Genomic DNA, 56,951 nt, shown 5'->3' with positions numbered 1-56,951 from the left:
GATCCTGGCGCATCCCGACGCCCACACACGTGACTGTTCCTCCCTCGAGTACGTCATCTACGGCGCCGCACCCATGTCCGTCGACAAACTCGAAGAAGGACTGAGGCTGTGGGGTCAGGTCTTCGTCCAGTTCTACGGTCAGTCCGAGGCACCGGGCGTGATCACGTGCCTGTCTCGGCAGGATCACTACCTCCGCGACGATCCCGCGGGTGTGAAGCACCTCGCGTCGGCAGGCCGGCCGACCGGGGCCTGTGAGGTGGCGCTGATGGATGAGGGCGGCAACGTCGTCCCGGCCGGTGAGCGCGGGGAGATCGTCGTCCGAGGTGAGCTGGTCTGTCCCGGGTACCTCGACAATCCCGAGGCCAACGCCGAAGCCCACCGCTTCGGCTGGCACCACACCGGAGACATCGGGGTCTTCGACGAGAGCGGATACCTCTATGTCGTCGACCGGACGAAAGACGTGGTGATCTCGGGTGGTTTCAACATCTACCCCAGCGAGATCGAACAGCTGATCTGGTCGCATCCCGCCGTTCAGGATTGTGCGGTGGTCGGCGTGCCCGACGAGGACTGGGGTGAGCGGCTCACCGCGGTGATCGAACTGAAGTCGGAGTCCGAGGCGACCGCCGAGAACATAATCGAGATGTGCCGCAACCGGTTCGGCAGCATGAAGACCCCCAAGCAGGTCGAGTTCTGGGAGTCGCTGCCGCGCAGCGCGGTCGGCAAGGTCCTCAAGAAGGACGTCCGCGCCAAGATCATCGCCGCACACCTGCGGGCGGACTGAGAGATGGCGGACAACAGAGCACTGGCGGGGCGGTACGCCATCGTCGGGGTCGGTGAGGCCGGTCTGGGCAAGGCACCGGCCGGTGCCACGGCGCTGTCGCTGCAATGCCGGGCCGCCCGCTCGGCGATGCTCGAGACCGGACTCGGCCCGGCCGACATCGACGGGGTCTTCGCGCACTGGGACGACCGCGCGAACGCACTGCTCGTGGCGGAGTACCTGGACATTCACCCCCGGTACGTCGACAACACGGTGGTCGGCGGCCAGTCCAACATCACCCATCTGGTCCACGCGATGGCGGCGATCGACGCAGGATTGTGCGAGGTCGCCCTCGTCGCCTACGGCAGCACACAGCATTTGGACAAGAGTCGCGCGCGGGGCGGCGTCGTCCAGGACCCGCGCTCACCGATGGGCCAGTTCGCGACGCCGTACGGCATGCTCAATCCGGTCGGGTACTACGCGATGCTGGCCCAGCTGTACGCGAGCCGGTTCGGCTGTGTGCCAGAGCATCTCGGGGAGGTGGCCCTCGCGGCTCGCAGGTGGGCGCAGCTCAATCCGAACGCGGCGCGGCGGGAACCCCTGACCATGGAGGACTATCTCGCGTCACCGGTCATCGCCGACCCACTCCGCAAGCTCGACATCTGTCAGATCAACGACGGTGCCGGTGCCATGATTCTGACGAGCGCGGGACGTGCCGCCGATCTGGCGCAGAAGCCGGTGTCGATTCGGGGTTTCGGTGATACCTACCGACATCACATGACCCCGCTCGGTACGGAGGACTGGCTCGACAACGGAGCGCTACGTGAGATCGCCGACGACGCACTGGCGATGGCGCGGCTCGACCGGCAGGACATCGACGTCGTCCAGATCTACGACGCCTTCACCATCAACGTGCTCGTCGCGCTCGAAGGGCTCGGGTTCTGTGAACCAGGCGGTGCCGGCGCATTCGTCGGAGGCGGGCGAATAGCTCCCGGCGGGACATTTCCGCTGAACACCTCCGGTGGAGGGCTCTCATTCAATCATTCCGGTCAGTTCGGAATGCAGTTGATGATCGAGGCCGTCCGTCAGCTACGCGGCGAATGCGCCGCACGCCAGGTTCCGGATGCGCGTACCTGTCTGGTCCAGGCCGGAGGGATGGTCATGTCCGCGTACATGGTGATGATCCTCGGCACCGACTGACCCATCACTGAATCTGCGCCCGGTTCCGCATCTTTCGACTTCGTCGACCCCGAATACCCCCAAGGAGGTTCGTCATGGACAAAACCACTGCGGTACCAGATGTCATGGTGACTGCCAACCTGCTGTCGCGTCTCGACCGTCTGCCGATGACCAGGACAGCTCTGCTGACAACCATACTCGTGACGGTCATCTGGGTCGCCGAAGGATTCGAAACGGGGGTCATCGGCCCGATCTTGCTGCTCGTGAAGGAGCCCTGGGGTCTGACGGCTCAGGGAACCGCTCAGCTCGGGATCGCGTCCACCGGCGGCATCATCGTGGGGGCAGCCCTCGCCGGTCGCATCATCGACCGGTACGGCCGTAAAAGTGTCCTGCTCTGCGGTGTTTCGTTGTTCTCGCTGTTCTCTGCCCTGTGTGCAGTGTCGGCGGACGTCGGGTGGATCATGGCGATGCGGGTTCTCGGTGGACTCGCACTGGGTGCGGTCTTTCCCATTCCGTACCTCATGCTCTCCGAACTACTCGGTACCCGGTCCCGCGCCCGAATGATCGCGGCGGCGTCCGCGGTGCTCGCGCTGAGCTATCTGGTCCCGCAGGCGGCGGCCCTCGTCATGGTCGGTCATCTGCCGGTCGATCTGGCCTGGCGCATCCTGTTCCTCCTCGGTGGCCTGCCGATCCTCGCGGTGCCGCTGATCTACCGGAATCTGCCCGAAAGCCCTCGGTGGCTGCTGCTGAAGGGCCGCACAGACGAAGCGCGCGCACTGGTCGAGCAGTTGGAACGCGAGGCCGGGTACCACCACGAGAATGACCTCGTACACCCCGAGATCGCCACCGTCGTGCGCGCCGAGTACGAGTCCGGCGCCGAACGGGGAAGCGGGACAGCCGATCTGTTTCGCAGGCCGTTGCTCGGCAGATTCATGCTGTGCCTGCTGATCTGCGCCGGCGCAAGCGCGGGCGCCTATGTGCTCTTGGTCTACGCCTCGGTCATGTACGCGGATATGGGGATGACAACCCAGGGAGCGTTGGTCACCACCATCGGAATCATCATTGCCGGCGCGGTGGGGGCGATCGCGGTGGGACAGTTCGCCGACAGGCTCGGCCGCAAGAAGACCTTTCTCCTCTACAGCGTCGGCGCCATCTTCGGATTCAGTGCGCTCGCACTGTCTCAGAACGTTGCACTCGCTGTCACGTGCGGGTTTGTCAGCGCGTTCTTCTGCACGGGTCTGGTTCCTTTCACCAAGCTGTTCACGTCCGAACAATTCCCCACCCATGCGAGGGGTACCGCCGCCGGATTCGTGGAATCCGCGAGCAGGTGCTTCGGTGGAGTCCTCGTCGTCGCATCGATCCCCTTCATCCAGAACAAGCTGGGAACGAGTGCACCGTTCTGGCTCATCTGCGCGATCTTCCTCGTGTGCCTCGGGCCCGTCATGCTCGGTGCTCGGGAAACCCGAGGCATGAGCATCGACCGAGCAGGAGCGGTCTGAAGTGTCATCCTTGCAGGAGTTCCGGTCGGCCGACTCGGACATTCCGCACCGTTGACGGTGACAGAATGGCGACTACGGGTGATCCGAGTCGACGGGAGACGTCGTGGACGGAATGTTCGGAGCTCATCGGCCACGTAGGCGAGCGGCCTGGATTGCGATGGCCGCGATGCTCCTGACCGTGGCGGCGTGCGGGCAATCGAGTAGCGACTCCGCCGTCGACGATGCCCCGCTGGGAAAACCCACGGTCACGGCCACAGCAAGTGTCGGAAAGGGGCCACTCCTCGATGTGACGGTGGACCCGTCCACCGGTACCGCCTATGTCACCAGCAGCGGTGACGACTTGTTGTCGCTGATCGACGCCGACGGCGGCATCAGTGCCATCGAGGCGGGCCGGGCACCGAGCGGGGTGGCGGTGGATCCGTCCACCCACACCGCGTACGTGACGAGCCTGGCCGAGGGAGCGGTGTCGGTGGTCGACATCGCATCCCGGGCCGTCACGGCCACCATCCCCGTCGGTGCCCTACCCCAGGGCATCGAGGTGGATCCGTCGACCCACACCCTCTACGTCGCCAACGTCGAAGACGGTTCGGTGTCCGTCATCGACACCGAAACCCGCACCGTCTCCGCCACCGTCGAGGTCGGGGACCGACCCGGGGGAATGGGCGTCGATCCGTCCACCCACGCGCTGTACGTCGCGACGACGGGGCCGGGCGGGACGGTGTCGGTGATCGATGCCGAAACCCTCACCGTCACAGACACGATCGCCGCCGGCCGCAGTCCTCACGACGTCGCAGTCGATCCCTCGACCCGGACGGCGTTCGTGCCGAATGCAGACGACGGTACGGTGTCGGTGATCGACCTCGAAACCCTCACCGTCACAGACACACTGCGAGTCGGGAAGCAACCCTACGGGGCGACCGTCGACCCATCGGCGGACACCGCCTACGTCACCAACATGGATGACGGGTCGGTGTCCGTGATCGACACCGAGACCCGCACCGTCACCGACACCGTCCCGGTCGGGAGCGGTCCGCAGGGTGTGGCCGTCGACCCGACCAGCCACACCGCCTACGTCGTCAACGTCGCCGACGATACGGTGTCGGTGATCGAGCGGTAGCGGTGCCAGCTCCCCTACGCGGTCAGGTTCGGTCATCCCGAACGAGCTGGAGCCACGACTGCGACGCTACCGAATCGTCGGCGCGCGCGGGGCGGGGTGTGCCACTGTTGGGAGAGACCGAAAGCCGCGGCCCACCTGGAGACGGTATGACACGAAAAGCGATCGGCGTCGTCGTCGCGATAGTGGTGTTCGGTGGATTGGCCGGATGCGGCGGCGACACGACCGAGACGGCGTCGGTGTCGGTGTCGGCGACGGCATCGGTCAACGCCACCGAGGAGCAGGACGCGGTTCTCGCTCAGGAAGCGAGGTGGCTGACGGCCATCACTGCCGGCGACCGCGACACGATCGAATCGATCCTGAGTCCCGACTTCAAGCACATCACCAGCGAGGGCACACTGCTTGGTCGTGACGAGGAGATCGCGAGCATCGTTCCGGTGACGTTCACGATGAATGCTACCGAGCAGACCGTCGACATCGTCGGCGACACCGCCGTGATCCACGGCGTCAACACCCTCACCGAGTCGGGCAATGTGCTGGCCCGGGAACGCTTCACCGACGTGTTCGTCAAGCAGAACGGCACGTGGATGGCCCTGTCGGCGCAGGAGACCGCGATCTGACCGTCAGCCAGGTGTCAGGGAACGAAAAAGGTCCCGAAGCCCGGTGTTCCGATCGCCTGCGGGTCGACGAATGCGAGGACCTGACCGGAGCCCGGACGAATGGTGACGGGTTGCGCATCCAGCGTCGGGAACGCTGCGGATCCGGACGCACCCGTGCCGAGACTCACCCAGTGGACGACCGCGAAGTGCGGGTTTCCGTCCCCCGGAGTGCGGCGCACGTGCAACACTGCGGCGCCTGGTTGTTCGCCGACGGTCGCGGCGAGTCGGGGCGTGGGCAAGTCGACGAGCGGGATGACGGGGTCGACCTGGAACGGAACCGTGCTCGGTGCGGCTGTCGCGGTCCCCGACGCCAGGAAGCCGGAGATCGCGAGGGTCGCAAGGACGGTGGCGCCGACACGTCCGACAGCGTTGAGTGCGGTCATACGGATCGACCCTAGTCACTCGACCGCGACTCGGTGCCGGTTCGCGTCTCAGGCGGTGGCGGGGACGAGTTCGGCGATCAGGGCTTCGACTCGCGCCTTGATCTCGTCGCGGATCGGACGAACCGCGTCGACGCCCTTGCCTGCCGGATCGTCGAGCGCCCAGTCCCGGTAGCTGACCCCGGGGAAGACGGGGCAGGCGTCGCCGCAGCCCATTGTGATCACCACGTCGGAGGTTTCGACCGTGTCGGGGGTGAGGATCTTCGGGGATTGGTCGGAGATGTCGATCCCGATCTCGGCCATGGCCTCGACCGCTGCCGGGTTGACGGTCTCGGCCGGCGCGGACCCGGCTGAGCGGACCTCGATTCGATCACCGGCGAGGTGGGCCAGGAATCCGGCGGCCATCTGGGAGCGGCCGGCGTTGTGGACGCAGACGAACAACACACTGGGCCTGGTCATGACGGCGAACCTTCCGTAGCGGACGCGCGAAACCGGGAACGGAGTGCGAGCGACACATAAACCAGCCCGACGAGGACAGGGACCTCGATCAGCGGTCCGACGACACCGGCCAGGGCCTGCCCCGACGCCGCGCCGTAGGTGGCGATGGCGACGGCGATGGCGAGTTCGAAGTTGTTGCCCGCGGCGGTGAACGCGAGAGTGGTGGTGCGCTCGTAGCCCAGGCCCATGACGGCGCCGAGCGCGTAGCCGCCGCCCCACATGATCGCGAAGTACGCCAGCAGCGGGACCGCGATCCGGACGACGTCCCACGGCTGGGACGTGATCCGGTCGCCCTGCAGGGCGAAGAGGATCACGATCGTGAACAGCAACCCGTACAGCGCCCAGGGCCCGATCTTCGGGATGAACTTGGTTTCGTACCAGGTGCGGCCCTTGGCCTTTTCGCCGAAGCGGCGGGTGAGGTAGCCGGCAACCAACGGGATGCCCAGGAAGATGAGCACCGACTTCGCGATCTGCCACGGGGAGGTGTCGATGGTGGTCTGCTCGAGGCCGAGCCAGCCGGGCAGCACGGACAGGTAGAACCAGCCGAGCGCGGCGAACATGATCACCTGGAAGACCGAGTTGATCGCGACCAGCACGGCGGCTGCCTCGCGGTCACCGCACGCGAGGTCGTTCCAGATGATGACCATGGCGATGCAGCGGGCCAAGCCGACGATGATCAGCCCGGTGCGGTACTCCGGCAGATCCGGCAGGAGCAACCAGGCGAGGGCGAACATCAGCGCCGGACCGAGCACCCAGTTCAGTACCAACGATCCGATGAGCAGTCTGCGGTCGCCGGTGACGGTGTCGAGTCGGTCGTAGCGGACCTTGGCGAGCACCGGGTACATCATGATCAGCAGGCCGAGGGCGATCGGCAACGAGATGCCGTCGATCTCCACCGCGGACAGGGCATCACCCAGGCCGGGAATCATCCGGCCGAGGAGCAGTCCGGCGACCATGGCGACGCCGATCCACACCGGCAGGAACCGGTCCAGGGTGGAGAGTTTGCCGACGACGGCCGGGTGTTCGGTGGTCGAGACCTCGCTCATGCCGGAACCTCCGTGGAGGTGCAGGTCTCGGACGGGACGACCGGTCCGCTCTCGGTCAGCAGCACAGCGGACAGCTGCTGCAGCGCCGACGGGATCACCCAGTAGTACACCCAGGTGCCGCGACGCTCGCAGTCCAGCAGGCCGGCGGCGCGCAGCACCTTCAGGTGATGCGAGATCGTCGGCTGCGACAAGTCGAACGACTCGGAGATGTCGCACACGCAGGCTTCGCCGCCGGCGTGGCTGGCGATCAGGCTCAGCAGGCGCAGGCGCACCGGATCGCCGAGGGCCTTGAACATCCGGGCCAGATCCCCGGCCCAGTCCTCGGTCAATGGTTCACGCGCGAGCGGCGAGCAACACGCGCCACCGTCCGACAACTCCTGATTCGACATGCGTCGATATTGACAGATGTCGAATCAGGGCGCAACGTAGCGGACGGCCCAGGTGCGGATCAGGCCGTACTACTCGGCACGTCCGGACGGGAAGTGCACCGACCCGTCATTCCCGATGCAACCACCCTGGACGGGGCCGCTGCCGAAGAAGACGCCGTTGAGTTGCCCACTTTGTCCGGGAGCGTTCGATCCGACCCCGGCACCGCCGACGCCGATCGCCCCGCACTGGTAACTGTTGTTGTCGGCGGGGGTGTTGGGGTCGGCGTGGACGTGGAGCTGCGAGCCGGGTGTGCTCGGGTCCCCATGAAATGCCGGTGCCGCCGCCGCGACGCCCGAACCGAGCGCAAAACAGGCGGCGATCGCGGCCGAGGTAATCGCCGTGCGCAACGCGAACGTGTTCATCTGATGTCACCTTTGATTCGATTGTCGCCCGGCGCCTCACCGGCCGATGATTCTCGGGTTACACATGATTTCGGTGTAGCCATTTTCCCGATGAAACAATTATGGTCCGAGCGGTTGGCGGAAATCACCCCTTCCAGCGCTTATCGGTGTTTTACACGCGATGCCCGCACCCACTCGCCACGGTCGACGCAGCCCTGGCGTGACCGCGAGCGGCGTCGTCGCACCGAAACTGCTTGACCCCGAGGGGTTCACGTGCGAGTTCCGGACAACCGCTAGCGTTGGAGTGCCCGACACTCGCACGTCCGAAGGGGAGACTGCCACGCATGGCCGCTGACGAGATTTCGGAAGGCAACGACGCGCACCCCACCGCGACGCCACGGTTGCGCCGGCGGCTGGGAGTATTCGACTCGGTGATGATCGGCCTCGGGTCGATGATCGGGGCGGGGATCTTCGCCGCGCTGGGGCCTGCCGCGGCCGCCGCCGGAGGCGCCCTGCTCGTCGGGTTGGCGGTGGCCGCGGTGATCGCGTACTGCAATGCTCACTCCTCGGCCCGGCTCGCCGCGCTGTACCCGCAATCCGGTGGCACCTATGTCTACGGCCGTGAACGCCTGGGACCGTTCTTCGGGTATCTCGCGGGCTGGGGATTCGTGGTCGGCAAGACAGCCTCGTGTGCCGCGATGGCCCTGACCGTCGGCGCCTACGCCTGGCCCGGCCGCGAGCACCTCGTCGCGGTGATCGCCGTCGTCGCCATCACGGCGGTGAACTACCTGGGTGTGCAGAAGTCGGCCCTGGTCACCCGGGTCATCGTGTTCACGGTGCTCGCGATCCTCGCTGTCGTCGTCGTCGTGTGCCTGACCGGTTCCGATACCGGCTTCGACGGCCTCGCGATCACCTCCGGGCACGGCGTGGCCGGAGTTCTGCAAGCCGCCGGCCTCCTGTTCTTCGCGTTCGCCGGGTACGCCCGGATCGCCACGCTCGGCGAGGAGGTGAAGGACCCGGCCCGGACCATCTCCCGGGCGATACCCATCGCTCTGACGATCACGCTCGTCGTGTACCTGTGCGTCGCGATCGCCGTCCTGACGGCGCTCGGCGCCGACGCACTCGCGGCCGCGACGGACCCGCTCGCGCAGGCCGTTGCCGCTGCGGGGTTCGGGGGCCTCGAGCCGGTGGTCCGGGTGGCTGCGGTGATCGCCGCGCTCGGCTCGCTGCTCGCCCTGATCCTCGGGGTGTCACGGACCACGTTCGCGATGTCGCGGGACGGCCACCTGCCACGTCTACTCGACGCCGTCCACCCCCGGTTCGCGGTGCCCTACCGAGCCGAGCTGGCGGTCGGTGTGGTGGTGGCGCTCCTCTCCGCGACAGCGGATCTGCGCGGCGTCATCGGGTTCTCCTCGTTCGCGGTGCTGGTCTACTACCTGATCGCCAACGCATCGGCCTGGACCCTGTCCTCGAAACCGTGGTCGCGGCTGGTTGCCGGCGTCGGCGCCCTCGGGTGCCTCGTTCTCGCCGCATTCCTCCCCTTCGCCTCGGTGATCTCGGGTGTGATCGTCCTCGGGCTCGGCGCTGTGATCTACGGGATCCGCACTTCCCTCCGTACCTGACGGTCGGGGTGTGTGCGCTACCCCGCAGAGCATTTCGATTCTCAGGTCGCGGTGGCCAATTGTCGTCTCGCGTGGGAGTCTTCAACGACCATCCTTGCGCCGGGAGAAGGTGAGAATGTTAATCCTGGTTCGGCACTCCCATGCAGGCGAGAAGAAGCTGTGGCACGGCCCCGACGCCGAGCGGCCGCTGAGCCCACTCGGGCACGAGCAGGCCCACGGTTTCGTCGCGGCGCTGGGCGGAATCGAGATCGCGAGTCTGTTCTCGAGTCCCACCACCCGCTGTCGCCAGACCCTGTTTCCACTCGCCGAGGCGCGCGGTCTGCCTGTCCACGATCACCCGCTGCTGGCACCGGACGCGTCCCCCGACGAACTGTTCGCCGTACTCCACGGGCCCGACGCCGACCGGGCAATCTTCTGCACGCACGGGGAGATCCTCAACGCGCTGGCGGAGTTCGCGCGGTCGCGAGGGGTACCGGACGTCCCGCCCTCGGGCGCGACCGCGAAAGGCGGCGCGTGGTTCGTCGACTGCGGTGCAGGTCCGTCCCCGACGCTGCGTTACCTCGCGCCGATTCCGGCGGGCTGATCTCGACCTCTAGGTCGACGCGAGCCGGGCGGCGTCCTCCCGGGCCTGCCGTGCCTTCTGCAGTTCCAGGCCGTACAGCAGGCCGAACGTGAAACCGTTCTCGCCGGGCGTCGCGCCGGCGCGGGCACCGAGAGTCCGGAGCGTCTCCGCGGCGACGACGCTGTCCTGGTGCTCGCCGAGAATCTTCTGCATCTTCTTGAACCGTGCCGCTTTCTTCTTCGCCGTCTTCTTTCCCAGAATCGGTGCGGCGAGTTCGGCGGCGTACCGGGCTCGTTTGGCGGCCTTCCGCGCGCGGTGCAGGGCCGCATCGTCGTCGCCGGCAGTCGCGGTGGTGACGCGTGTGAGCGCCTTGCGTTCGGCCTTCCGCACGCACTTGTCGATCACGCGGGGATCGTCGCCGGCCTCGGCGGTCAGCGGTGGACTGGTGCGCCACCGCGCCAGCGTGGCCAGCAGCGCACGGTAGCGGTCACCGTCGAGGGCTTCCATTACTTCCTTCGTACGACGGAGTTGCTCGGCGAGCAGATCGTTCTCGATGCGTGCGGCGACCGGGCCCATCACCAGTTCGGAAGGCAGGGCCGCGAGGGCGTCCGCGAAGCGTGCGCGTTGCACCTGCCGATCCCGCACCTCCCCGAGCAACCCGGCGTACCAGGACAGTTCCGCGTCGAGTTCTGCCCGCGCGATCGGTTCGAACAGGCGCTTGAACACCCGTAGCGTGCTGCGGAAACGTCGGATTCCCACGCGGGTGGGGTGGACCGGGTCCAGCCCTCGACGCAACCACACGTCGCCGGCGACGATCGCCTGAACCTGAGCGTCCAGGTAGTCGACGAGCACCGCTTCCACGGTCGTTCGGGTCGTGTCCCTGCCGTCGACCGCGAGGTGCGCGACGGTGAGCACACGGCTGAGCTTCGACGGATACGGGGACGGCTGCGCACCGCGGCGGGTGAGGCGCTTACCGATCTTCCTGAGCAGTTTCTCGTTCCCGGCGTCGCCGAGTTCGACCTCCACCTCGCGCCACTCACTCAGGACAGCGCGTTCACCGGCGACGGCACCGCGCACCCGGTCGTCGGCCACTTCCGCCAGCAGGCGGTCGTCGCGGTCGAGGAGTCGCTGTGTGCGTCTCACGGTTTTCAGCGTCGCCACCGGATGCACAGGTTTACCCAGCGCGACACCCGCAATCATGGTCGCCAAATCGTCAGGAAGCGCGTCACTCTCACCCGAAGGCATCCGAATCTCGGTGCGGGCCTTGTCTGCGGGAACCTTCAACTGCCACCCCACATCGGCGTCCCCGGTCCGGCGGCGGAACGTGATCTTCTGACGGAGCAGATCGCGGTCATCCGTGTCGTAGTAGACGCTGTTCAGATTCACCGTGCCCTGCTCGATCCGTCCACCGGCAGGCAACACGTCCTCGAGATCCGGAAGGACGAACTCGAGCCCCACCTCGTACTTGTCTTCCCGCTCGCGCTGCATCGACACCATGGATCCAGTCTGCACCCCGAATATGTCCGGAGCACCCGCAACGGCGGAGAAGTGGAGACGTACGGGTGGACAGTGCGGCGGTTCGGATTTAGTCAACAGTACGGTTACCCCCTGGTGATCCATGCCATAGCGTTCCCATTCGTCAGCCGGCGAGTGCGACGCCAACGAGGTCCCGCACTCCCGGGACGCCCACCGAAAGGATCATCATGACGACCACCGAGAACATCGTCGAAACCCGCCCCGCCCCCTTCACCTGGGCACAGTCCGCCCAGTACAGCCAGGGCGCCAAGGCAGGCGACTTGGTGTTCACGTCCGGTCAGGCCGGTTACGACGACGCCGGCAACCTCGTCGACGGTGGCTTCGAGGCCCAGGCACGCCAGGTGTTCCGCAACATCGAGAAGATCCTGCATCAGCACGGCGCCTCGATGTCGTCGGTGGTCAAGCTGACCGCCTACCTGGGCAACCGCGACGACTTCGACGCATTCAAGAAGGTCCGCGCCGAATTCTTCACCAGCCCCTGGCCCGCGGTGACCGCGGTGCAGAACTCGTTCCTCGTCGAGGGCATGCTGTTCGAGGCGGACGCCGTCGCCGTGTCCGGCGCCCAGCGAGTCCTCGCCGACACCGACGCCAGCTAGCCCCTGGCTGGACTCCGACCCTTTCCATCACCAGTACAGAACTGGGATTCCATGTCTGACACACTCTTTCCCACCCTGTTGTCCCCGCTGCAGGTCGGTGACGTCACCCTGAAGAACCGGATCTTCTCCTCCGGGCACGACACTGTGATGGTCCACGACGGCGCGGTCACCGACCAGCTCGTCGAATACCACCGCGCCCGGGCAGCCGGCGGTGCCGGGCTGATCATCATGCAGGTCGCCGGTATCCACGAAACCGCGCGGTACACCTACCACGTGCTCATGGCCACCGACGACAGCTGCATCGCGGGATATCGGCGCGTCGCCGAGGCCGCCCACGAGCACGGGTGCGCCTTGTTCGGCCAGGTGTTCCATCCGGGCCGGGAGATCATGGAATCCCAGGACGGTGCGCTTCCGGTCGCGTACGCCCCGTCGGCCGTTCCGAACGAACGATTCCGGGTCATGCCCCGGCCGATGTCCCAGGCGATGATCGCCGAGGTCGTGGCTGGATATGCGGCCGGGGCGCGCCGCCTCCAGCGGGCCGGCCTCGACGGTGTCGAGATCGTCGCCAGCCACGGCTACCTGCCCGCCCAGTTCCTCAACCCCGAACTGAACCTGCGCACCGACCAATACGGTGGCGACCTCGACAATCGGATGCGGTTCCTGCGCGAGATCATCTCGGCCGTCCGAGAGGCGGTCGGACCGGGGTTCGCGGTTGGCGTCCGCGTATCCGGCATCGAACACTCCTCCGTGGAGGACGAGCCCACCGACATCGTGGAGGTGTGCCGCAGGCTCGACGCGGACGGGTCGCTGGACTACCTGAACATCACCGAGGGCACATCCGCCAGCCGGTCCGGATCGTTGCATATCGTTCCGCCGATGAGCGAGGAAGCCGCCTACACTGCACCCGCCGCAGCGAAGATCAAGGCGGCTGTGTCGATTCCGGTGCTCGTCGCCGGGCGGATCAACCAACCGCAGGAAGCCGAGATCGTCATCGCCAAGGGACAGGCGGACGCCTGCGCGATGACCCGCGCCCTGATCTGCGACCCGGACATGCCTGCCAAAGCGCAGGCCCAGCGTCCGGACGACATCCGGGCCTGCATCGGCTGCAACCAGGCGTGCATCGGCCACTTCCAGGCCGGCTACCCGATCTCGTGCATCCAGCGCCCCGAGACCGGACGCGAACGCGAGTTCGGCACCCTGGTGATCACCCCGAAGCCGAAGGACGTCATGGTCGTCGGCGGCGGGCCCGCCGGGATGAAGGCGGCCGCGGTCGCCGCCCAGCGCGGTCACCGGGTCACCCTGTACGAGGCAAGCGGGCGAGTCGGTGGGCAGGTGTTGCTGGCCGAGCGGCTTCCCGGCCGGTCCGAGTTCGGTGGCGCCGCAACCAATCTGCAGTCCGAACTCGACCGCTACGGGGTCATCGTGAAAACCCGCGTCGAGGTGGATGCGACGATGATCACCGCGGAACGTCCCGACCACGTCATCATCGCGACCGGCGCCACCCCCTATCGGCCGCCGCTCGAGCTGGACGGGGACATGCCGGTGCTCGAGGCGTGGGATGTGATCGGCACGGGCGGCGGCAACACCCCCAAGGGTGAGATCGTCGTGGCGGACTGGCGAGGCGACTGGACCGGCCTCGGAGTCGCAGAAATGCTCGCCCGGGAAGGGCGCAAGGTGACCCTGTGCGTCAACGGCTACGCGGCCGGTGAACAGCTGCAGCAGTACACCCGTATCGCGATGCTGCGGGCGGCTACCGAGGCGAAGGTTCGGGTGATCCCGCATGCCCGCCTGTTCGGGGCCGACGACGACACCGTCTACCTGGTCAACACGCTGACCGGCGAACCGATCATTCTCGACGGCGTCGACGGACTCGTCCTCGCCCTCGGCCACCAGCAGAACGACGCCCTGCTCGCCGAGGTCGAATCCACCGGCATCCCGTTCACCGGAGTCGGCGACTGCCTCGCCCCGCGCACCGTCGAAGAGGCGGTCCTCGACGGCTTGCGGGCTGCCGCTGCCCTCTACGAGCCCTGTTCAGTCGGTGAGTGAAAACGCGTGGGCGCGTGCACGAAGCGCCAACCACAGCATCGCGATGTCCGATGAAGCCTTCAGGTTTCGTCCTGTCACCGACTCGATCTTCCGGAGCCGGAAAGCAAGGGATTGCCGGTGGATTCCGAGCTGGTCCGCTGTCGCGGTCCAGCTTCGGTCGTGAGTGAGGAAGGTTTCGAGAGTCTCGACGAGGTTCGACTCGTGTCCCCGGTCATACAGCAGGAGATCTCCGAGGATTGCGTCGGTAGCTTGCCGGGCGTCGGTCAGGGTGCGCGGCACGAACAGTGGCACATCGGTGGAGTATCGAGCGGCGGGTACGCCGGTCGATCGGGCGGTGTCCAAGGCCCAGCTCGCCTGGCGGGCGCTGTCCGAGATCTGTCCGATCGCGGTAGCCGACGGCGACGCTCCCATCGCCCGGGTTTTGCCGCTGAGCAGGTCGATGGTCTCGGAGCACCTTACGGTGGGGAGCAGCATGTAGGCGTGCTCGTCGAGTATGGCGGTCACGTTCGGAACGCCTCGGTCTCCCGCTATCGTCCTGGCAGCGGGAAGGAAGTCGGTATCGAAGCTCAACACCGTCCACTCGGGCGCGGACAGGTCGAATTCTTCGAGGAGTGGTGTGACAGCTTCGGGTGCGTCGGAGCCGGCGAGGATTCGCTGCAGCAGGGCTTCACCGACTTCGTCGGCGTACTCCCGCTCCCTGGTGACCTTTTCGACTTCGACGCCGATCAGGGTCCGCACGTGCAGCAATGCAAAGGCATCGACATCCGTCGCCGGGCTTCCCTCCATGACCAGCATGCATTTGCGGTGAGTGGGGAGTGCATGGGCGGTCATCACGTAATCCGCGCCTTCTACGAGCGTGAGGTGGGCAGGGAGTCGATCGAGTGTGCCCGCGACACTCGACGTCAGTGACCGGATGGCGTTCTCGGACAATGCATTGTCCGTGGCGAGAACCTCGGTGCCATGCTCTACGTCGACGACGTGCAGGGTGAATCGCAGTTCTCGCGAGAGTCTGACCAGAAGACTCGTGTCCGCCAGCACAGTCGAGCGTGCGTGCTCGTAGAGTCGGCTCAGTCGTGCGACCGTGCTGACTTGAACACTCTGACTCGCAACCGCCACGGTCCGTCCTATTGCCGCGAACGGGGTCGTGTGGCTGCACCGAAGGATGGGGAAGTTCAGTCTGTCGGCCCTATCCAGCATCGCGGCCGTCAGCGGTGGTGCGGTCTCATCGTCTCCGATGATGACGCCTGCCAGTCCCTTTTCGTGAAGGCGTTCGATGAACGTGCACTGTTCTCGTTCGTCCGACGGCACACACAAACCGGCGGTCATCAGCAGCTCGTCCGCCCCCAGCCAGTCCCAGGGGTCGAGTTCCGAGGTGTGCGCCCACGCGATCCGACGGTCGAGCCCCCCGACACCGGCGACGGCCGCGCACCCGAGCTGGTCCATCGCGATGAGGTCACCGACAGTCAATCTCGACATCGTCTTATCCTCGTCTCTCAGTCCTGGCCGCTGCTGATCCGGCGGGTGATCAGTGCCATCCAGAAATCGGCGATGTCGGCGGAACTCTTCATGCTGCGGCCCGTCAGACTCTCGATCTTGCGTAGTCGGTATCCGAGCGTCTGACGGTGGATGACAAGCCGTTTCGCTGTGGCCGACCAGTTCCGGTCCATGGACAGGAATGCATCCAAAGTCTCGACGAGATCACTGTGATGAGCCGCGTCGTAGTCGATAATCTTCCCCAGTACGGCCCGCGTCGCGAAATGCGCCTCGGTCAGTGTGCGGGGAAGGAACAGGGGTGCCGCGGTCGAATACTCGGCAAGGCCGCCACCGGCTGCCCGCGCGGCCTGGAGAGCCCACCGCGCCTGACGAACGCTGTCCGGAACTCGCCCAGTCGTCGCGTTCCGTGCCGACATGCCCATCGCATCGATGTGGCGGTCGAGTAGATCCGCCGCCGCGTCGGCGTCGGCGCTCGAGACCATCAGATAGCCCTCTCCCCCCGCGGAGCACGACAGATACGGAAATCCGCGGTCTCCGATGAGAGTGCGAACGACGTGGAGGTGAGTAGTGTCGAATCCGATTACGCACCAGTTGGTTTCGGTCAAATGCAGTTGGCCGAGCCGAGGAGCAGCCGCCTCCGCGCTGATCGATCCGGCGATCATCTGCTCGAGCAGCTGCGCCCGCGCGACGTCGGAGCGTTCGCGTTCTCGGGTCACCCGCTCTACTTCCACGCCGACCAGGCTCTGCGCATGTAGCAACACGAAGGCATCGACTTCGATGTCGGTGTGCCCCGCGGCGACGAGCATGCACTTGCGGTGGGTCGCGAGGGCGAATGCCGTCGCCGTGGTTTCGGCACCGGCTTCGATCGCCACTCTCGGCGGAAGACGGTCGAGCCGTCCGTCGACGCGGGTGCGCAGTTGATCGACGAGTTCATCTTCCAGTGGATGTGCATCGCGAAGCACTTCGCTGCCGAGCTCGACATCGACGACATGGAGCCGGTGTCCAAGCTCCACCGACAGTCGATCGAGTAGCGAGGTCTCGTCCTCCGGCGACGCGTGCGTGGCGTCGTAGAGCCGACTCAAGCGCGCAATTCGACTGACCTGGACGCTCTGGGCTGCGACGGCGACGGTGCGGCCGATCGCTGCAAACGGTGTTGCATGACCGACCGCGACGACGGGGAAGTGAAGCTCGTCGGCTTCGGACAGCATGCCCTGGGTGAGCGGGGGCGCCAGCAGGTCGTCGCCGATCGCGATGCCGGCCAAGCCTGCCTCGCTGAGACGTCGAATGAACCGCGTCTGTTCGTCCGCCGCTGCCGGCAGGCTCATTCCGGTGGTCATCAACAAGTCGTCTGCACTGAGCCAGTTCCACGGATCGGGCAACTCGCACACATGCGCCCACACCACGGGCCGGTCTACACCGGCCTCACCGGCGACCACGCTGCACGCAAGTTGCCTCATGGCTACCAAGTCGCCGACTGTCAGATTTGACACGAATCACTCCCGGTATTTCACGCCGGTACAAACATCGCCGGCAGAATTATACGCCCGTATGACTCCTCGGCCGCGTGTCTCGGGGTGACGGTCGCTGCCCATTCGTCAGGGGATGAGCACGACGGAACCGGTCGTCTTCCGGTCCTCCAGGTCCCGGTGCGCGTCGGCGGCGCGTTCGAGCGGGTACCGCGCGCCGACACGGACGTTCAGCGAACCGTCCGCGATGGCCCCGAACACTTCTCCTGCCCGCCACGTCAGTTCCTGCCGGGTGCGGACGTAGTGCGCGAGGGTCGGACGAGTGAGGAACAGCGAACCCGCGGGATTGAGCCGCTGCGGGTCGAACGGCGGCACCAGGCCGCTCGCCGCGCCGAAGAGTGCGAGGGTGCCACGGATCCGAACGGAGGCGAGGCTCGCGTCGAAGGTGGCTGCGCCTACACCGTCGTAGGCGGCGGCGACTCCCTCGCCGTCGGTGAGTTCGCGTACCCGAGCGGCGATGTCGTCGTCGTAGCGGAGTACCTCGGCCGCGCCGGCCTCCCGCGACAACTTCTCCTTCGCGTCCGACGAGACGGTGGTGAACACTCGCGCACCGAGTTTCGTAGCGAGTTGGGTCAGCAGCAGTCCCACTCCACCGGCGCCGGCGTGGACCAGCACGGTGTCGCCGGACTGCACCGGGTACGTCGAGTACGCCAGGTAGTGGGCGGTGAGGCCCTGCGCCAGTGCGGACGCCGCCTGCGGCGCGGGAACGCCCTCCGGCACCGCGATCGCGATTTCGTTGGGCACCACCACCTTCTCGGCGTAGTTGTCCGTCGCGCCGCACCAGGCGACGCGGTCGCCGGGGACGAAGTCGCGGACGTCGGCGCCGACGGCCTCGACGACGCCGGACCCCTCGTCGCCGGGAACGTACGGCAGCGGGTGCGGGTACACGCCGGTCCGGAAGTAGGTGTCGATGAAGTTGACGCCGATCGCGTCGGTTCGGACGAGAAGATCGGTTGGCCCGGGCTCGGGATCGGGAATCTCGGTGAGTTCGAGGACTTCGGGGTGGCCGAGGCGGGCGACCTGAATTGCGCGCATGGGCAATGTCTACATGCTGAACCGAAATTTGAACACACCGACCATTGGGTGATCTTCTCTCGGTAGCTTCCTCGCCGCGCTGCAGAGACCGCTTCGGCCTGCGCCGCGAACAGCGCACGCCTCCGCCGCACTTGCCGGGCGGTGTAATGCCGTGGCACCGATCCCGGCGGTGCACGAAATGAGGTATTGACGCCCGCACATTTCACCTCTTACAGTGGTGTTCAACACATGAACTACGTGTTCAAAAAGTGAACGGAGATAGACAATGGCGTCTCAGCGCATGCGACTTTTCGCTTTCGACTACCAGGGCCCGGCGCACCTGTCGGCCGGCCTCTGGCGGCATCCGAAGGATCAGGGCGCGAACTACAAGAACCTCGCCTACTGGACCGAGTACGCCAAGCTGCTCGAAGAGGCGCGATTCGACGGCATCTTCTTCGCTGACAACGTCGGCTACCACGACATTTATGAGGGCAGCGCCGACGCGGCCCTCGCCGACGCCGCGCAGATCCCCGCGCAGGATCCGTTCATGGCCGTCTCCGCAATGGCGGCGGTGACGAAGAACCTCGGGTTCGGGTTGACCGGGTCCACCTCGTACGAGCACCCGTACGCGCTGGCCCGCAAGTTCAGCACCCTCGACCACCTCACCGACGGCCGCGTCGGCTGGAACCTGGTGACCTCTTACTCCGACAGCGCCGCCCGCAATCTCGGTACCGGACAGCAGGTTCCGCACGACGAGCGGTACGACATGGCCGCCGAGTACCTCGAGGTCTGCTACAAGCTGTGGGAGGGGTCCTGGCAGGACGACGCGGTCGTCCGGGACGCCGAGCGCGGCATGTACATCGATCCGAGCCGGGTGCACAACATCGAGCACACGGGCAAGTACTTCTCCGTTCCCGGCTTCGCGTTGTGCGAGCCGTCCCCGCAGCGCACCCCGGTGATCTTCCAGGCCGGCGGCTCCTCCAAGGGCCGCGCCCTCGCCGCAGCCAGCGCCGAGGCGGTGTTCGTCAACGCCGTGTCCATCCCGGCGCTGAAGAAGCAGGTCGACAGCCTGCGTAGCCTCGCAGCCGAGGCCGGCCGTGACCCGGAGAACGTCAAGGTCCTGCAGATGCTCAACGTCGTCTGTGCACCGACCGACGAACAGGCCCACGCCAAGTACGAGAGCTACCGCAAGCTGGTCAGCTACGCCGGGGCGATGGCCCGCTACAGCGGCTGGACGGGATTGGACATGTCCCAGTTCGACCCCGACGTGCCGCTCAAGCACGTCAAGACCAACGCCGGCCAGACCATGGTCGACCTGTTCTCGAAGATGGACCCCGACAAGGAGTGGACCCCGCGCGACATCGCCGAATTCATCGGCATCGGCGGCACCGGTCCCACCATCGTCGGCTCACCGACCACCGTCGCCGACGAGCTGACCCGGTGGATGGACGAAACCGGCATCGCCGGCTACAACTTCGGGCACGCGGTCAAGTACCAGGACATGGCGGACTTCATCGAACTCGTCGTCCCCGAACTGCAGCGCCGCGGCACCGTGTGGAGCGAGTACGAAGGCTCGACCCTGCGCGAGAAGCTGTACGGCAAGGGCGCCGTCCGGCTTCGCGACGATCACCCCGGTCTCCGCCTCGGCAACCGCACCGTCGCAGCCGTCTGACCCCACCGACCGAAAGAGGACACCCATGCAGACCGCCGAACTCCACGACGTCGCGACCACCCTGCGTACCGCACGTGTGAACGGTGCACCGATCACCGCACCGACCAAGACCTGGCCCGCCCTCGACGCGGATTCCGCCTTCGCCGTCCAGCGCATCAACGTCGAGCACGCGATCGCAGGCGGTGACCGCCTGGTCGGGTACAAGCTCGGCAACATCGCGAAGGTCATGCAGGAAGCCTTCGGCCTCGGCCAGCCCGATTACGGATTCTTGCTGGCCAGCATCTTCGCCTACGAAGGCACCACCCTTGAACGGGAAAACTACATCGAGCCGTTCGTCGAACTCGAACCCGCATTCGTGCTGAAGAGCAGTCTGCGCGGACCCAATGTCACGGTCGCCGATGTCATCAACGCCATCGACTATGCGGTGCCCGCCATCGAGATCATCGACTCCCGTGTCCAGAACTGGGCCATCGACCTTCCGGACACGCTGGCCGACAACGGATCCACCGGCGCGGTCCTCCTCGGCGGCACTCCCCGCCGCCTCACCGACCTGACCCTGCGCGACATGCGCGGCTCCCTGCATTTCAACGGCCGCGAGGTCATCACCGGCAACACCCGCAACATCCTCGGCAATCCCCTCGCCGCGGTTGCCTGGCTGGTCAACCGCCTCGCCGCCTACGACGTCGAGTTCCAGGCCGGCCAGGTCATCCTCCCCGGCAGTTGCCTGCAGGCAGTTCCCATGAACCGGCCCGGCCGCTGGGTAGGCGAGTTCGAAGGCTTCGGCACCATCGAATTCGACGTTTCCACCGCCAACAACTGACGCGCCCTCTCGACGGGCTCTGCGCTCTGCCCCGTCGAGTCGGTCCACGAGAAATCCTCGCGGGGAGAGCATTCCCCGCGGCAACACGTTCGTTCAGGAATCAGGAGCGCCTTCTTGACTGAACGAACTGCGCGGGTGCCTGACCTGATGTGTCGGCGTCAGGCACCCGCTCTCCACGTGCGACGCACCGCCGTACCGGCCACGCCTGACTGCCGGTTACGGCGGTGCGTTTGTCGTAGGACTACCGATGCCGTCCGCCCGTGCACCCCGCCGCCTCTCGGCGGGGCTTCGGACCCCGCACCGTCGACCCCGGGAAACCGAATGACCATCACCGAGCATCAATCCGACCGCCCCTCTGGCTGGGACTGGCGACATGAGGGATCGTGCCGCGGAACCGACACCGAGATGTTCTTCTCGCCCGACGATCGCGAACAGCGAACCGTCCGCGCACGGCGCGAACGCCGTGCCAAACAGATCTGTCAGGACTGCCCCGTGCTCCCGGAATGCCGAACCCACGCCCTCACCGCCGCGGAACACTACGGCATCTGGGGTGGCATGTCCGAGACCGAACGCGCCCGCCTCGGCCGGCGGCACACCCAGCGGCGTGCCCGCTGACATCCGCCACCGCGCCGCTGAACCATCCGTATCAATCAGTGATGAGCACGAGTACCGGTGGAATATCCGTAACGGCGGGCAGGATCGGCCCCGCCGCGGCCGGTATCTCCGGTCACCGACGAATCAGACTGTTCCCCTGTCGATGTCTGTCGTCCGCACCTGACCAGGACTCGACCAGTTTCGGGCCGGACACGCCGAACACCCCGTCCGCGGAACCTGGGTGCGGGTTCGCGGACGGGGTGCTCGGGTGGATCCTCGCTAGTCGGTGACGCCTTCTGCACGGGCAGCGGCGGCGACTGCCTCCGCGACAGCGGGGGCGACGCGAGGATCGAGCGGGCTGGGAACGATCTTGTCCACAGCCAGCTCGTCACCGACGACCGAGAGGATTGCCTCGGCGGCGGCGAGCTTCATACCTTCGGTGATCCGGCGGGCACCGGCATCGAGCGCACCCCGGAACACCCCGGGGAAGGCCAGCACATTGTTGATCTGGTTCGGGAAGTCACTGCGCCCGGTGGCCACGATCGCCGCATGCTTACGGGCGATGTCCGGGTGGATCTCCGGGTCCGGGTTCGACAACGCGAACACGATCGAATCCTGCGCCATGGTCGCGATCAGCTCCTCCGGCACGGTGCCCGCGGACACCCCGAGGAACACATCCGCCCCATTGAGGGCTTCGGCGGTGCCGCCGCGGCGGCCGGCCGGGTTGGTGCGTGCGGCCAGATCGACCTTGATCTCGTTCAGGTCCTTGCGGTCGGCGGAGACGATGCCCTTCGAATCGAGGACCGTGACATCGGCGATCCCGGCGGCGAGCAGGATGTTCGCGCAGGCGACACCGGCGGCGCCGGCACCGGAGATGACGACCCGCAGCTGGTGGATGTCGCGGTCCTGGACTGTGACCGCACCCTTGAGGGCGGCCAGGACGACGATGGCGGTGCCGTGCTGGTCGTCGTGCATGACCGGGCAGTCCAGGGCCTCGATGACGCGCTTTTCGATTTCGAAGCAGCGCGGTGCGGAGATGTCCTCCAGGTTGACCGCCCCGAAGCTCGGGCGCAGCCGGATCAGGGTTTCGACGATCTCGTCGGGGTCCTTGGTGTCGAGGACCAGCGGGATCGAGTTCAGGCCCGCGAAGTTCTTGAACAGGGCGGACTTGCCCTCCATCACGGGAAGCGAGGCGCGGGGGCCGATGTCCCCGAGACCGAGTACCGCGGAGCCGTCGGAGACGACGACCACCAGGCGGCTGGTCCAGGTGTACCGGTCGGCGAGGGTTTCGTCGGCGGCGATGGCGCGGGAGACCTGCGCGACGCCGGGGGTGTAGGCGATGGACAGGGCGCGCTGCGTATCGAGGGCGGTCGTGGTCTCAACCGAGAGCTTCCCCCCGATGTGGCCGGCGAAGATCTCCTCGTCGGTCAGCTCGACCTTCTGCGGTGCGGTGGATTCGGACACGACAGTCAAGGGTGTACTCCAAAGGTGTTGGGAGGAACTCGGTGGTGGGATTTCAGTGCGCGTCGGCGAACCGGGCCGTGGGTGCGGAGAGCACCTTGCCGGACCAGCTGCGGTGGGCGGGGTCGGCGAGAAAGACGAGGGCGGTGTCGAAATCCGGTGTGATGTGCTGGTCAGGGAATTCGGGTGAGGGGAGTTCGTCGATCAAACGGATGGTGTTGACCTGTACGGTTCGCGCGCTGATGTCGTGTGCCGCGGCGGCGGTGAAAGCCTCGATCGCGCCGTCGATCACCCGACGGGTCAGGGTGGATTCCCTTGTGTCAGCGGCTAATCGGTCTACGCCGACGACGGTGACGATGGACCCTGCGCGGTTGCGGCCACTCATCGACTGCGTCGCCCGGCGCACGGTTGTGAACAACATCCGCAGATGAGCGAGGAGGAATCGGTCCCAGTCGTGGGGGTGGATCGACTGGAGTGACGTGCCGGTGGATTCGGGCCCGGGGATCCACGCGGAGTGAATGACGGTGTCGACCCGGCCGTGGGTGTCTTCGATGCCGGTGAAGAGCCGGTCGACCTCCCCGTCGATCGTGAGATCGGCGACGGCGGCGGTCGCGCGGCCACCGATGCCGGTGATGTCCTGGGCGACCCGCTCGGCCGCCTCCGAAGTGAAACTGTGTGCGATGACGTCGAATCCGTGCGTGCCGAGAGCGCGGGCGGCATAGGCGCCCTCAGGCTGTTCGACGCCGGTGACCAGAACCAGTCTGTCTCGTGCGGGTGGAGTCTGCGGGTTCAGCGGAATGGAGTCCACCAGGGCTAGTCCGTCCTTCTGGGATAGCTCGATCGTCAGGGTGCGCCGGTGTCGGCGAGGATCCGCTGCGCACCGGCCACGGCGACGGTTGTCAGCCGAGCCGCTGCAGGGTGTGCCCCATGCGGTCGCGTTTGGTGGTCAGATACGACCGGTTGTAGACGGTCGGTGACGACTCGTGTGGGATTTGTTCGGCGACGGTGATGCCGTGATCGCTCAGGGCCCGAACCTTGTCGGGGTTGTTCGTCATCAGCCGCACTCGGCCCACCCTCAGGTCGTCGAGGATTTCGCAGGCGACGCGGTAGTCGCGGCTGTCGACCGGCAGGCCGAGGCTGACGTTGGCGTCGATGGTGTCGAGGCCCTCATGTTGCTGGAGTTCGTAGGCGCGCAGTTTGTGACCCAGGCCGATACCACGGCCTTCGTGTCCGCGAAGGTAGATCAGGACGCCGGTGCCGGCCTCGGCGATCGCGCTCATGGCGGATCGGAACTGGGGGCCGCAGTCGCAGCGCAGGGAGCCGGCGAGGTCACCGGTGATGCATTCGCTGTGCAGCCGGACCAGCGGGGCGTCGTCGGCGGCAACGTCACCCATCACCAGGGCCAGGTGCTCGACGCCGTTGCCGGGTGCTTGATAGGCGAGCGCGTCGAATGTCCCGACCTCGGTCGGCAGGGTGCTGCGACCGGACCGGAGAACGATGTTCTCGGAGCGGGCGGCACTGTGGCGCAGCGGTGTCACCGTGCTCGCCGCGCGTGAGCGCCAGGCGCGCAGTTCGGCGATGGAGATCATCGGGATCGAGTGCCGTGCCGCGAGTTGCCGGAGGTCGTCGCGGCGCATCATCTCGCGCCGGTCGGGGGTGACGATCTCACAGAGCAGGGCGGCGCCGCTGAGCCCGGCCATGCGGCACAGGTCGACTCCGGCTTCGGTGTGCCCCGGGCGCTCGAGAACACCTCCGGGCTTCGCGAGCAGCGGCATCACGTGGCCGGGCCTGGCGAGGTCGGCGGGGTGCAGGGCGGGGTCGGCCAGTGCCCGGATGGTGGCGCCGCGATCGCCCGCACTGATTCCCGTGGTGGTGCCGTGCCGGTAGTCGACGCTGACCAGGAAGGCAGTGTTGTGGGCTTCGGTGTTGTCGGGGACCATCAGGTCGAGACCGAGCTTGCCGGCGCGGGCCTCGTCGATGGCGACGCAGAGAAACCCGGATGTGTGTTCGAGGAAGAACGCGACCGCATCGGTGCTCGCGTATTCGGCGGCCATGATCAGGTCGCCCTCGTTCTCGCGGTCCTCGTCGTCGACGACGAGGACCATTCCCTTGTTTGCCAGTGCGGTGACCGCGTCCGAGATGGTCGACATGATCGCTGGCTCCTTCCTTGGCGAACACACGGAGTGTGGTGGGACGTTCTGGGTCGAGGCGGAGTCGCGGGCTGACATCGTTGTCGGCCCGACGACTCCGCGCTCGGGATTGTGGGTGGTTACCGCTGGTGCGGAGCGGAGGTTTGGCTGAGGCTGCGGCCCATCGTTTCCGGGGCGAGGAGCTGGGAGACCGAGGCGCCGACGACGCAGATGCCGGCGGCGATGAGCATCGTGGTGCCCGCGCCGAGGTTGTGCATCGACCAGGGCAGCAGGAACGTGCCCAGACCGGCGCCGACGCGGCTGAACGCGGTCGCGAAACCCGTACCGAGGCCGCGGATCTCGGTCGGGAAGATCTCACCCGGGTAGACACCGGTCAGCGCGGTGCACATGGCGTTGGCGAACGCGAAGACCAGGAAGCCGATCAGCACCAGTACCGGCGGTGCAGAGGTCCACAGCCCGATGGCGGCGAGGACCGCGGCGCACACCCACTGCTGCGGGATGGTCAGCTTCCGCCGGCCGATGCGTTCGATGAGCAGGACCGAAACAACCACACCGGCGAGGGCGAGGCCGTTGACCCCCAGGGCGCCGACGAGTCCGTCACCGAGACCGTAGTCGGCGAGCACGCTGGCCGCGAAGGTGGCGATGGCGAAGTACGGTGCCACCACGCAGAACCAGAACACGGAGATGAAGATCGTCGCGCGCCGGTAGGCCGGGGAGAACAACATCCCGAAGGTGCCCTTGCGGGTTTGCTCGTTGGTGATGTCGAGGACGTCGGCGGGGTCTTCGAGATACGTATGGGCGATCTCGGTTGCCTCTTCGGTGCGGCCCTTGTTCATCAGCCAGCGCGGGGATTCGGGCATACCCAACCGGGCCAGGAGCAGGATGACGGCGGGCAGAGTGCTCGAGCCGAGCACGATGCGCCAGTCGAGGGACCACACGGTGGTCATCAGGAAGCCGGCGATAAAGGCCGTCATGAATCCGAGGTACCAGGCGACCTCGTTGCAGGCCATCAACCGGCCGCGCAGACGGGCGGGAGCGAATTCGGCGAGCAGTGGCCAGCCGACCGAGTAGTCGGCGCCGATCGCGACGCCCATCAGAAGCCGGACCAGGAACAGCTGCCACGTCGAGTCGACGAAGAACTGCAGGACCGAACCGACGGTGAAGATCGCCAGATCGATCGTGAACAGCGGCTTGCGGCCGAGTTTGTCGGCGAGCCAGCCACCGAGGGGGCCGCCGATGAAGATGCCGATCAGCGCGGACGCCCCGATCAGCCCCTCCCAGAACAGCGACATGCCGAGATCGAGGGTGATGGCCCCGATGACGGTGCCGATGATGCCGAGGATGTAACCGTCGATGAACATGCCGCCGGCGATGACACCGGTCAGCTTGACCAGGAAGCGCTGCTTGTCGACTGACTGTTGGCCGATGTCCACGGCCTCGTTGTTCGTGATGGTCATCAGGCCTCCTCGCTCGTGCGCTTGGGCATGGCGATCACGACCGACGACGGTGGGCAATCGCCGTGCGCAGTGGCGGATGGGCGGGAAGCAGATGTTCGCACGTGTTGTCACAACCTTCGTGAAATGGTGCACGGCCGCGGAATCCGAGGGATCTCCGGCGACTGCGGGTCGGTGGGATGGGCTCTATCGGTAGGGCGCTGCAGCTCAACCGCGCTACGTGTTCATAAACTGAACGATGTGGTCAAAAGTGTGACATGGGACTCAGGGCGCGTCAAGACCTGTCCCGGGACGCGCGATGAATCCGGGGCGTGCCGCCTCGCGGTCGGCGCCGGCGAATCGCGCCCCACTTATGGCGCCAGCTGGGAATTCGGTACCCGCACCGCAAGTCGCCAGCGCCTGGGCCCGTGCGGTCATGGGTCGGTGATTGGCCGGGGGCTGCGTCGCTCGAGTGCGGGCTGTACGCATGCTTCCCCTGAGCGCGCTCCGCCCGGCACACGCCCGGCGTCCGTCGCTCTTGACAGATTGTGACCTACAGCTCAGGATCAGTGGCGAGAGATTTTGAACGAGACGTTCAGTTTATGAACATCACGGGTACGCAGGGGTCCCGAATCCGTCCCCTGAGTTCACGGCGGTGAGGAGTGGATATGGCGGACAATGCCCACCAGCAGCACGAAGCCGATGTCGTCGTGGTCGGCGGCGGCATCGCCGGGTTGATCGCCGCCCGGGAACTGTCCGGCACAGGACTGAGTGTCGTGGTGCTCGAAGCGCGCGACCGGCTCGGCGGACGGGTGTGGACCGACCATCGTCTCGGTCGGGACCTCGAGATCGGCGGCACCTGGATGCACTGGGTGCAGCCGCACGTGTGGGCCGAAATCACCCGATACGGACTCGAGGTGACCCGCGGACCGCGCGCGGAGCAGGCGTACTGGCTCGCCGGCGACCAGGTGCGCACCGGCACGCTCGATCAATTCATGGAACTGATCGATCCCGGTATGCGTCGGCTGCTCGCCGACACCATGAAGTTCGTCCCCCGGCCCGATCTGCCGCCGGCAGCACCCGAGCTCGCGAATATCGACCGGTACAGCGTGCAGGACATGCTCGACCGATTACAGCTGAGCGAGGACGAATACCAGGCGAACGAGGCGGCCTGGGTCGGCCACTTCAATGGACCTCTCACCGAGGGGGCATTCACCACCGCCCTGCGGTGGACCGCCGCCGCCGCCGGCTCGTGGCATTTGATGCACGAGGCGTCGGCAGTATTCCGCCTCGCCGACGGCACCCAGTCCCTGGTGGCGGCGATCGCCGCCGACACCACCGCGGAACTGCGCACCGGCGCGGAGGTCACCCGCATCGATCACGACGCCGAACGCGCTCACGTGCACCTGAGCGACGGTCACGTGATCACGGCGCGTCGAGTCGTGATCACCGTTCCCCAGAACATCCTCGGCGATCTCTCCGTCACCCCACCGCTCAACGACGGCAAGCTCTCCGCAAGCAAGGAGAAGGCGGCCTCACGCGGCGTCAAGTGCTGGATCCGGGTGCGGGGTCCGATCGCCCCGTTCTTCGCGTACTCCTCCGCCGCCCACCCGCTGTCGGTCGTGCGCACCGAATACCTCGGCGACGACGACGCGGTCCTGGTGGCGTTCGGCGCCGACTCGACGCGGCTGGATCCGAACGATCGCGATGCCGTGCAGCGGGCACTGACCGTCTGGCGTGACGATCTCGATGTCCTCGAGGTGACCGGACACGACTGGATGAGCGACCCGCACTCGCGGGAGACCTGGATGATGCACCGCCCGAACCAGGTCACTCGCTACCTGGGCGCGCAGCAAGCTACCGAAGGCGTCCTGCACTTCGCGAGCAGTGACATCGCCAATCTGTGGGCCGGATTCATCGACGGCGCCATCGAGAGTGCACTGCGTGCCGCACGAGACATCGCCACCGAACTGCACCCCGACCACTCCGCCCGCGCCGCTGCCGGGTCCGGCACCACGATCTGACAAGGAGTCATCATGCCTACTTCCACCATCGACCAGGCGCACTACCGCAACGTGATGGGGAACCTGCCCACCGGTGTGGTCGCCCTGTCGGGTATCGGTGTGGACGCCGAGTTCCCGTGTGGGCTGGTGGTCGGTACCTTCCAGTCGTTGTCGCTGGATCCGCCGTTGGTCAGCTTCAGTGTCGCGCACACCTCCACCAGTTGGCCGAAGGTCCGGGCCGCCGGACGACTGTGCGCCAGCGTCCTCTCTGCCGGCCAGGAATCGGTCTGCCGCGCACTCTCGAGGAAGCAGCCCAACAAGTTCGCCGACATCGACTGGTCCCTCTCCGAGGCCGGATCACCCCGGATCGACGGCGCCCACGCCTTCGTCGACTGCGAGGTCACCCACGAACTCGACGGCGGCGACCACGTCATCGTCATCGCCCGGGTGTTGCAGATGGACACCGGACACGGCGAGCCTCTCGTTTTCCATCAGGGCCGACTCGGTGGAATCCGGCAACTCACCGCCGCCTGACCCACACACCCCGGCTGCGCCGCACTCCGGCGCGAGCCTCGAACTCAGAAAAGGATTTCGCATTTCATGACTGACACCCGTTCGATCGAGCAGGACACCACCGACGCACAGCTCGACCGCCTCCTCGACGCCGCGGCCGCCGCCGCACCGCTCTGGGAGGACCGCACCCCCCACGGTCGCGCCGCTGTGCTCGTCGCGATCGCCGACGCCCTCGAGGCGCACGCGGAAGCGCTGGTCGCCGAGGCCCTCACCGAAACCGGGCTTCCCCAGGCTCGGTTGAGCGGTGAACTGAACCGCACCTGTGTGCAGTTGCGGATGTTCGCCGAGGAACTGATCGACGGCACCTTCCTGGACGTGATCATCGACCGCGCAGATCCCGACTTCGTCCTCGGCGCCCGCCCGGACCTGCGCCGGTATCAGATCCCCGTGGGCCCGGTCCTGGTCTTCGCCGCCAGCAACTTCCCCTTCGCGTTCTCCGTCGCCGGCACCGACACCGCCTCGGCGCTCGCTGCCGGCTGCCCGGTGGTGCTCAAGGCCCATCCCGGCCACCCCCGCACCTCCGCCGCCACCGCCGAGGTCGTCGCCGGGGCACTGTCCGCGGCCGGCGCCCCCGACGGCACGTTTGCGCTACTCAGCGGTTTCCGGGCCGGCACCCGTGCCCTCGAGGACCCGCGGATCGCCGCTGCCGCCTTCACCGGGTCCGTCGCCGGTGGCCGTGCCCTGTTCGACATCGCCGCCGCCCGACCCAACCCGATCCCCTTCTTCGGTGAACTCGGCAGCGTCAACCCGGCCGTCGTCACCGCCGGTGCACTCGACGAGCGTGCCGAGGCGATCGCGTCCGGGTTCGTCGGTTCGTTCACCCTCGGAGCCGGACAGTTCTGCACCAAACCCGGCATCCTGCTGGTGCCCGCCGGATCGCCGGTCACCGAGCAGATCACCGCCCTCTCCCAGCAGGTGCCCGCGGCGCGGATGCTCACCGCGAAGATCGCCGAGGGTTACCACCATCGGATCGAGGCGGCCGCCGCGGCACCCGGCGTCGAGGTCCTCGTCAAGGGCACCGCATCGACCGGCGAGAGTGGGGTACCCGAGGTCACCCCGACGCTGCTACGCACCACCGCCGAGCAGTTGGTCGCCCAGGCGGACACGCTGCTCGAGGAGAGTTTCGGCCCCGCCGCGATCATCGCGGAGTACGGCTCCGAGGACGAGGTGAACCGAGTCCTGAACGGTGTCGACGGCACCCTCACCGTGACCGTCCACACCCGCACCGAACCGACCCCCGACGAACGCGACCAGCTCCGCAGGATCACCCGGATCGCCGCCACCCGCGCCGGGCGACTGGTGTTCAACGGGTGGCCCACCGGCGTCGCGGTCACCCCCGCCCAGCACCACGGCGGCCCCTACCCCGCCACCACCGCGGTCTCGCATACCTCGGTGGGCACCACCGCGATCCGCCGATTCCTGCGCCCGGTCACCTACCAGGACGCCCCGGAAGTGCTCCTGCCCGCACCGATTCAGGAACGCAACCCCCTCGAGATCCCCCGCACGGTCAACTCTGCCGGCGAATCGTCCACTTGGGGCCGCGCCCAGTCCTGACAACCGACGAGCGCGCGGATGCGCCCGAGAGTTCCCCACCCAGCCGCCCCGGCGTTCACTATATGAACGCCGGGGCGGTAGAGTGGTCGTGGAAGCGCGCACCCGAGGGTGTGGTGCGCACCGACGCGACAAAGGGGTGGCATGAGCGAAGTACCCGAACCGACGGAGATGACGAACAAGTCGGTGACCAAAGCGGTTCGGCTGCTACGGGAGTTGGCCGCGCACCCGCGCACCGGCGCCACCGTGACCACGCTCGCGAAGGGGGTCGGGATCTCCCGGCCCACCGCGTTCCGTCTGCTCTACAGTCTCGAACGCACCGGGCTCGTGGACCGAATCGACAACAACTACATCCTCGGCTGGGAAATGGCCCGCCTCGGACGGCGCGCCGACCCCTACGCCGGACTCGTCGCGCGCGCACAACCGCTGCTGCAGGAGCTGGCCGACAAGTTCAACGAATCGGTGACGCTGTCCGTGCCGAATTCGCAGGACGGCCTGGACCTGGTCGCCGAGGCCGCCGGCTCGCACGTGGTCGGGATCATGAGCCGCATGTCATCGCACATGGTCGGCCAGCAATATCCGCTGCACGCCAGCTCCACCGGCAAGGTACTGCTCGCCGAGATGCCGCTGGACAAGGTGCTCGCGCTGCTGCCCGAGAAGCTCGAGGCCTATACGCCCCACACCATCACCGATCGTGCCGTTCTGCTCCGGGAACTCGATCAGGTCCGCGAGCAGGGGTTCGGCATCATCGACAACGAACTCGAAGAAGAACTGATTTCGCTGTCGCGGCCGGTGCGGGACTCCTCCGGCACGCTGGTGGCGATCTTGACGCTCAACAGCCCCCGCTACCGCTTCGGGCGCGACCGCATTCCCGAAGCGCTCCAGCAGATGCAGGCCATCGTCGAGCGCCTCGTCGAGGTGTTCTGGCAGGACGCGGTGGGCGAATAGTCCCGCCGATCAGCCATTCTGCGTGAATCACCGGGAACCGGAGCCCTGGTACGGACTCCGGTTCCCGGTGCTCTCTGCGGATGCCTCTCGTGATTCCGCTTGGGGGCGTTTCGGTCAGGTTCGTGCGGGCTGACCGACGCGGGGGGCCGAGGTTTCGCTCAGGTTGCGGCCCATCGTTTCCGGGGCGAGGACCTGGGAGACTGCGGCGCCGACGACGCAGATGCCGGCGGCAATCAGCATCGTGATCCCGGCGCCGAGGTTGTGCATCGACCAGGGCAGCAGGAAGGTGCCCAGGCCTGCACCGACGCGACTGAACGCGGTCGCGAAACCGGTTCCCAGGCCACGGATCTCGGTCGGGAAGATCTCCCCCGGGTAGACCCCGGTCAGGGCGGTGGACATGGCGTTGGCGAACGCGAAGACCAGGAAGCAGATCAGCACCACCGCGGGCGGGGCGGACGTCCACAATCCGATGATCAGCAGGACCACCGCGCAGACCCACTGCTGCGGGATGGTCAGCTTCCGCCGGCCGACACGTTCGATGAGCAGGACCGAGACCATGACACCGACCAGGGCGAGGCCGTTGACCCCGATGGCGCCGACGAGTCCGTCACCGAGGCCGTAGCCCTCCAGCACACTGGCTGCGAACGTGGCGATCGCGAAATACGGTGCCACCGCGCAGAACCAGAAGATCGAGATGAAGATGGTCGCCCGCCGGTAGGCCGGGGAGAACAGCATCCCGAAGGTGCCCTTGCGGGTGCCCTCGTTGGCGATGTCGACGACGTCGGACGGGTCCTCGAGGTAGGCGTGGGCGATCTCGGTTGCGTCTTCGGTGCGCCCCTTGTTCATCAGCCAGCGCGGGGATTCGGGCATGCCCAGCCGAGCCAGGAACAAGATCACCGCCGGAACGGTGCTCGAGCCGAGCACGATGCGCCAGTCGAGGGACCACACGGTGGTCATCAGGAAGCCGGAGACGAAGGCGAACATGAAGCCGACGTACCAGGCGACCTCGCAATAGGCCAGCAGTTTGCCGCGCAACCGTCGGGGGGCGAATTCGGAGAGCAGTGGCCAGCCGACGGAGTAGTCGGCCCCGATCGCGATGCCCATCAGCAACCGGACGGCGAACAGTTGCCAGGCCGAGTCGACGAAGAACTGCATAACCGATCCGAGGATGAAGATCGCCAGGTCGATCGCGAACAGCGGCTTGCGGCCGAGTTTGTCGGCCAGCCAACCGCCGAGGGGGCCGCCGACGAAGATGCCGATCAGCGCGGAGGCGCCGATCAGCCCCTCCCAGTACAGCGACATATCCAAATCGAGGGTGATGGCACCGATGACGGTGCCGACGATGCCGAGGATGTAACCGTCGATGAACATGCCACCGGCGATCACACCGGTCAGTTTGACCAGGAATCGCTTCTTGTCGACCGGCCCTGGGTCGGCCTTCGTGCCGACCGGGCCGTCCTCATACTCTCCGACGGAATCCGTGTTGGTAATCGTCACCAGGTCACTCCTTGCTGGTGCGCGTCGACATGACAGCCGACGTGGACGGTGCGAATGCCGTCCGGGGCGGGGAAAGGCGGGGATGAAGTGTGCGCGTGTGTCGGCGGCACCGTGTTCAACCACCGACATTGCAATCGTTCAATAAGTGAACGCCACGCTCAAAATTGTGACATGGACCTCATGGCCAGTCAAGACCCCGCCCCCACGTCTGCGACCAGTCGCGCCGCCCCCGGGTTGGTTTCCGGGTCGATCGGGGTGGCACGATCTCTCGAATATCGGATTCTCGTGCCGTAACTCGCGGTCATCGCGTGCTGGCGCGCCTCAGTGCGCGGCCGTCGCGATAGGTCCTGCGACCGCCGTGAGTCTGGCCTTCGTCTTGACAAGCTGTGACCCGCACCGCACTATCAACAATTACGCAAAATGAACGCTCTGTTCAGAAACTGAAGATTCGTGGCCAAATGAATCACAGTTGCCGGACGATCCTGCCTCTGGTGGACGGAATCGACACGCAGGGCACACGATGGGAGAGTTTCAGTGCGGTTGATCAATCTCGATGGCCGCCTACAGGTGTCGACGCGAGGCGGCCTCGTCGATGTCGAGGCGGAAAGCCACGGCTATTTTTCTGCCGAACCGCAGAAGATTTACGAGCGGTGGGCGGAGTTCGTCACCTGGTACACGGGTAACCGCGACCGGGTCACCCCGACGCAATGCGGCGGAATCGACCCGGCTCGGCTGGGGGCGCCGGTGCCGGCTCCGCGCCAGGTGTTCGCCGTCGGATTGAACTATGCCGACCACGCGGCGGAATCCGGGGTGGAGCGGCCCGAGTCGCCGGTGATCTTCACCAAGTTCGCCTCGGCGATCTCCGGCCCGGTCACCACGGTCCCACTTCCCTCGGAAACGGTGGACTGGGAGGTCGAACTCGTGGTCGTGATCGGCCGGGGTGGCCGCAACATCCCGGCCGATCGGGCATGGGAGTCCGTCGCGGGGTTGTCCGTCGGACAGGATTTGTCCGACCGCGGCCGGCAGTTGGCCGGACCGGTTCCGCAGTTCAGCCTGGCGAAGTCGCATCGCGGGTTCGCCCCGATCGGACCTGCTTTGGTGACGATCGACGAATTCGACGATCCGAACGATCTCGCGCTGGAAGCCGGCATCAACGGCGAACTCGTCCAGTTCGGACGCACCGCGCAGATGATCTTCCCGGTTCCGGCGCTGATCGAGCACCTGTCGCACACCCTCGAGCTCTATCCCGGCGACGTGGTGTTCACGGGAACGCCCGCCGGTGTGGGGGTGGGCCGGACACCACAGCGGTTCCTGGGCCCCGGTGACGTGCTGCGTAGTCGTATCACCGACATCGGCGAACTCGTCCAGACCTTCACCTCCCGCGAACCGGTCGCTGCGCTGGGGTGATCGGGGCACCCTGCCAACGGTTGACCGCAATTCTCCTGACGGGCCACGGCGGGCTCGAGTACCGCACCGACGTCGCTGTCCCCGGAGCCGATCGGGGTGAGGTGATCGAGGTCGCCGCTGCAGCGATCGACAACCACGGCCGCCTATCCGTTGTCCGACATCGTCCGCGCGCAGGAAGATTTCCTCGCCGAGTACATCGGCAAGCTGGTGCTGATTCCACCGACGCCACAGAAGTGACCGGGAGCGTCACCCACGGTCCCCCGTAAATCCATCGAATGGAGCGCAACACAATGACCTCGACCTCACCGTCGCTCGGCGCATGGCTGACACTCGACTCCGTCTTCGCCGTCGAACTCATGGTTCGCGCGGGATTCGACTGGGCCGTCATCGATTTGCAGCACGGCGCAATCGGTACCGACGCTGTCGTGCCTCTGCTCTCGGCCGTGCAGGGCGCCGGCGTCGAAGCCTGGGTACGCACGCAGGCGACGAACTACGCGCAAGCCAACTGGGCGCTCGACATGGGAGCCGACGTCGTCGTCGTGCCGCAGATCGGCTCGGCCGCCCAGGCACGTGAGGCAGTGGGTTTCTGCCGCTACGCCCCCGAGGGCCATCGCTCATGGGGACCGGTTCGGGCGGCACTGCGCCCAGCCTCGGCACCCCCTCAACGTGTTTACCTGATGATCGAGGACGCGAACGGCCTGGCCGAAGCCGAGAACATCTGCGGAACGCCCGGACTCGACGGGATCCTCATCGGTACGGCAGACCTCACGCTGTCCCTGGCCGGTTCCGCCTCGGATATCTTGGGGGGAGCCACTTTCGATGCCGTTCGCAGAATCGTCGAGGCATGCACTCGCCATGGACTGGACGTCGCTGCCTACGGCGGTAGTCAGGAAATGACCACGGCCTGCGCCGAGAACGGAATCCGGACCATTGCACCCGCCGCAGACTACGAAGTGCTCCACGAGGGAGCGCAGGCGGCCCTGGCGCAGGCCCGCGGGACGTACGCCGCGCGAGGTGTCCGCCTCTGACGGTGGCGTTGTTTGCCTGCCCTACTACGTCAGGCGATCCACACGGCAACCGGATCGCCGAGCACGGCCTCGTCGACCTCGATCCCGGACCGGGACTGTTAGTGGGCAGGATGCCGCCGTCCTCGATCAGCCCGCCTGCCTTCGAGATCTTCAGCCCGATGCAGTCGGCGACATCGTGCGCAGAGTCGAAGGCGATGTCGTCGTCCTGCTGGGCGAGTTCGTCGACGATGATCGGATACGGGCAGCGCTGGCGGCGACGGGCAGCGAGGTTGACCTGAAAGTGTTCGTATTCCGAACGCATCGATCGAAAGTGTGACGGGGACCTCGGTGGCCGTCGAGCCTGTCTCGGGCCGAGTCTGAATCGATCGTCTCCCGCCGACGCCTTGCACCCCCTGGCTCGACTCCGTGCGGCCAACGTCGCCCGGGGGGCGAGCTCGACTGCGCTCGAGAGCTATGGCTTTCTAACCATATGGAGCGCAATCAATTCGAACAGAGCTGCAGAATCGATTCGGACGAACAATTCTGACATTCGGGCGATCGAGGAGCGGTGTGGATCCTCACCCGACCTCAGGCCGCTCGTGTACTCGACCAGCGACCCTCAATGCTTGACAGGGTGTGACGTAGGACGCAATACTTACGTCGGTCTGAACGATGCGTTCACTTTATGAACACATCTTGAGTCCATCTCGCTTGACCGGCGCGTGCGCCAGCCTATGACCCGAAGAGGAGTCGTCATGCTTACTTCCACCATCGACCAGGCGCACTACCGGAATGTGATGGGGAACCTGCCCACCGGTGTGGTCGCCCTGTCGGGTATCACCGCCGACGCGGAGTTCCCGTGTGGGCTGGTGGTCGGTACCTTCCAGTCGTTGTCGCTGGATCCGGCGTTGGTCAGCTTCAGTGTCGCGCACACCTCCACCAGTTGGCCGAAGGTCCGGGCCGCCGGACGGTTGTGCGCCAGTGTGCTGGCCGCGGGCCAGGAGTCGGTGTGCCGCGCCTTGTCGAGCAAGCTGCCCAACAAGTTCGCCGACATCGACTGGTCCCTCTCCGAGGCCGGATCACCCCGGATCGACGGCGCCCACGCCTTCGTCGACTGCGAGGTCACCCACGAACTCGACGGCGGCGACCATGTCATCGTCATCGCTCGGGTGTTGCAGATGGACGCCGGACACGGCGAGCCTCTCGTTTTCCATCAGGGCCGACTCGGTGGAATCCGGCAACTGACCGCCGCCTGACCCACGACTCGGCCGAGGTGAGATACGCCAAAGAAACGGGTGAGCAATGAACGAGCAGAAGACGGCTGCACTGGTCGCAGTCAATTTGAGCGAGCCGTCCGAGATTGCCAACAAGTCGGTGACCAAGGCTGTTCGTCTACTGCGCGAGCTCGCTTCCCGACCCAAGACCGGTGCGACGGTGAGTACCCTTGCCAAAGCGGTCGGAATTTCCCGTCCCACCGCGTTTCGTCTGCTTTACAGCCTCGAGCGGACCGGCATGGTGGACCGCATCGACAACAACTACATCCTGGGCTCGGAAGTGTCCCGACTCGGACGGCACGCCGACCCCTATGCCGGTCTCGCTGCCCGGGCTCTGCCACTACTGCGGGAGCTGGCCGACCAGTTCAACGAAACGGTGACGTTGTCGGTGCCGAATGCGAAGGATGAACTCGACCTCATCGCCGAGGCCGCCGGATCGCATGTCGTGGGCACCACATCCCGGATGTCGCATCACATGATCGGCAAACAGTTTCCACTCCACGCCAGCTCCAGCGGCAAGGTGCTCTTGGCTGAGTGGCCGATCAAGAAGATCGTGGGCCGGTTGCCCGAAAGGCTCGACGCATTCACAGCGCACACCATCACCGACCGCACAGCCCTGCTGGCCGAGCTCGATCAGATCCGCGAAAGCGGCTTCGCACTCATAGACAACGAACTCGAAGAAGAATTGATCTCCCTCTCCCTTCCCGTCAGGGATTCGTCGGGGAATCTGGTGGCGATCGTGTCCCTCAACGGTCCGCGATATCGGTTCGGCCCCGACCGCATTCCCGAAGGCCTTCACCAGATGCAGCAGCTCGTCGAGCGTCTCGTCGATGTCTTCTGGCAGGATTCGACAATCGCTTGACCGGTACCGCAACAGATATGCCCCTGAACGCAGCATGTCGATCACCACGAAACGGGAACGTACTGAGCGGGATACATATAGTGTTCGGCGCCGCCGCGGACCTCCCGTTGCCGATCCGTCAGCAGCTCACCCAAATCTGCCATCTACGTTTCCGTGATCGACGCGCTCGACGAGGTCAGGATCGCACCATTTGCGGGACCGCAGTGACAACAGCACAACCACCCGGAAGTATCGGGAATCGCGACGGAAGGTCGGTGTGGTGACGCCGTACCGCTCGATGAACTCGTGCTGTTCGACGAACCGAAGGTCACCGGACGTGCCGGGCACCGAGTACTGGCGATTCGGCATGCGCCACGTGCCCGTGTCGGGTACGTCCCACATCTGCACGTTGGCGGGCAACAGTTTCCAGCCCTGGTCGGTGTGCAGTTCGAGGTTCGCGACGACCTCGATGGTCGCGACCACTCCGCTGACGGACAGTACTGGCTGAGGGGAGAAACCCGGGTACCTGTCGACGTAGAAGACTCCTCGGCCGACACCGTTCGGCCGACTCTCGACCTCCTCGGCCAGTGATCGGAGCTCGGCGGGAAGCTGCTGCTCGTCGAGCCACGAGAGGGCAGTGGTCACGGTGTCACCCGGGTGCCAGACGGAGTCTGCGGAGACAGGCTCGTCGTCGACGAAGACCGTGAACGTCTGGGGTGAGGCATGGTCAGGCGTGCGCCGTGGTCGTTCGTCGAGCATCGTCAGACCCCGCGCAGTAGGCGGACCGATGGGCGAAGCCATCGGGTGCGGGGTTACCGTGCAGCACACGATACGCGCCCGCCGCATCGGTTCGACCGCCGCTGCCGCACTGAACGCGGCAGCGGCGCCGGCGGAGGGCAGCTCGATCGATGCGAATCAGTACGGCAGAGACGAGCAGCTGGGGCGGTCGACGATGGCCTGGCCCTCGCAGAGCATGGCCTGCTCGTCGTCGTCGAAACGGTCGCGCCGATCCCGGTCGCGGGCATCGCGGTCCGACTGTGCGGCCACCGCGACATCAGTCCCCGACGAGGCGGGCATGGCGTGCGCGATTCCGGCTGCGCCGGTGAGAGAGAACGCGACCGCGGCGAACATCAGGCCGGCGCGAATGGCAGTGTGGCGAAACATGCGGTGTCCTTGGTGGTGTGTGGTCGAGTATTCCTTGTCCACAACAACACTGCCGTCCGGACATGCGGTTCGACAGACACCCTAGGGTGCGCGTTGCCCACCCCTGTGTGAACGCCGGGAACGCGTCCGGGCTGAGCGGTGCCGTCGTGAACGTAGATGACCAAGGGCTGTTCGGGTTCTACCCGCCGCAAACAAAACCTTTGATGGCAGTATCACGAAATTCTATTACCACCCCGCCATCATGTTGTTTCATGATCTTTGGGAGCGTCCATCGTCATGAATCGGAGCACCCATGAATTCCACCGTCAGCGCACCTGGCTGGCAGAAGTCCGTCTTCGACGTTCTGCGCGAAGGAGATGTCAAGCAGATCGCCTACGTACCGGACGCCGGCCACTCGTACGCAATCCAAGCAGCGATCGCCGACCCCGGCATCGAAGACGTCGTCCTGACCACCGAGGAAGAGGGCGTCGGACTTGTCAGCGGCGCGTGGCTCGGCGGGCAGCGCGCGGTCCTGCTCATGCAGAGCAGCGGAGTCGGCAACTGTGTCAACATGTTTTCCCTGCTGGAGATGTGCAAGTTCCCGTTCCTCACGCTGGTGACGATGCGTGGTGAGTACGCCGAGTTCAACCCCTGGCAGATCCCCATGGGTTCGACCACGCAGCAGGCCCTCGAACTCATGGGCATCACAGTTTTCCGGGTCGACGACCCCGATCAGGTCGGCGAGGTCGTCTCCGCCGCCTTCGATCAGGCTTTCCTCGCTGGTGAGCGCGTCGCAGTGCTCCTGGGCCAGCGGCTCATCGGACGCAAGAAATGGGAGCGCAAGTGAACGCACACGACTCGACCATCGGAACCCTCGCCGGCGAACGCCTCGACCGACGCGATTTCGTCGCGACACTGCTCGACCGGGCGCCGGAGGCACTGGTCGTCACCGGTCTCGGCTCCCCCTCCTATGACGTGTTCGCCGCCGGGGAGCGTGACCGCAACTTCTATCTGTGGGGCGCCATGGGCGCCGCCGTACCCACCGGCCTGGGCCTCGCGCTCGCTCGCCCGGACGAGTCCGTGGTCGTCATCACCGGTGACGGGGAGCAGCTCATGGGCATCGGCGCGCTCGGATCGGTCGCGGTCAAGGCCCCGAAGAACCTCACCATCGTCGTCGTCGACAACGGGCACTTCGGCGAAACCGGCATGCAGCGCAGCCACTCGAGCCTCGGCGCCGATTTGGCCGGCATCGCGTCGTCGTTCGGCATTGCCTGCACCGAACGGGTCCGCGACATCGCCGACGCCGAGCGTGTCGCACGGATCGTCACCGCCCGGGAAGGTACGACCTTCGTTCAGGTGTTCATCGAGCAGACCGAGCCGCCGCGCGCCCTTCCGCCCCGGGACGGCACGGCGGTGAAGAACAAGTTCCGTGCCGCGCTCGGCCTCGACACGTTCTGATGGCCGACACCGAAGCGAAAGAGAACACTGTCATGCAGAAATACCTGCTCCATATCGACGGCCAGCAGCGCCCGTCCGCTGACGATTCCTACTTCGAGACCGACAATCCCTTCACCGGCCGGCCGTGGGCGCAGATCGCGCGCGGACAAGCATCGGATGTCGAGGACGCCGCCCAGGCCGCGCACCGTGCCATGACCACGGGGCCGTGGGCGAGCATGAGTCCCAGCGCCCGCGGTCTCGTCCTCCAGCGCGTCGCCGACGTGCTCGAGGAGAACGCCGAATTCCTCGCCCGCATCGAGGTCCGCGACAACGGCAAGCTCTACAACGAGATGTTGGGCCAGTGCCGGTATCTCGCGCAGTGGTACCGGTACTACGGCGGTCTCGCCGACAAGACCGAAGGCCGCGTCGTTCCCGTCGACAAACCGGGATACTTCACCTACACCCGGCGCGAGCCCATCGGGGTCGTCGGAATCATCACTCCATGGAACTCACCGCTGCTGCTGCTCACCTGGAAGCTGGCACCCGCGTTGGCCGCTGGTTGTTCGGTGGTCGTCAAGCCCTCCGAATACACCTCCGCCTCGACACTCGAATTCGTTCGTATCCTCGAGCAGGCGGGCCTGCCTGCGGGAGTGGTCAACGTGGTCAGCGGATTCGGGCCGGACGTGGGCGGGCCGCTGGTCGAGCACCCCCTGGTGCGCAAGGTGGGATTCACCGGCTCCGACGCGACCGGGCGGCACATCGGCGCCGCGGCGGCGCGCGGCCTCAAACGGGTTTCGCTCGAACTCGGCGGCAAATCACCGAACATCGTCTTCGCCGACGCCGATCTCGACGCTGCGGTCAACGGCGCGGTGTCCGGAATTTTCGCCGCGACCGGTCAGACCTGCATCGCCGGAAGCCGGCTTCTGGTGCAGCGTTCCGTGCACGACGAGGTCGTCGCCAAGCTGGTCGCGCTGGCCTCGACCGCGCGGCTCGGTGACCCGATGTCCCCCGACACCCAGGTGGGGCCGATCACGACTCGGGACCAGCACAAGAAGGTCCTCGAGTACATCGACATCGCCACCGCCGAGGGCGCACAACTCGCGCTCGGTGGCGGCGTGCCCACCGGCACCGGAACCGATGGGTGGTTCGTACAGCCGACAGTGTTCACCGGGGTGAGCAATCAATCCCGGTTGGCGCAGGAGGAAGTCTTCGGCCCGGTGCTGGCGGTGATCCCGTTCGACACCGAAGACGAGGCGATCACCATCGCCAACGACTCGAAGTACGGTCTCGGTGCCGGGGTCTGGACTACCGATCTGCCTCGCGCGTTCCGCATGGCGGAGGCGATCGAGTCCGGGACGGTCTGGGTCAACACCTACCGCGCGGTCAGCTTCATGCTGCCGTTCGGCGGGGTGAAGGACTCCGGTATCGGCCGGGAAAACGGTGCCGAGGCAATCGACGAGTACCTCGAAACCAAGAGCGTGTGGATCAACACCGGGGCACCGACCGGAAACCCGTTGGTCCTGCGCTGACCCCCGCGCCGAGGGGCGTCTGTCGACTGAGAGGCAGGCACGATCATTCGCGTCGAGGAGGCCCGGCGGGTTCGGTGGTGTTCTCGACGAGCGTCTCGAGGACGAACCTGTGAAAGCCTGCGGCGACCGAGGAGGTGAGGGGTCGATCGGCCCGGATCATGCCGATCGTTCGCCAGGCATCGCGATCGCGGAGTTCGACCAGTGCAGTTCCGTCGGGAGGGGCGGCGGCCGCAGATGGAGCAGGCACAACTCCCACGCCCACTCCGGCCGCGATCATGGCGCGCATCGTGCCGACCTCGGTGACTGAGAACGCGATTCGCGGGGCGAAGCCGGCAGCTCGGGCGAGACGGTCTGTGAGTTGGCGCAGCCCGTACTCCGGCGTGAGCGCCACGAAATCGTCCTCGGCGACTTCGGCGAGACTCACCGTCTTGCGGCGGGCCAACCGGTGACGGACGGGAACGAGCAAGCGAACCGGTTCGGTGGCCACTGGTGTCCACACGAGGTCGTCGACGGAGGGCTCGGGGGCTACGAAGCCGAGATCGGACCGCCCGAGCCGAATGTCGTCGACTACCGAATCTGCTGCAGCACCGCGTAGTTCGAATCTCACTTTGGGATGTTCGGCGCGATACCTGCTGATCAGTTCCGGGACCAACCACTCGCCGAGACTGTGCAGGAAGCAGAGGGAGACGGTGCCCTCGTTCGGATCCGCAAGGGTGCTGATCCGGTTGTGTGCGGAATCCACCTCGCTCAATGCGCGCAACGCATGTGCACGGAGAATCTCGCCGTACCGGTTGAGGTGGAGCCGATTGTGCCGCCGGTCGAACAAGCGCACCCCGAACCCCGTCTCCAGCCGGGCTATGGCCCGCGACAACGTCGGTTGCGTGACATGCATCTCCGCGGCGACAGCGGTGATGTTCTCCGATTCGGTGAGGGCGACGAACCACCGCAACTCCTGCAAGTTCACTGCCTGAGCTTATACGCGAGTCGTATGAGACTCGGCGGATATCGGCATTTCACAAACACCCGCGGGAGCGCGACAGTGAAAGGGCACTGACACGACTGCCCCGGCAAGGAGAATGACGTGAGTACCGAGCGTTCGGATTTTGTTTCCCACCCTGTGCATCGGCCCTTGGAGGGTGTCGTGGTGGTCTCGCTCGAACAGGCGATCGCGGCACCGTTCGCGACCCGGCAACTCGCCGACCTCGGTGCGCGGGTGATCAAGATCGAACGTCCCGGCGTCGGAGATCTCGCACGCGGATACGACCGAACGGTCCAGGGGATGGCGAGTCATTTCGTGTGGACTAACCGAGGGAAGGAGAGCATCGAGCTCGACGTTCGCTCCGAGGAGGGCAACCGGATCCTGCACCAACTCGTCGACCGCGCCGACGTCCTCGTCCAGAACCTGGCACCCGGCGCGGCAGGGCGCCTCGGCATCGGGGCCGACCGCTTGCGGGAAACCCACCCACACCTGATCACGTGCGATATCTCCGGATATGGCCGCGGCGGCCCCTATGAGGCACGAAAGGCCTACGACCTGCTGATCCAATGCGAGGCCGGACTGGTGTCGATCACCGGAACCGAGGACGAGCCCTCGAAGGTCGGACTGTCCATCGCGGACATCTGCGCCGGCACGTATGCCTACTCGGGGATCCTCACCGCCTTGCTCGATCGTGGGCGGACCGGCCGAGGCGCCAACCTCGAGATCTCGATGCTCGAGGCGCTCGGCGAGTGGATGGGGTACGCCGACTACTACGCCCGATACGGCGGGTCGGCGCCGAAGCGGACGGGAGCGAGCCACGCGACCATCGCGCCGTACGGACCGTTCACTGCGGCCGACGGGGAGGTCGTCAACCTGGGTCTGCAGAACGAACGCGAATGGGACGTGTTCTGTCGTGTCGTGCTGCATGCGCCGGAGCTGATCGACGATCCGCGGTTCGTCACCAACGCCGACCGGGTCGCACACCGCGCCGAGCTCGATGGCGTCATCGACGACGTTGCCGCAGGCCTCACCGGCGCGGACCTCGTCCACAGGTTGGAAGCGGCGAAGATCGCGTATGCCCGGCAGCGCACGATGGACGAGTTCGCCGAGCACCCGCAGCTCGCGGCACGCTCCCGGTGGGCGCAATTCGATTCCCCCGTCGGACGGCTCGAAGGACTACTTCCCCCGGTGACGGTGATGGGCGCCGAACACGAGATGCGCCCCGTACCAGGTCTGGGGGAACACACCGACAGCATCCTGACGTGGCTCGACGAGTACGCAGCGGTCGGGTCCTGACACACACTCTTCCCTCCGCCGTCGGCCGAGTCGCGCCGTCGGCGACGAACTACCGAAGGAGAACTACCTTGAGCAGCAGCGAAAACCAGGTCGAGCAGTCGGCGCCACCGGTCACCGGCTGGCCCGGCCGCTACTTCGAAGACTTCGAGATCGGAGACGTGTACCGGCACCCACTCGGCCGCACGGTGCTGCCGGTCGACAACTCGTGGATGACGCTCCTCACCCAGAACACGGCGCCGATCCACTTCGACGCGCACTACTCGAGTCAGACGACGTGGGGTAAGCCGCTCGTCGACTCCACCTTCACCCTTGCCCTCGTCACCGGGCAGAGCGTCACCGACATCTCCCAGCACGTGCACGCCAACCTCGGTTGGGACCGGGTGCGCCTGCCGAACCCGGTATTCGAGGGCGACACCATCTACTCCCAATCGGAGGTCCTCACCAAACGAGAGTCCTCGTCCCACAGGGACATCGGCATCGTCACCGTGCGCACCATCGGGTACAACCAGGACGGCACCATCGTCATCACCTTCGAACGGACCCTCATGGTGTATCGCAAGGGACACGGACCGCACACTGCAGGCGTCGACCCCAAGTGGGACGACCGGTCACGGCGCGCAGCCGGGATCGAGTAGTTGATCGAGTTGCCGGGCAGGCAGGGCCGGCGCGGCAACACCCTGGGCGTCGAATACCGAGCCTTGTGGACGTTTGTGGCTGTTCTGCCATGCCCCGCGACTGGCCGGTCTCGGCAGATCATCAACCACCCCGACGATGACCCAGAAGGCTTCTTCGCCGAATTCATCGACCGAGCCTGGAATTCGCGGTACTTCTCGAGCGCTCTGTATTCCGCCAGTCTGCGGCACAAGGTCCGGGCCGGTTCCGTGCGTGGAATCTTCGAGTCGATGGTGGAACTCTCCGACCAGGGCGATCTGATGAACCGCTTCCTGGCGATACCCGCGCCCAAGATGTTCATGTATGGACAGCAGAACGCATCGTTGTCGTATTTGGAACACCTGTCTGCCCATGGTGTGGAGGTCGCCGAAATCCGGATTTTGTGCCGCCCGCGCTCCGAGCTACCTGCGGCAGTGCCGTCTAAAGCGAATGTAAGGAAAGCGGACCATCCCTTCCCTCTCGCTGTGGCGGCGACCACATTGGTGTCAGTGGCTATGCATCATCACAGCAGTCGAGGAAGGAACATCATGCGACACACGACTTCGAACCCAACGTCGTCGACCGGCGAGAGGCGGGTTGTTGCGAACGTGGTTCGCGGCTGCATCGGCAACCTCGTGGAGTGGTACGACTGGTTCGTCTATGCAGCGTTCAGTGTGTTTTTCGCGGCGTCCTTCTTCCCGCAGAGCAGCACGACTGCCCAGCTTCTCTCCACCGCACTGGTTTTCGCCGTCGGATTCCTGATGCGCCCGATCGGTGGGTACATCCTGGGCCGATACGCGGACCGGTACGGGCGCAAGAACGCGCTGACGTTGTCGGTGCTGATGATGGCCGCAGGATCGCTGATCATCGCTGCGACACCGAGTTTCGAGGCGATCGGCATGCTCGCCCCGGCACTGCTGGTGATGGCGCGACTGATCCAGGGACTCTCCGTCGGAGGCGAATTCGCTTCGAGCGCAACGTACCTGTCCGAAGTCGCGACGCCCGGCCGCCGCGGCTTCTACTCGAGCTTCCAGTACGTGTCGATCATCCTGGGTCAGCTCGCTGCGCTCGGTGTCCAGATCATTCTGCTGCAGCTGCTGACCATCGACCAGATGCAGGCCTGGGGTTGGCGTATTCCGTTCGTGATCGGCGCGATCGCCGCCGTGACCGTGATGCTCTTCCGTCGCGGGATGGACGAGTCGGACCAGTACAAGGAGGAGGCGGCCCAGATCGCTGCCGAGAAGGCGTCCGGCACGCAGCCGTCGGCCAAGCGCGGCACCCTCCGACTGCTGCTGCAGTACCCGAAGCAGCTCGCGATGGTCTTCGGCCTCGCGATCGGCGGCACCGTCGCGTTCTACACGTACACCACGTACCTGCAGAAGTACATGATCAACACCTCGGGGATCGCCCCGGAAACGGTGGCGTGGATCAACTTCGCCGCACTGTTCATCTACATGCTGCTGCAGCCCGTGGCCGGACTGATCTCCGACCGCATCGGTCGCCGCAAGGTCATGCTGTTCTTCGGTGTCGGCTCGACCGTGCTGACCGTCCCGATTCTGACCGTTCTCGGCAACACCACCAACGCGTTCGTGGCGTTCGGCCTGATGATGACCGGACTGGTCATCGTGACCGCCTACAGCGCTCTGAGCGCGATCGTCAAGGCGGAGCTGTTCCCGACGAAGGTCCGCGCGCTCGGCGTCGGGTTGCCGCACGCGATCACCGCCGCCCTGTTCAGCGGCACGGCCGAGCCTCTCGCGCTCGCGCTCAAGCAGGCCGGACATGAATCGGCCTTCTTCTACTACGTCGTCGGCTGCTCGGCACTGACCCTAATCGCCGCGCTGTTCATGGCCAAGGGCAAGGGCGGCACCACCCTCGATCCGGAGACGGAGAATCCCGCCCGCGACGGACGCGAGGAAGACCGCGACGACCGCCGACTCGAGCGTGTCTGATCCCTCGTCCTCCGGCATTGTTCCCCGGGCGCACCGCGGCCGGGGGACAATTCCGGTTATGCGCATCGCGGTGGTCGAGGACGACGACGGCGTCGGCAACGCACTCGTTGCGGGTCTGACCCGGCAGGCGCACCAGCCCGTGCGGATGAAGTTCGGGTCCGAACTGCTGCTGCACCACGGCGAGGTGGACTTCGTCCTGCTCGATCTGGGGTTGCCGGACCGCGACGGGCTCGAGGTGTTGCGTCAGCTCCGCCAGGTCAGCGCCGTCCCCGTCATCATCCTGACCGCCCGCGACGACGAACGTTCGGTGGTGCGCGGCCTGCGCGGCGGCGCCGACGACTACCTGGTCAAGCCGGCCCGCATGTCCGAGCTGTTCGCTCGCATCGAAGTGGTGCGCCGGCGAAGCATGGCCGTCGAAGGCGGCGCACCACGAGAAGTGGTCACCGGAGACGTCCGCGTCGACCTCGATTCCCGCACCGTCACCGTGGCGGGAACAGAGGTCGACCTGACGTCGAAGGAGTTCTCCCTCCTCGAGATCCTGCTCGAGAACCCGGGGGCTGCGGTCAGCCGTCAGCAACTGATGGACCGGGTGTGGGGTGACGCGTTCGTGGCGGTCTCGCGTTCTCTCGACGTCCACATCGGCACTCTGCGCGCCAAGCTGGACCGACCCGGGTTGATCAGCACCATCCGTGGTTTCGGCTACCGGTGGGTGTGCTGACCTCGGGGTCGAAACGACATGCGCCGACGGTTACTGCTGATTCTCGCGATACTCGGATCCTGCGCGGTCGCGAGTTTCGCGATTCCCCTCGCGCTCGCGACCGCGGACTCGCGGACGCAGGAGTTCACACTCGGCCGCGAGGGAGACATCCAACGGTTCGCCGTCCTCGCCGAGGAGTACGTCAGGACCGGCGACCCGGCCCGGATCGCCGGCGAGGTCGAGGCATACGACGACGTGTACGGCGAGGGCGTTCTGGTGGTCTCCACGCGTGGTGTCCCGACCCTCGGGGTAGGCCTCGACGGCAACGAACCCGGAATCGAGGCCGCGATTCGCAGCGGACTGCGCAACGAGCGGGTCTCCACCGTCGACCGGCTGTTCCCGTGGAGCGCCGACGAGGCCCTGTTCGTCAAGCCGGTCGGGTCGGGCGCTCAGGTGAACGGCACCATCGTGGTGCGTGCCTCGACCGCCGAGGCCCGCTCCGACATCCTCCGGCAATGGGCCGTGATCGCGGCCGGTGCCGTGCTGGCACTGGTCGCTTTCGGTGTCCTCGCGATCGCCTTGAGCCGGTGGGTGCTCGGACCGCTCGCGAACTTGTCCAAGGGAATCGTGCAACTCATCCGCCGGATGCCCGACGCGAGGACACCGCCGAGTTCCGTGCCACCGCGATCCGTGCTGCCGGCCACGGCCGCAGGCGGGCCGCCCGAGGTGCGCCGGCTCGCGCATTCGTTCGACGTGATGTCTTCGGCGGTGCTGCGGGCAGCGGACGCGCAACAGCGCCTGATCGCCGATACCGCCCATCAACTGCGGAACCCGCTCGCGGCGTTGCAGTTCCGCCTCGACCTCCTCGACGACGGGATACCGGACAGCGCGCGCGAGGACTATCACAGCGTGACCGAGGAGGCCAAACGCTTGCAGACCATTCTCGACAGTCTTCTCTCGCTCGCCTCGGCCGAGACGCCGCGCTTCGGGGCCGATCGGTCCGAGGCGGTCTGCGACGCACTGTCGGTGGTGGCCGACCGGGTCGACTTCTGGTCGGTGACGGCCCGCGAACGTGGTGCGCGTCTGGCCACCATCGCAGACCCCGACGTCGACCATGTTCCGGTCGCGATCGCCGAGAACGATCTGTCCCAGGTGCTCGATGTGCTGATCGACAACGCCTCCCGATACGCAGGCCCGCACCCCACCATCGAAATCGGCGTCGTCGTGGAGCCGTCACCGGACCGCTCTCGGGTGTGCGTGTGGGTGGCCGACGACGGTCCAGGTGTCCCGGAAGAGTTGCGCGGCAAGCTCACCGAGCGCTTCTTCCGGGCCAACAACCAGGTCGGGACCGGTCTCGGCCTCTCCATTGTCGAGGTGGTCGCCGCAGCCTACGGCGGCCGTCTCGTCATCGACGAGGCCCCCGCCGGCGGACTGCGCGTACGCTTGTGGCTCGAACCGCACGTGGAGAAGCTGGACGATGATTAGCCGGCGACAGTTCATCGGTGGTGTGGCCGCAGCGGTCGCACTGTCGGGATGCGCTCGTGCCCAGCCCACGGGGACGTACGACATCGCGTCGGGTGAGCGCGACGGATTCCAGTCCGAGTTCGCCGAGTTGCTTGCGGACGTCCCGCCCGCCTCGGGTGGGGATCTCCGGTTGACGGTGCGCTACACCACCGGTTCCCTGGAGAACCTGTCGCTGCTGGCGTCAGGTGAGGTACTCATCGGGCTGACCCTGGCCGACTCCGCTGTCGAGTCGGCCACCCCGATCGTGGCCATCGGCCGGGTGTACGAGAACTATCTCCAGTGCGCGGTGCCGGCCCGCTCACCCTTTCACACGATGAAAGATCTTCGGGGCCAGACGATCAGCCTCGGCGCCCCGGGCTCCGGAACTGCGCAGACCGGAAGGCGGGTCCTCGAGGCGAGCGGTCTGACCCTCGACGACGTGACGGTGCGCCCGGTCTCACTCACCACCGTCCTCGACTCCCTCCGCGACGGCACGGTCGCCGCCGCACTGTGGGCCGGTGGCGTGCCCACCCCGGCGGCGATGCCGCGGCCCGGTCACGGTCCGGACGGCGGAATCCGGCTACTCGACCTGTCCGCCGAGTACGTCGAGATGCGCAAGACCTACGGGCCCATGTACGAACCGGTCTCGGTCCCTGCCCGGACATACGGTGACACTGCCGAGACCGCGACGGTAGGGGTTCCCAGCCTGCTCGTCGCCTCACCGCAACTGCCCGACGCCGTGGCCGGTGCCCTCGTCGACCTTCTCATCGATCGAGCCCAGGACCTGATTCCCGCCGACACCGTCGGCGCGCAGTTCCTCGACGCCCGATCACTGATCCAGACAGCTGGCGTCCCTCGCCATCCGGGGGCTGTCGAGGCGTACCGCCGTCACCACGGTTAGAAGGCGGACGGGTACCGCCGGCAACCTCAAGTACGTGTAAAACCTGGCCCCCACCCGATTGACTATGGCGCGTACATAGAGGCAAAATGGCCGTACATTTCGAGGAAGGCTGGCTCCATGGCATCGCAGACCGCCCTACCGCTCGCGGGGATCACCGTCGTAAGCATCGAACAAGCAGTTGCTGCACCCTTCGCGACCCGGCAACTGGCCGACCTCGGTGCCCGCGTCATCAAAGTGGAACGTCCCGACGCCGGCGACTTCGCGCGGCGTTACGACGAGACCGTGCACGGCGAATCGAGCTACTTCGTCTGGCTCAACCGCTCCAAGGAGTCGCTGACGCTGGACCTGAAGTCCGACGAGGGCCGCGACATCCTCGAAAAGCTGTTGTCCACAGCGGATGTCTTCGTGCAGAACCTTGCGCCCGGCGCCGCAGCCCGAATGAACCTCGACGCCCAGTCGCTCCAGCAGCGGTATCCCGCGCTGATTCCGTGCGACGTGTCCGGCTACGGCAACACCGGTCCCTGGTCCGATCGCAAGGCCTACGACATGCTCGTCCAGGGCGAATCCGGTCTGATGTCGCTGACCGGCCCCGACGAGTGCCCGTCCAAGGTCGGTGTGTCGATCGCCGACATCGCGGCCGGCATGTACGCCTACAGCGGGATCCTGTCCGCGCTGTACACGCGTGCAACCACCGGCACCGCCCGCGCGGTGGAGGTCGCTCTGTTCGAGGCGCTCGGTGAATGGATGGGATCGCCCGCCTACTACACCGAATACGGTGGCACGCAGCCCAGCCGGGTCGGGGCCGAACACGCGACGATCGCCCCGTACGGCCCGTTTCCCACCGCCGACGGCACGGTCCTGCTGTCGATCCAGAACGACCGCGAATGGTCCGCCTTCTGTTCGGAGGTGCTCGGCGACGAGTCGATCGCCACCGACCCACGTTTCTGCCGCAACTCCGCGCGGGTGGTGCACCGTGAGGAATGCAACGCTCTGATCTCCGCGCGGACGCGTCTGCTCAACACCGACGACGCCCTCGCCCTGCTCGACAAGGTGTCGATCGCCAACGGCAGGCTGGGCTCCGTATCGGATTTTCTGTCCCACCCATCCCTGGCCGGCCGTGACCGCTGGCGTGAGGTGGAGACCCCGGGCGGCCCGGTGCGAGCGCTGCTGCCGCCGGCGAACCTCAGTGGTGTGGAACCTCGATTCGATCCGGTTCCGGCTCTGGGTGCGCACACCGATGCCATTCTGGGGGAACTCGGTTACAGCGGCGCGGCGATCTCCGAACTGCGTACTGCCGACTCGATCTGAGGCTGGGCAGTGCCCCACGCAGTGGCGTCCGATGGAACTCGAATCGCGTACCAGGTCAGCGGCGAAGGACCGCCGCTGCTGCTGCTCGCCGGTCAGGCCAACAATCACCATTGGTGGGATCGTGTTCGCGCGGACTTCGACACGCACTTCCGCACCATCACGGTGGACTACCGCGGCACCGGAGCAAGCGACAAGCCCGAGACCGGGTACAGCACAATACTGTTCGCCGACGACGTGATCTGCGTGCTGGACTCCCTCGGAATCGGGAGGGCGCACGTCTACGGCACGTCGATGGGAGGCCGGGTGGCGCAGTGGGTCGCCGCGCGTCACCCGGAGCGTGTCGACGCCCTGATCCTCGGTTGCACCTCGCCCGGTGGAACGCACGCGGTGGAGCGCAGCCGGGAAGTCCGAGCGAGCCTGGCGCAATCCGATCCCGACCGGTCGCGCCGCGCCCTGCTGGAGTTGATGTACACGCCGGAGTGGCTCGGTCGAAATCCCGGTCCCTACAACACTCTCGGGGACCCGGACATGCCCGCGCACGCCAAGCTCGCCCACCTGCGGGCAAGCAACGGTCATGACGCGTGGGATGCGCTGCCGTCGATCAGTGCGCCGACCCTCGTCCTGCACGGGACCGACGACCTTCTGTCCCCGGCCGACAACGCACCCCTGCTCGCCGAACGGATCCCGAACTCCCGCGTGCACTTGCTCCCGGGCGCACGGCACGCGTACTTCGAAGAGGAGTGCACTGGCGCGGGCGCCGCGGCGATCGGCTTCCTCGTCGAACAGTAAGAGCGCGTTCGCGAGTGGGGTCGAGGCGCGCTAGTTGCCGGATCCGGGCATGACGATGCCGACCTTCGCCGCACCGAGGCCGTGGTCGCGGGCGGCGTCGAGTGCGGCGGGAGTGTCCTCGAGGTCGAACATCGTCTCGAGACAGTGGTCGACCTCGATCGTCCCGTTCTCGATGGCCTCGACTGCCGCCCGGAACGACAGCAGCCCGCCCTCGGACTGCGTACCGTTGACCCACTCCATGGTCAGGGACTTGCGGAATGAACGCTCCACGGGGAACGGGGAGTTGCCCGTCGATTCGGGGTAACCGAAGAATCCGATCGTTCCGCGAACGCGCGCGGCTTCGACCGCTGCGGCACGGGCGAGATCGTAGCCGGCGGCCCCGATCACCAAGTCCGCACCGACGCCGCCGGTCGTATCGAGGACGACCTCGGCGATCGACTCGACCGGTTCGAGGACGGTCCGCGCCGCGCCGAGCCGTTCGGCGACGGCGAGGCGATCCTTGTTCAGGTCTGCAATGGTGACCTTGAGGCCCCGAGCAATCAAGTGCTGCAGGTAGAACAATCCCGAGGAGCCGGCGCCGATGATCGCCGCCGTCCGCGGCATCCGCTCGACCGGTGTGTCGGCAGGTAGAAACTTCTTCATCCCGAAGAGGGTGGTACCGAGTTGCTGGGCGAGCAGCATGCGCCGAAGGTCTACGCCCTCGTTCAACGCGATCACGTGACTGGCGTCGACGGCCTGGAACTCGGCGAAACAACCACCGCGCTGACCGTGGGGGACGGTAAGCACCGGACGTCCGACTTCGACCCTCGAATCCTCGCTTCGAACAACGATTCCCACGCCTTCGTGGCCCGGATATCCGGGTCTCCCGAGGAGTACCGGGTCATGGAATCCGTCGAAGACGATGTGGACGTCGGAACCGCAGATCGAGGCGTATCGCATCTCCACGAGCACTTGGTTTGGCTCCGGGACCGGCCGGGGGAAGTCGCGAACTTCGACGACGCCGGGTGTGGTCACGCATGCTGCACGCATTCAGGCCTCGCTTGGGTGAGTCGGTGCTGGGAGTTGGAGGACGCATCGGATAGCCGCTCGGCGCGCCTTCCTGGATGGCGGTCACCGTATCGCACGCAGCCGGCGGCGGCAAGAGAAATCGCGTACGGGGCTGCCGGACAAATAGCGTCCGAACAATGTGCGGCGCAGTCGGTTTCACTCTGCTGGTAGCCATGCCTGCTCGTAATCAATCCATCAGAATTTGGCATTATCGCGCCAGGTCCATCAGGTAGCAGAATCACCAGAGTCACGACAACGAAGTGAGACCCAGATAACTACTTCGGGGTGAAGTATCGCAGGCTACAGAGGGCGTGGTGCATGGTCGATGTGCCTTCCTCGACGCCGAGCAATCACGGAACGTAGTGCATACCAATGGGTGTCGAAGTCCTGAGCCCCTGACGCGGTTCGTGACGGACCGGACCGTCGATCGGTGAAGCCCGCAGCCATTGCAGGATCCATTCCCACCACAAGGAGTCGCCATGACCCCCTCCACACCGCCGCACGCTCACAGAACCGATGATCGATCCGAGGAGCCGCCTCGCTCGCGCGGTCACTACGTCAAGTCGGTGCTGGTCGGTTCCATCGGCAACATGATCGAATGGTTCGACTGGTTCGTGTATTCGACTTTCGCAATCTATTTTGCCGGACAATTCTTTCCGAGCGACGACCGCACCGCGCAGCTCCTGAACACGGCGGCCATCTTCGCCGTCGGATTCCTGGCGAGGCCTCTCGGCGGCTGGTTGCTCGGGCGTCTGTCGGACCGCAACGGCCGTAAAGCCGGCCTGACGGTGTCCGTCGGAATGATGTCTGCGAGCGCCTTGATGATCGCTCTCGCGCCGAACTACGAGACGGCCGGCAATCTGGGAGCCTGCCTGTTGGTCACCGCGCGCATCCTGCAGGGACTGTCGGTCGGTGGCGAGTATGCCGCGTCGGCGGCGTATCTGACCGAGGTATCCAAGAAGGGCTGGCGGGGTCTGGGGGCGAGTTTCCAATACATCTCCGTCACCCTGGGGCAGCTCGCCGGCCTGCTGGTCCTCATCGTCTTGCAGTTCTCCTTGTCCGACGAACAGCTGACGTCGTGGGGTTGGAGAGTGCCGTTCGCGATGGGTGCCATCGGTGCCGTCGCGGTCTTCTACCTGCGGCGCGGAATGCACGAGACGACGGCCTACTCGGTTGCCGAAACGGTCGATACCGAAGATCGCCGGGGAACACTGGCCGAGGTATGGCGCAACCGGCGCGCCGCCGTCGTCGTCTTCACCCTGACCCTCGGGGGCACCGTCGCCTACTACACCTACACCACCTACCTGACCAGCTACTTCGTGAACAGCGTCGGCCTCGAGAAGTCGCAGGCCTCGACGATCAGCTTCATCGGACTGGTGGTGTTCCTGGTCCTCTTGCCGATCGGTGGGTACGTCTCCGACCGCATCGGCCGGCGGCCCGTCCTCATCTTCTTCGGCATCGGCACCACGATCGGAACGTATCCGATCCTGCAGGGAATGCAGAACAATCCCACGTGGCTCACCTGCCTGGTGCTCACCGTCCTCGGTCTGGTATTCGTGGTCGGGTACTCGTCGGTCAACGCGGTGGTCAAGGCCGAACTGTTCCCCACCGGGGTGCGGACGGTCGGTGTTGCCATCCCGTACAGCATCGCCACCGCCGTGTTCGGAGGAACTGCCCCATACATCGCTCTGGCGTTCCGCGACGCGGGCCGGGAGAGTTGGTTCTTCATATACGTCTCGATCTGCGCGGCCATCTCACTGATCACCTACGTGTTCATGCGTGAGACCAGGGACGTCAACCTCATCGACGAGACGGTCGCCCCGGGACCACACGACCGCGCGCAGCACTCGGCCTCGAACGGGACACCGATCAAAACCGTTCAGGGTTGACCATTGCTATTCTTCGTTGTGATCGATGTCGCTCTTGCATATCGCCTGCTGATGGTGCGGGACGGCGGTAGCTCGGGAAGGTGGTCGTCCGGTGGACGTCAAGCAGTTGACCGCACTCGTTGCGGTGGCGGACGCCGGGAGCGTGACCCGCGCAGCCGAACTACTCCACTTGGTTCAGCCGGCGGTGACACGCCAAATTCACACGCTCGAGCAGGAACTGGGTGTCCCGCTGTTCGAACGTAGCCGTGCGGGAATGGAATTGACGGAGTCCGGCCGGCTCATGCTCGAGCGCGCCCGGAGGGTGCTGTCCGAACTCGAGCGTGCCCGGGCCGAGATCCGCCCGAATCCGGGGGTGCTGCAAGGGATCGTGACGGTCGGACTTCTGTCCTCCACCTCCGAACTGCTCGCCGAACGACTCGTCGCGGCCGTGTTGCAGGAGCATCCGGCCGTCCGGTTGCGAATAGTGTCCGGGTACGCCGGACACGTGCGGCAGTGGCTCGATGCCGGTGACATCGACCTCGGTCTGCTCTACAACCTGAAATCCACGTCGTCGCTCAACGTGCGAGCATTGCTCGCCGAAAACCTGTGGGCGGTTGCCCCGCCCGACGGCGGGCTCGACACCGGACGACCGGTCACCCTCGAGGAAGTGGCGACCCACCCGGTCGTGATGCCCAGCGCGCCCCACGGAATTCGCACATTGGTTGCGGAGGCGTGCGCGAGACTCGACATCGGTCTGAACATCGTCGTCGAGACCAACGAGGTGAGCATCCAGAAGAGACTCGTGCGAGCCGGTCACGGCTGGACGATCCTGCCGGGCATCGCCGTTGCCGATGATGTCGCCGGCGGTCTGCTCAGTGCGGCGCCGCTCCATTCCCCGGCGGTCGAGCGCACCGTCGTGCTCGCGTTACCGAGCGCCCCCCGGATCCCGCCTGCCGTCCATGCGGTGGCCGATCTGCTCGTCCGCCAGATGCGCGACGCCGTCGAGCGCGGTGAGTGGCCGTCCGCTCACTGGAAGCCGGACAACTAGTCGCACGCGAATCAGAGCCCTCCGCGCGACACGAGTTGCGAGACGATGACGTTGCGCTGGATCTCGTTGGTGCCCTCACCGACGATCATCAACGGAGCATCCCGGAAGTACCGCTCGACGTCGTACTCGGTGGAATAACCGTAGCCGCCGTGGATGCGCACCGCGTTGAGGGCGATGTCCATCGCCACCTCGGACGCGTACAGCTTCGCCATCCCGGCCTCCATGTCGCACCGATCACCGCTGTCGTACTGCTCGGCCGCATGCCAGGTCAGCTGCCGGGCCGCGGTCAGCTTGGTCGCCATGTCGGCGAGGTAGTTGCCGATCGACTGATGCTTCCAGATCGGCTTGCCGAAGCTCTCCCGCTGCTGTGCGTAGGCGAGGGAGTCCTCGAGTGCCGCCGTGGCCACACCCAGCGCCCGGCAGGCCACCTGGATGCGGCCGGTCTCGAGGCCCTTCATCATCTGCGCGAACCCCTTGCCCGGGGTACCGCCGAGGATCGCCGTGGCCGGGGTCCGGTAGTTGTCGAACGACAGCTCACAGGTTTCGACACCCTTGTAGCCGAGCTTGGGCAGATCCCGTGACACCGTCAGACCGGGACCGTGCTCGACCAGGACGATCGAGATGCCCTTGTGCTTGGGGGACGCGGCCGGATCGGTCTTGCACAGCAGCGCGATCAGCCCGGACCGGCGGGCGTTGGAGATCCACGTCTTCGACCCGGTGATCACCAGGTCATCGCCGTCGGACTTGGCGTTGGTGGACATCGCCTGCAGATCCGACCCGCCGCCGGGCTCGGTCAGCGCCATCGTGGCCCGGATCTCACCGGTCGCCATCTTCGGCAAATACTGCCGCTTCTGCTCCTCGGTGCCGTACAGCGACAGCAGCTTCGCCACGACGGTGTGCCCGCCCATCGCCCCGGCCAGGCTCATCCACCCGCGGGCCAATTCCTGGGTCACCTGCGCATAACAGGGCATCGACACCGGTGATCCGCCGTACTCCTCCGGAACCGCCAGACCGTAGATCCCGATCTGCTTCATCTGCTCGATCCACTTCTCGGGGTACTCGTTGGCGTGCTCCACCGCCTGCACCGTCGGCATCACGTCGCGGTCGACGAAGGCGCGCACCGTCTCGACCAGGTACGCCTCTTCCTCGTTCAGCTTGCCCATCACTCCACCTCGCACTCGCACAACATTTGTACGGCCATATTCTCGGATATGTATGCTTCCGTCAAGTCCCGCATTGACATTCACCCGCGATCGGTGCCACCATCTAGTCCGGAT

General features: G+C 66.2%; 53 protein-coding genes (2 of these 53 cut by a window edge). 34 read left to right on the top strand and 19 right to left on the bottom strand.

Annotated features, from left to right (window positions below; translation table 11 throughout):
- The 5 genes from ACLIVD_RS35420 to ACLIVD_RS35400 all read left to right on the top strand — a co-directional run.
- Window positions 1–781: the 3' portion of a class I adenylate-forming enzyme family protein gene (locus ACLIVD_RS35420; protein ID WP_283333225.1), read on the top strand. It extends 764 nt beyond the left edge of the window; only the last 781 of its 1,545 coding nucleotides appear in the window; the start codon falls outside the window, past its left edge; it ends in the stop codon at window positions 779–781.
- 3 nt (window positions 782–784) lie between these two features.
- Window positions 785–1,957, top strand: a complete 1,173-nt coding sequence (locus tag ACLIVD_RS35415; protein WP_283350973.1) for a thiolase C-terminal domain-containing protein — start codon at window positions 785–787, stop codon at window positions 1,955–1,957.
- A 74-nt stretch (window positions 1,958–2,031) separates the two neighbouring features.
- On the top strand, window positions 2,032–3,435 hold the full coding sequence (locus ACLIVD_RS35410) for an MFS transporter (RefSeq protein ID WP_283333223.1): 1,404 nt from the start codon (window positions 2,032–2,034) through the stop codon (window positions 3,433–3,435).
- A 157-nt stretch (window positions 3,436–3,592) separates the two neighbouring features.
- On the top strand, window positions 3,593–4,552 hold the full coding sequence (locus ACLIVD_RS35405; protein ID WP_491931574.1) for a beta-propeller fold lactonase family protein: 960 nt from the start codon (window positions 3,593–3,595) through the stop codon (window positions 4,550–4,552).
- A 146-nt stretch (window positions 4,553–4,698) separates the two neighbouring features.
- The gene (locus tag ACLIVD_RS35400) at window positions 4,699–5,169 is read left to right on the top strand and encodes a nuclear transport factor 2 family protein (protein WP_491931573.1); all 471 of its coding nucleotides are present in this window, start codon (window positions 4,699–4,701) and stop codon (window positions 5,167–5,169) included.
- 14 nt (window positions 5,170–5,183) lie between these two features.
- Here ACLIVD_RS35400 and ACLIVD_RS35395 read toward each other — a convergent pair whose 3' ends face one another.
- From ACLIVD_RS35395 to ACLIVD_RS35375, 5 genes are all read right to left on the bottom strand, one after another.
- Complete coding sequence (locus tag ACLIVD_RS35395) at window positions 5,184–5,591, bottom strand: hypothetical protein (protein WP_283333220.1); 408 nt, start codon at window positions 5,589–5,591, stop codon at window positions 5,184–5,186.
- A 48-nt stretch (window positions 5,592–5,639) separates the two neighbouring features.
- Complete coding sequence (locus tag ACLIVD_RS35390) at window positions 5,640–6,047, bottom strand: arsenate reductase ArsC (RefSeq protein WP_283333219.1); 408 nt, start codon at window positions 6,045–6,047, stop codon at window positions 5,640–5,642.
- Window positions 6,044–7,132 carry an ACR3 family arsenite efflux transporter gene (gene arsB / locus ACLIVD_RS35385; RefSeq protein ID WP_283333218.1) on the bottom strand — a complete coding sequence of 363 codons (1,089 nt, stop codon included), beginning with the start codon at window positions 7,130–7,132 and terminating at the stop codon, window positions 6,044–6,046. The genes ACLIVD_RS35390 and arsB overlap by 4 nt, the downstream gene beginning before the upstream one ends.
- Window positions 7,129–7,521 carry an ArsR/SmtB family transcription factor gene (locus ACLIVD_RS35380; protein WP_280779432.1) on the bottom strand — a complete coding sequence of 131 codons (393 nt, stop codon included), beginning with the start codon at window positions 7,519–7,521 and terminating at the stop codon, window positions 7,129–7,131. The genes arsB and ACLIVD_RS35380 overlap by 4 nt, the downstream gene beginning before the upstream one ends.
- Before the next feature lie 69 nt (window positions 7,522–7,590).
- Window positions 7,591–7,923, bottom strand: coding sequence for a hypothetical protein (locus ACLIVD_RS35375; RefSeq protein WP_280779433.1), 333 nt, complete (start codon window positions 7,921–7,923; stop codon window positions 7,591–7,593).
- Window positions 7,924–8,246: 323 nt separating this feature from the next.
- On the opposite strand from ACLIVD_RS35375, the gene ACLIVD_RS35370 reads away from it, so the two are divergent.
- Window positions 8,247–9,524 (top strand): APC family permease, encoded by a 1,278-nt coding sequence (locus ACLIVD_RS35370; protein WP_283333217.1) that lies wholly within the window; start codon window positions 8,247–8,249, stop codon window positions 9,522–9,524.
- Window positions 9,525–9,639: 115 nt separating this feature from the next.
- The gene (locus ACLIVD_RS35365) at window positions 9,640–10,107 is read left to right on the top strand and encodes a SixA phosphatase family protein (RefSeq protein ID WP_283333216.1); all 468 of its coding nucleotides are present in this window, start codon (window positions 9,640–9,642) and stop codon (window positions 10,105–10,107) included.
- Window positions 10,108–10,116: 9 nt separating this feature from the next.
- On the opposite strand, the gene ACLIVD_RS35360 is transcribed toward ACLIVD_RS35365, so the two are convergent.
- Window positions 10,117–11,583, bottom strand: coding sequence for a CYTH and CHAD domain-containing protein (locus tag ACLIVD_RS35360; protein ID WP_283333215.1), 1,467 nt, complete (start codon window positions 11,581–11,583; stop codon window positions 10,117–10,119).
- A gap of 206 nt (window positions 11,584–11,789) precedes the next feature.
- On the opposite strand from ACLIVD_RS35360, the gene ACLIVD_RS35355 reads away from it, so the two are divergent.
- Window positions 11,790–12,218 (top strand): RidA family protein, encoded by a 429-nt coding sequence (locus ACLIVD_RS35355; RefSeq protein ID WP_280779437.1) that lies wholly within the window; start codon window positions 11,790–11,792, stop codon window positions 12,216–12,218.
- A 51-nt stretch (window positions 12,219–12,269) separates the two neighbouring features.
- A complete protein-coding gene (locus ACLIVD_RS35350) occupies window positions 12,270–14,264 on the top strand; it encodes an oxidoreductase (RefSeq protein ID WP_283333214.1) in 1,995 nt (664 codons plus the stop codon).
- On the opposite strand, the gene ACLIVD_RS35345 is transcribed toward ACLIVD_RS35350, so the two are convergent.
- The 3 genes from ACLIVD_RS35345 to ACLIVD_RS35335 form a co-directional block, all read right to left on the bottom strand.
- Window positions 14,250–15,740 carry a PucR family transcriptional regulator gene (locus ACLIVD_RS35345; RefSeq protein WP_283333213.1) on the bottom strand — a complete coding sequence of 497 codons (1,491 nt, stop codon included), beginning with the start codon at window positions 15,738–15,740 and terminating at the stop codon, window positions 14,250–14,252. The genes ACLIVD_RS35350 and ACLIVD_RS35345 overlap by 15 nt on opposite strands.
- A 17-nt stretch (window positions 15,741–15,757) precedes the next feature.
- Window positions 15,758–17,248 (bottom strand): PucR family transcriptional regulator, encoded by a 1,491-nt coding sequence (locus ACLIVD_RS35340; protein WP_283333212.1) that lies wholly within the window; start codon window positions 17,246–17,248, stop codon window positions 15,758–15,760.
- 105 nt (window positions 17,249–17,353) lie between these two features.
- A complete protein-coding gene (locus ACLIVD_RS35335; protein WP_283333211.1) occupies window positions 17,354–18,319 on the bottom strand; it encodes a quinone oxidoreductase family protein in 966 nt (321 codons plus the stop codon).
- Between the two features lie 265 nt (window positions 18,320–18,584).
- Between ACLIVD_RS35335 and ACLIVD_RS35330 the strand changes: the two genes are divergently transcribed.
- The 3 genes from ACLIVD_RS35330 (at window position 18,585) to ACLIVD_RS35320 (ending at window position 21,405) form a co-directional block, all read left to right on the top strand.
- Window positions 18,585–19,970 (top strand): LLM class flavin-dependent oxidoreductase, encoded by a 1,386-nt coding sequence (locus ACLIVD_RS35330; RefSeq protein ID WP_283333210.1) that lies wholly within the window; start codon window positions 18,585–18,587, stop codon window positions 19,968–19,970.
- 25 nt (window positions 19,971–19,995) lie between these two features.
- Window positions 19,996–20,790: a 2-keto-4-pentenoate hydratase gene (locus ACLIVD_RS35325; RefSeq protein ID WP_283333209.1), complete on the top strand. Its 795-nt coding sequence runs from the start codon at window positions 19,996–19,998 to the stop codon at window positions 20,788–20,790.
- A 321-nt stretch (window positions 20,791–21,111) separates the two neighbouring features.
- Entirely contained in the window at window positions 21,112–21,405 is a 294-nt protein-coding gene (locus tag ACLIVD_RS35320) for a WhiB family transcriptional regulator (protein WP_283333208.1), read from the top strand.
- Window positions 21,406–21,663: 258 nt separating this feature from the next.
- Here the strand turns inward: ACLIVD_RS35320 and ACLIVD_RS35315 are convergent, their stop codons facing one another.
- The 4 genes from ACLIVD_RS35315 to ACLIVD_RS35300 form a co-directional block, all read right to left on the bottom strand.
- A complete protein-coding gene (locus ACLIVD_RS35315) occupies window positions 21,664–22,857 on the bottom strand; it encodes an NAD(P)-dependent malic enzyme (RefSeq protein ID WP_283333207.1) in 1,194 nt (397 codons plus the stop codon).
- A 43-nt stretch (window positions 22,858–22,900) separates the two neighbouring features.
- Window positions 22,901–23,653 carry an SDR family NAD(P)-dependent oxidoreductase gene (locus ACLIVD_RS35310; protein ID WP_283333206.1) on the bottom strand — a complete coding sequence of 251 codons (753 nt, stop codon included), beginning with the start codon at window positions 23,651–23,653 and terminating at the stop codon, window positions 22,901–22,903.
- Between the two features lie 91 nt (window positions 23,654–23,744).
- Window positions 23,745–24,995, bottom strand: coding sequence for a GTP cyclohydrolase II (ribA, locus tag ACLIVD_RS35305; protein ID WP_283333205.1), 1,251 nt, complete (start codon window positions 24,993–24,995; stop codon window positions 23,745–23,747).
- A gap of 119 nt (window positions 24,996–25,114) precedes the next feature.
- Window positions 25,115–26,452, bottom strand: coding sequence for an MFS transporter (locus ACLIVD_RS35300; RefSeq protein WP_280779448.1), 1,338 nt, complete (start codon window positions 26,450–26,452; stop codon window positions 25,115–25,117).
- Between the two features lie 644 nt (window positions 26,453–27,096).
- On the opposite strand from ACLIVD_RS35300, the gene ACLIVD_RS35295 reads away from it, so the two are divergent.
- The 4 genes from ACLIVD_RS35295 to ACLIVD_RS35280 all read left to right on the top strand — a co-directional run bounded on the left by ACLIVD_RS35295 (window position 27,097) and on the right by ACLIVD_RS35280 (window position 31,503).
- On the top strand, window positions 27,097–28,452 hold the full coding sequence (locus tag ACLIVD_RS35295) for a flavin monoamine oxidase family protein (RefSeq protein WP_283333204.1): 1,356 nt from the start codon (window positions 27,097–27,099) through the stop codon (window positions 28,450–28,452).
- A gap of 12 nt (window positions 28,453–28,464) precedes the next feature.
- Entirely contained in the window at window positions 28,465–28,965 is a 501-nt protein-coding gene (locus tag ACLIVD_RS35290; RefSeq protein WP_283333203.1) for a flavin reductase family protein, read from the top strand.
- A gap of 66 nt (window positions 28,966–29,031) precedes the next feature.
- Window positions 29,032–30,558 (top strand): aldehyde dehydrogenase (NADP(+)), encoded by a 1,527-nt coding sequence (locus ACLIVD_RS35285; RefSeq protein ID WP_283333202.1) that lies wholly within the window; start codon window positions 29,032–29,034, stop codon window positions 30,556–30,558.
- A gap of 141 nt (window positions 30,559–30,699) precedes the next feature.
- Window positions 30,700–31,503, top strand: coding sequence for an IclR family transcriptional regulator (locus ACLIVD_RS35280; protein WP_005249938.1), 804 nt, complete (start codon window positions 30,700–30,702; stop codon window positions 31,501–31,503).
- Window positions 31,504–31,617: 114 nt separating this feature from the next.
- Here ACLIVD_RS35280 and ACLIVD_RS35275 read toward each other — a convergent pair whose 3' ends face one another.
- Complete coding sequence (locus tag ACLIVD_RS35275) at window positions 31,618–33,000, bottom strand: MFS transporter (RefSeq protein ID WP_283333201.1); 1,383 nt, start codon at window positions 32,998–33,000, stop codon at window positions 31,618–31,620.
- A 534-nt stretch (window positions 33,001–33,534) separates the two neighbouring features.
- Between ACLIVD_RS35275 and ACLIVD_RS35270 the strand changes: the two genes are divergently transcribed.
- The 4 genes from ACLIVD_RS35270 (at window position 33,535) to ACLIVD_RS35255 (ending at window position 37,550) form a co-directional block, all read left to right on the top strand.
- Window positions 33,535–34,407: a fumarylacetoacetate hydrolase family protein gene (locus ACLIVD_RS35270; RefSeq protein ID WP_283333200.1), complete on the top strand. Its 873-nt coding sequence runs from the start codon at window positions 33,535–33,537 to the stop codon at window positions 34,405–34,407.
- 290 nt (window positions 34,408–34,697) lie between these two features.
- Complete coding sequence (locus ACLIVD_RS35265) at window positions 34,698–35,435, top strand: HpcH/HpaI aldolase family protein (RefSeq protein ID WP_283333199.1); 738 nt, start codon at window positions 34,698–34,700, stop codon at window positions 35,433–35,435.
- Window positions 35,436–36,169: 734 nt separating this feature from the next.
- Window positions 36,170–36,670: a flavin reductase family protein gene (locus tag ACLIVD_RS35260; protein WP_283333198.1), complete on the top strand. Its 501-nt coding sequence runs from the start codon at window positions 36,170–36,172 to the stop codon at window positions 36,668–36,670.
- A gap of 46 nt (window positions 36,671–36,716) precedes the next feature.
- Window positions 36,717–37,550, top strand: a complete 834-nt coding sequence (locus ACLIVD_RS35255) for an IclR family transcriptional regulator (protein WP_283333197.1) — start codon at window positions 36,717–36,719, stop codon at window positions 37,548–37,550.
- 126 nt (window positions 37,551–37,676) lie between these two features.
- On the opposite strand, the gene ACLIVD_RS35250 is transcribed toward ACLIVD_RS35255, so the two are convergent.
- On the bottom strand, window positions 37,677–38,174 hold the full coding sequence (locus ACLIVD_RS35250) for a hypothetical protein (protein WP_477952845.1): 498 nt from the start codon (window positions 38,172–38,174) through the stop codon (window positions 37,677–37,679).
- Window positions 38,175–38,444: 270 nt separating this feature from the next.
- Window positions 38,445–38,693, bottom strand: a complete 249-nt coding sequence (locus tag ACLIVD_RS35245; protein WP_280779459.1) for a hypothetical protein — start codon at window positions 38,691–38,693, stop codon at window positions 38,445–38,447.
- A gap of 292 nt (window positions 38,694–38,985) precedes the next feature.
- Here ACLIVD_RS35245 and ACLIVD_RS35240 point away from each other — a divergent pair, with 292 nt between their 5' ends.
- Genes ACLIVD_RS35240 through ACLIVD_RS35230 form a run of 3 tightly spaced genes read left to right on the top strand, consistent with a single transcriptional unit; the run spans window position 38,986 to window position 41,638 of the window.
- Complete coding sequence (locus ACLIVD_RS35240; RefSeq protein WP_283333195.1) at window positions 38,986–39,519, top strand: thiamine pyrophosphate-binding protein; 534 nt, start codon at window positions 38,986–38,988, stop codon at window positions 39,517–39,519.
- Window positions 39,516–40,130 (top strand): thiamine pyrophosphate-dependent enzyme, encoded by a 615-nt coding sequence (locus ACLIVD_RS35235; protein WP_283333194.1) that lies wholly within the window; start codon window positions 39,516–39,518, stop codon window positions 40,128–40,130. The genes ACLIVD_RS35240 and ACLIVD_RS35235 overlap by 4 nt, the downstream gene beginning before the upstream one ends.
- A 32-nt stretch (window positions 40,131–40,162) precedes the next feature.
- The gene (locus ACLIVD_RS35230) at window positions 40,163–41,638 is read left to right on the top strand and encodes an aldehyde dehydrogenase (RefSeq protein WP_283333355.1); all 1,476 of its coding nucleotides are present in this window, start codon (window positions 40,163–40,165) and stop codon (window positions 41,636–41,638) included.
- A 43-nt stretch (window positions 41,639–41,681) separates the two neighbouring features.
- On the opposite strand, the gene ACLIVD_RS35225 is transcribed toward ACLIVD_RS35230, so the two are convergent.
- Complete coding sequence (locus tag ACLIVD_RS35225; RefSeq protein WP_283333193.1) at window positions 41,682–42,602, bottom strand: LysR family transcriptional regulator; 921 nt, start codon at window positions 42,600–42,602, stop codon at window positions 41,682–41,684.
- A 117-nt stretch (window positions 42,603–42,719) separates the two neighbouring features.
- Between ACLIVD_RS35225 and ACLIVD_RS35220 the strand changes: the two genes are divergently transcribed.
- From ACLIVD_RS35220 to ACLIVD_RS35185, 8 genes are all read left to right on the top strand, one after another.
- Window positions 42,720–43,913, top strand: a complete 1,194-nt coding sequence (locus ACLIVD_RS35220; RefSeq protein ID WP_477952840.1) for a CaiB/BaiF CoA transferase family protein — start codon at window positions 42,720–42,722, stop codon at window positions 43,911–43,913.
- A gap of 68 nt (window positions 43,914–43,981) precedes the next feature.
- Complete coding sequence (locus tag ACLIVD_RS35215) at window positions 43,982–44,548, top strand: MaoC family dehydratase (protein WP_283333191.1); 567 nt, start codon at window positions 43,982–43,984, stop codon at window positions 44,546–44,548.
- A gap of 564 nt (window positions 44,549–45,112) precedes the next feature.
- On the top strand, window positions 45,113–46,513 hold the full coding sequence (locus tag ACLIVD_RS35210; RefSeq protein ID WP_283333189.1) for an MFS transporter: 1,401 nt from the start codon (window positions 45,113–45,115) through the stop codon (window positions 46,511–46,513).
- Between the two features lie 58 nt (window positions 46,514–46,571).
- The gene (locus ACLIVD_RS35205; protein ID WP_005249969.1) at window positions 46,572–47,231 is read left to right on the top strand and encodes a response regulator transcription factor; all 660 of its coding nucleotides are present in this window, start codon (window positions 46,572–46,574) and stop codon (window positions 47,229–47,231) included.
- 18 nt (window positions 47,232–47,249) lie between these two features.
- Window positions 47,250–48,695 (top strand): sensor histidine kinase, encoded by a 1,446-nt coding sequence (locus ACLIVD_RS35200; RefSeq protein ID WP_283333188.1) that lies wholly within the window; start codon window positions 47,250–47,252, stop codon window positions 48,693–48,695.
- Entirely contained in the window at window positions 48,688–49,614 is a 927-nt protein-coding gene (locus ACLIVD_RS35195) for a TAXI family TRAP transporter solute-binding subunit (RefSeq protein WP_283333187.1), read from the top strand. The genes ACLIVD_RS35200 and ACLIVD_RS35195 overlap by 8 nt, the downstream gene beginning before the upstream one ends.
- A 117-nt stretch (window positions 49,615–49,731) precedes the next feature.
- Entirely contained in the window at window positions 49,732–50,922 is a 1,191-nt protein-coding gene (locus ACLIVD_RS35190) for a CaiB/BaiF CoA transferase family protein (protein WP_283333186.1), read from the top strand.
- 9 nt (window positions 50,923–50,931) lie between these two features.
- Window positions 50,932–51,711, top strand: a complete 780-nt coding sequence (locus tag ACLIVD_RS35185) for an alpha/beta fold hydrolase (RefSeq protein WP_283333185.1) — start codon at window positions 50,932–50,934, stop codon at window positions 51,709–51,711.
- Window positions 51,712–51,741: 30 nt separating this feature from the next.
- On the opposite strand, the gene ACLIVD_RS35180 is transcribed toward ACLIVD_RS35185, so the two are convergent.
- The gene (locus tag ACLIVD_RS35180) at window positions 51,742–52,725 is read right to left on the bottom strand and encodes a zinc-binding dehydrogenase (RefSeq protein ID WP_491931572.1); all 984 of its coding nucleotides are present in this window, start codon (window positions 52,723–52,725) and stop codon (window positions 51,742–51,744) included.
- A 512-nt stretch (window positions 52,726–53,237) separates the two neighbouring features.
- Between ACLIVD_RS35180 and ACLIVD_RS35175 the strand changes: the two genes are divergently transcribed.
- Both ACLIVD_RS35175 and ACLIVD_RS35170 read left to right on the top strand, forming a co-directional pair.
- Window positions 53,238–54,647 (top strand): MFS transporter, encoded by a 1,410-nt coding sequence (locus ACLIVD_RS35175; RefSeq protein WP_477952830.1) that lies wholly within the window; start codon window positions 53,238–53,240, stop codon window positions 54,645–54,647.
- Window positions 54,648–54,738: 91 nt separating this feature from the next.
- On the top strand, window positions 54,739–55,674 hold the full coding sequence (locus ACLIVD_RS35170) for a LysR substrate-binding domain-containing protein (protein WP_283333182.1): 936 nt from the start codon (window positions 54,739–54,741) through the stop codon (window positions 55,672–55,674).
- 11 nt (window positions 55,675–55,685) lie between these two features.
- On the opposite strand, the gene ACLIVD_RS35165 is transcribed toward ACLIVD_RS35170, so the two are convergent.
- Entirely contained in the window at window positions 55,686–56,837 is a 1,152-nt protein-coding gene (locus ACLIVD_RS35165) for an acyl-CoA dehydrogenase family protein (RefSeq protein ID WP_283333181.1), read from the bottom strand.
- A gap of 52 nt (window positions 56,838–56,889) precedes the next feature.
- Between ACLIVD_RS35165 and ACLIVD_RS35160 the strand changes: the two genes are divergently transcribed.
- Window positions 56,890–56,951: the 5' end (the start) of a WhiB family transcriptional regulator gene (locus ACLIVD_RS35160; protein ID WP_349307411.1), read on the top strand. The gene runs 469 nt beyond the window's last position; 62 of the gene's 531 nt are visible here — the first part of the coding sequence; its start codon is at window positions 56,890–56,892; its stop codon lies beyond the right edge, outside the window.

It is taken from the genome of Rhodococcus sp. G6(2025) (assembly GCF_058628105.1).
Note: the sequence above shows the minus strand (reverse complement) of the source record. Positions and strands in the feature narration are given on the sequence as shown.

Excerpts from the sequence above, each read along its gene's own strand:
- ACLIVD_RS35230 (WP_283333355.1), top strand. The coding sequence starts at position 40,163 with ATGCAGAAATACCTGCTCCATATCGACGGCCAGCAGCGCCCGTCCGCT.
- ACLIVD_RS35200 (WP_283333188.1), top strand. The coding sequence starts at position 47,250 with ATGCGCCGACGGTTACTGCTGATTCTCGCGATACTCGGATCCTGCGCG.
- ACLIVD_RS35415 (WP_283350973.1), top strand. The coding sequence starts at position 785 with ATGGCGGACAACAGAGCACTGGCGGGGCGGTACGCCATCGTCGGGGTC.
- ACLIVD_RS35165 (WP_283333181.1), bottom strand. The coding sequence starts at position 56,837 with ATGGGCAAGCTGAACGAGGAAGAGGCGTACCTGGTCGAGACGGTGCGC.
- ACLIVD_RS35405 (WP_491931574.1), top strand. The coding sequence starts at position 3,593 with ATGGCCGCGATGCTCCTGACCGTGGCGGCGTGCGGGCAATCGAGTAGC.
- ACLIVD_RS35400 (WP_491931573.1), top strand. The coding sequence starts at position 4,699 with ATGACACGAAAAGCGATCGGCGTCGTCGTCGCGATAGTGGTGTTCGGT.
- ACLIVD_RS35345 (WP_283333213.1), bottom strand. The coding sequence starts at position 15,740 with ATGTCGAGATTGACTGTCGGTGACCTCATCGCGATGGACCAGCTCGGG.
- ACLIVD_RS35380 (WP_280779432.1), bottom strand. The coding sequence starts at position 7,521 with ATGTCGAATCAGGAGTTGTCGGACGGTGGCGCGTGTTGCTCGCCGCTC.
- arsB (WP_283333218.1), bottom strand. The coding sequence starts at position 7,132 with ATGAGCGAGGTCTCGACCACCGAACACCCGGCCGTCGTCGGCAAACTC.
- ACLIVD_RS35355 (WP_280779437.1), top strand. The coding sequence starts at position 11,790 with ATGACGACCACCGAGAACATCGTCGAAACCCGCCCCGCCCCCTTCACC.
- ACLIVD_RS35335 (WP_283333211.1), bottom strand. The coding sequence starts at position 18,319 with ATGCGCGCAATTCAGGTCGCCCGCCTCGGCCACCCCGAAGTCCTCGAA.
- ACLIVD_RS35195 (WP_283333187.1), top strand. The coding sequence starts at position 48,688 with ATGATTAGCCGGCGACAGTTCATCGGTGGTGTGGCCGCAGCGGTCGCA.
- ribA (WP_283333205.1), bottom strand. The coding sequence starts at position 24,995 with ATGTCGACCATCTCGGACGCGGTCACCGCACTGGCAAACAAGGGAATG.
- ACLIVD_RS35365 (WP_283333216.1), top strand. The coding sequence starts at position 9,640 with ATGTTAATCCTGGTTCGGCACTCCCATGCAGGCGAGAAGAAGCTGTGG.
- ACLIVD_RS35295 (WP_283333204.1), top strand. The coding sequence starts at position 27,097 with ATGGCGGACAATGCCCACCAGCAGCACGAAGCCGATGTCGTCGTGGTC.
- ACLIVD_RS35260 (WP_283333198.1), top strand. The coding sequence starts at position 36,170 with ATGCTTACTTCCACCATCGACCAGGCGCACTACCGGAATGTGATGGGG.
- ACLIVD_RS35360 (WP_283333215.1), bottom strand. The coding sequence starts at position 11,583 with ATGGTGTCGATGCAGCGCGAGCGGGAAGACAAGTACGAGGTGGGGCTC.
- ACLIVD_RS35175 (WP_477952830.1), top strand. The coding sequence starts at position 53,238 with ATGACCCCCTCCACACCGCCGCACGCTCACAGAACCGATGATCGATCC.
- ACLIVD_RS35290 (WP_283333203.1), top strand. The coding sequence starts at position 28,465 with ATGCCTACTTCCACCATCGACCAGGCGCACTACCGCAACGTGATGGGG.
- ACLIVD_RS35410 (WP_283333223.1), top strand. The coding sequence starts at position 2,032 with ATGGACAAAACCACTGCGGTACCAGATGTCATGGTGACTGCCAACCTG.
- ACLIVD_RS35325 (WP_283333209.1), top strand. The coding sequence starts at position 19,996 with ATGCAGACCGCCGAACTCCACGACGTCGCGACCACCCTGCGTACCGCA.
- ACLIVD_RS35395 (WP_283333220.1), bottom strand. The coding sequence starts at position 5,591 with ATGACCGCACTCAACGCTGTCGGACGTGTCGGCGCCACCGTCCTTGCG.
- ACLIVD_RS35265 (WP_283333199.1), top strand. The coding sequence starts at position 34,698 with ATGACCTCGACCTCACCGTCGCTCGGCGCATGGCTGACACTCGACTCC.
- ACLIVD_RS35320 (WP_283333208.1), top strand. The coding sequence starts at position 21,112 with ATGACCATCACCGAGCATCAATCCGACCGCCCCTCTGGCTGGGACTGG.
- ACLIVD_RS35280 (WP_005249938.1), top strand. The coding sequence starts at position 30,700 with ATGAGCGAAGTACCCGAACCGACGGAGATGACGAACAAGTCGGTGACC.
- ACLIVD_RS35370 (WP_283333217.1), top strand. The coding sequence starts at position 8,247 with ATGGCCGCTGACGAGATTTCGGAAGGCAACGACGCGCACCCCACCGCG.
- ACLIVD_RS35240 (WP_283333195.1), top strand. The coding sequence starts at position 38,986 with ATGAATTCCACCGTCAGCGCACCTGGCTGGCAGAAGTCCGTCTTCGAC.
- ACLIVD_RS35300 (WP_280779448.1), bottom strand. The coding sequence starts at position 26,452 with ATGACCATCACGAACAACGAGGCCGTGGACATCGGCCAACAGTCAGTC.
- ACLIVD_RS35375 (WP_280779433.1), bottom strand. The coding sequence starts at position 7,923 with ATGAACACGTTCGCGTTGCGCACGGCGATTACCTCGGCCGCGATCGCC.
- ACLIVD_RS35190 (WP_283333186.1), top strand. The coding sequence starts at position 49,732 with ATGGCATCGCAGACCGCCCTACCGCTCGCGGGGATCACCGTCGTAAGC.
- ACLIVD_RS35210 (WP_283333189.1), top strand. The coding sequence starts at position 45,113 with ATGCGACACACGACTTCGAACCCAACGTCGTCGACCGGCGAGAGGCGG.
- ACLIVD_RS35205 (WP_005249969.1), top strand. The coding sequence starts at position 46,572 with ATGCGCATCGCGGTGGTCGAGGACGACGACGGCGTCGGCAACGCACTC.
- ACLIVD_RS35390 (WP_283333219.1), bottom strand. The coding sequence starts at position 6,047 with ATGACCAGGCCCAGTGTGTTGTTCGTCTGCGTCCACAACGCCGGCCGC.
- ACLIVD_RS35245 (WP_280779459.1), bottom strand. The coding sequence starts at position 38,693 with ATGTTTCGCCACACTGCCATTCGCGCCGGCCTGATGTTCGCCGCGGTC.
- ACLIVD_RS35350 (WP_283333214.1), top strand. The coding sequence starts at position 12,270 with ATGTCTGACACACTCTTTCCCACCCTGTTGTCCCCGCTGCAGGTCGGT.
- ACLIVD_RS35285 (WP_283333202.1), top strand. The coding sequence starts at position 29,032 with ATGACTGACACCCGTTCGATCGAGCAGGACACCACCGACGCACAGCTC.
- ACLIVD_RS35255 (WP_283333197.1), top strand. The coding sequence starts at position 36,717 with ATGAACGAGCAGAAGACGGCTGCACTGGTCGCAGTCAATTTGAGCGAG.
- ACLIVD_RS35330 (WP_283333210.1), top strand. The coding sequence starts at position 18,585 with ATGGCGTCTCAGCGCATGCGACTTTTCGCTTTCGACTACCAGGGCCCG.